General features: G+C 42.0%; 46 protein-coding genes and 1 tRNA gene (2 of these 47 only partly in view). 39 read left to right on the top strand and 8 right to left on the bottom strand.

Annotated elements, in window-relative coordinates; genetic code table 11:
* On the top strand, window positions 1–143 hold the end of the coding sequence (locus tag MKY99_RS24515; RefSeq protein WP_339266823.1) for a collagen-like protein. It extends 2,188 nt beyond the left edge of the window; the window shows 143 of its 2,331 coding nt (coding positions 2,189–2,331); its start codon lies beyond the left edge, outside the window; its stop codon occupies window positions 141–143.
* Between the two features lie 395 nt (window positions 144–538).
* A complete protein-coding gene (locus MKY99_RS24510; RefSeq protein WP_339266822.1) occupies window positions 539–1,627 on the top strand; it encodes an exosporium glycoprotein BclB-related protein in 1,089 nt (362 codons plus the stop codon).
* Window positions 1,628–1,686: 59 nt separating this feature from the next.
* Here the strand turns inward: MKY99_RS24510 and MKY99_RS24505 are convergent, their stop codons facing one another.
* The 5 genes from MKY99_RS24505 to MKY99_RS24485 all read right to left on the bottom strand — a co-directional run bounded on the left by MKY99_RS24505 (window position 1,687) and on the right by MKY99_RS24485 (window position 8,792).
* A complete protein-coding gene (locus MKY99_RS24505) occupies window positions 1,687–5,031 on the bottom strand; it encodes an SNF2 helicase associated domain-containing protein (RefSeq protein WP_339266820.1) in 3,345 nt (1,114 codons plus the stop codon).
* 82 nt (window positions 5,032–5,113) lie between these two features.
* On the bottom strand, window positions 5,114–5,803 hold the full coding sequence (locus tag MKY99_RS24500) for a TetR/AcrR family transcriptional regulator (protein ID WP_081393233.1): 690 nt from the start codon (window positions 5,801–5,803) through the stop codon (window positions 5,114–5,116).
* 58 nt (window positions 5,804–5,861) lie between these two features.
* Window positions 5,862–6,917 carry an ABC transporter permease gene (locus MKY99_RS24495; RefSeq protein ID WP_339266818.1) on the bottom strand — a complete coding sequence of 352 codons (1,056 nt, stop codon included), beginning with the start codon at window positions 6,915–6,917 and terminating at the stop codon, window positions 5,862–5,864.
* Window positions 6,914–7,645 (bottom strand): ABC transporter ATP-binding protein, encoded by a 732-nt coding sequence (locus tag MKY99_RS24490; RefSeq protein ID WP_339266816.1) that lies wholly within the window; start codon window positions 7,643–7,645, stop codon window positions 6,914–6,916. Before MKY99_RS24490 ends, MKY99_RS24495 begins: the two co-directional genes overlap by 4 nt.
* 262 nt (window positions 7,646–7,907) lie before the next feature.
* Entirely contained in the window at window positions 7,908–8,792 is an 885-nt protein-coding gene (locus MKY99_RS24485; protein WP_339266814.1) for an AraC family transcriptional regulator, read from the bottom strand.
* Window positions 8,793–8,917: 125 nt separating this feature from the next.
* Here MKY99_RS24485 and MKY99_RS24480 point away from each other — a divergent pair, with 125 nt between their 5' ends.
* The 3 genes from MKY99_RS24480 (at window position 8,918) to MKY99_RS24470 (ending at window position 15,644) form a co-directional block, all read left to right on the top strand.
* Entirely contained in the window at window positions 8,918–11,008 is a 2,091-nt protein-coding gene (locus MKY99_RS24480) for an alpha-glucuronidase family glycosyl hydrolase (RefSeq protein WP_339266813.1), read from the top strand.
* A 96-nt stretch (window positions 11,009–11,104) separates the two neighbouring features.
* Window positions 11,105–14,545: a glycoside hydrolase family 2 TIM barrel-domain containing protein gene (locus MKY99_RS24475; RefSeq protein ID WP_339266811.1), complete on the top strand. Its 3,441-nt coding sequence runs from the start codon at window positions 11,105–11,107 to the stop codon at window positions 14,543–14,545.
* A 43-nt stretch (window positions 14,546–14,588) separates the two neighbouring features.
* Window positions 14,589–15,644 carry an NAD(P)-dependent alcohol dehydrogenase gene (locus MKY99_RS24470; RefSeq protein WP_076300700.1) on the top strand — a complete coding sequence of 352 codons (1,056 nt, stop codon included), beginning with the start codon at window positions 14,589–14,591 and terminating at the stop codon, window positions 15,642–15,644.
* 96 nt (window positions 15,645–15,740) lie between these two features.
* Here the strand turns inward: MKY99_RS24470 and MKY99_RS24465 are convergent, their stop codons facing one another.
* Window positions 15,741–16,394, bottom strand: coding sequence for a GntR family transcriptional regulator (locus tag MKY99_RS24465; RefSeq protein WP_339266809.1), 654 nt, complete (start codon window positions 16,392–16,394; stop codon window positions 15,741–15,743).
* Between the two features lie 222 nt (window positions 16,395–16,616).
* Here MKY99_RS24465 and uxuA point away from each other — a divergent pair, with 222 nt between their 5' ends.
* The 6 genes from uxuA to pstA all read left to right on the top strand — a co-directional run bounded on the left by uxuA (window position 16,617) and on the right by pstA (window position 23,815).
* Complete coding sequence (gene uxuA / locus MKY99_RS24460) at window positions 16,617–17,693, top strand: mannonate dehydratase (protein ID WP_339266807.1); 1,077 nt, start codon at window positions 16,617–16,619, stop codon at window positions 17,691–17,693.
* On the top strand, window positions 17,694–19,316 hold the full coding sequence (locus MKY99_RS24455) for a mannitol dehydrogenase family protein (RefSeq protein ID WP_339266805.1): 1,623 nt from the start codon (window positions 17,694–17,696) through the stop codon (window positions 19,314–19,316).
* Window positions 19,317–19,560: 244 nt separating this feature from the next.
* On the top strand, window positions 19,561–20,997 hold the full coding sequence (locus MKY99_RS24450; RefSeq protein WP_339266803.1) for a stalk domain-containing protein: 1,437 nt from the start codon (window positions 19,561–19,563) through the stop codon (window positions 20,995–20,997).
* A gap of 55 nt (window positions 20,998–21,052) precedes the next feature.
* Window positions 21,053–21,913 carry a phosphate ABC transporter substrate-binding protein gene (locus MKY99_RS24445; RefSeq protein ID WP_042191274.1) on the top strand — a complete coding sequence of 287 codons (861 nt, stop codon included), beginning with the start codon at window positions 21,053–21,055 and terminating at the stop codon, window positions 21,911–21,913.
* 82 nt (window positions 21,914–21,995) lie between these two features.
* On the top strand, window positions 21,996–22,943 hold the full coding sequence (gene pstC / locus MKY99_RS24440) for a phosphate ABC transporter permease subunit PstC (RefSeq protein WP_042191272.1): 948 nt from the start codon (window positions 21,996–21,998) through the stop codon (window positions 22,941–22,943).
* Complete coding sequence (gene pstA / locus MKY99_RS24435; protein ID WP_076286458.1) at window positions 22,940–23,815, top strand: phosphate ABC transporter permease PstA; 876 nt, start codon at window positions 22,940–22,942, stop codon at window positions 23,813–23,815. Before pstC ends, pstA begins: the two co-directional genes overlap by 4 nt.
* Window positions 23,816–24,403: 588 nt before the next feature.
* Here pstA and MKY99_RS24430 read toward each other — a convergent pair.
* Entirely contained in the window at window positions 24,404–24,769 is a 366-nt protein-coding gene (locus MKY99_RS24430; RefSeq protein WP_339266800.1) for a hypothetical protein, read from the bottom strand.
* Between the two features lie 34 nt (window positions 24,770–24,803).
* Window positions 24,804–24,877, bottom strand: a tRNA-Arg gene (locus MKY99_RS24425).
* A gap of 280 nt (window positions 24,878–25,157) precedes the next feature.
* Between MKY99_RS24425 and MKY99_RS24420 the strand changes: the two genes are divergently transcribed.
* The 28 genes from MKY99_RS24420 to MKY99_RS24285 form a co-directional block, all read left to right on the top strand.
* Window positions 25,158–26,003: a hypothetical protein gene (locus tag MKY99_RS24420; protein ID WP_339243322.1), complete on the top strand. Its 846-nt coding sequence runs from the start codon at window positions 25,158–25,160 to the stop codon at window positions 26,001–26,003.
* A gap of 98 nt (window positions 26,004–26,101) precedes the next feature.
* Window positions 26,102–27,436, top strand: a complete 1,335-nt coding sequence (gene tig / locus MKY99_RS24415) for a trigger factor (protein WP_076286460.1) — start codon at window positions 26,102–26,104, stop codon at window positions 27,434–27,436.
* Window positions 27,437–27,720: 284 nt separating this feature from the next.
* Entirely contained in the window at window positions 27,721–28,311 is a 591-nt protein-coding gene (gene clpP, locus MKY99_RS24410) for an ATP-dependent Clp endopeptidase proteolytic subunit ClpP (RefSeq protein WP_036685049.1), read from the top strand.
* A gap of 12 nt (window positions 28,312–28,323) precedes the next feature.
* Complete coding sequence (gene clpX / locus MKY99_RS24405; protein ID WP_042130648.1) at window positions 28,324–29,580, top strand: ATP-dependent protease ATP-binding subunit ClpX; 1,257 nt, start codon at window positions 28,324–28,326, stop codon at window positions 29,578–29,580.
* A gap of 109 nt (window positions 29,581–29,689) precedes the next feature.
* Window positions 29,690–30,817, top strand: a complete 1,128-nt coding sequence (ispG, locus tag MKY99_RS24400) for a flavodoxin-dependent (E)-4-hydroxy-3-methylbut-2-enyl-diphosphate synthase (RefSeq protein ID WP_339266798.1) — start codon at window positions 29,690–29,692, stop codon at window positions 30,815–30,817.
* Window positions 30,818–30,949: 132 nt separating this feature from the next.
* The gene (locus MKY99_RS24395; protein ID WP_339266796.1) at window positions 30,950–31,621 is read left to right on the top strand and encodes a type IV toxin-antitoxin system AbiEi family antitoxin domain-containing protein; all 672 of its coding nucleotides are present in this window, start codon (window positions 30,950–30,952) and stop codon (window positions 31,619–31,621) included.
* A gap of 730 nt (window positions 31,622–32,351) precedes the next feature.
* Entirely contained in the window at window positions 32,352–34,061 is a 1,710-nt protein-coding gene (gene lonB, locus MKY99_RS24390; protein ID WP_339266794.1) for an ATP-dependent protease LonB, read from the top strand.
* Between the two features lie 292 nt (window positions 34,062–34,353).
* Window positions 34,354–36,717: an endopeptidase La gene (lon, locus tag MKY99_RS24385; RefSeq protein ID WP_042191259.1), complete on the top strand. Its 2,364-nt coding sequence runs from the start codon at window positions 34,354–34,356 to the stop codon at window positions 36,715–36,717.
* 12 nt (window positions 36,718–36,729) lie between these two features.
* Window positions 36,730–37,386 (top strand): ribosome biogenesis GTP-binding protein YihA/YsxC, encoded by a 657-nt coding sequence (gene yihA, locus MKY99_RS24380; protein ID WP_042191256.1) that lies wholly within the window; start codon window positions 36,730–36,732, stop codon window positions 37,384–37,386.
* Between the two features lie 104 nt (window positions 37,387–37,490).
* Window positions 37,491–38,273 carry a CpsB/CapC family capsule biosynthesis tyrosine phosphatase gene (locus MKY99_RS24375; RefSeq protein WP_339266792.1) on the top strand — a complete coding sequence of 261 codons (783 nt, stop codon included), beginning with the start codon at window positions 37,491–37,493 and terminating at the stop codon, window positions 38,271–38,273.
* 137 nt (window positions 38,274–38,410) lie between these two features.
* A complete protein-coding gene (locus MKY99_RS24370; RefSeq protein WP_339266790.1) occupies window positions 38,411–40,432 on the top strand; it encodes an S-layer homology domain-containing protein in 2,022 nt (673 codons plus the stop codon).
* Between the two features lie 125 nt (window positions 40,433–40,557).
* Window positions 40,558–41,337: a Wzz/FepE/Etk N-terminal domain-containing protein gene (locus MKY99_RS24365; RefSeq protein ID WP_339266788.1), complete on the top strand. Its 780-nt coding sequence runs from the start codon at window positions 40,558–40,560 to the stop codon at window positions 41,335–41,337.
* Entirely contained in the window at window positions 41,318–42,004 is a 687-nt protein-coding gene (locus MKY99_RS24360; RefSeq protein ID WP_042191248.1) for a CpsD/CapB family tyrosine-protein kinase, read from the top strand. Before MKY99_RS24365 ends, MKY99_RS24360 begins: the two co-directional genes overlap by 20 nt.
* A gap of 41 nt (window positions 42,005–42,045) precedes the next feature.
* Window positions 42,046–43,878, top strand: coding sequence for a nucleoside-diphosphate sugar epimerase/dehydratase (locus MKY99_RS24355; RefSeq protein WP_339266786.1), 1,833 nt, complete (start codon window positions 42,046–42,048; stop codon window positions 43,876–43,878).
* Window positions 43,879–43,903: 25 nt separating this feature from the next.
* Complete coding sequence (locus tag MKY99_RS24350; RefSeq protein WP_339266784.1) at window positions 43,904–44,584, top strand: hypothetical protein; 681 nt, start codon at window positions 43,904–43,906, stop codon at window positions 44,582–44,584.
* A gap of 2 nt (window positions 44,585–44,586) precedes the next feature.
* Window positions 44,587–45,591: a copper amine oxidase N-terminal domain-containing protein gene (locus tag MKY99_RS24345; protein WP_339266782.1), complete on the top strand. Its 1,005-nt coding sequence runs from the start codon at window positions 44,587–44,589 to the stop codon at window positions 45,589–45,591.
* Window positions 45,592–45,687: 96 nt separating this feature from the next.
* Window positions 45,688–46,302, top strand: a complete 615-nt coding sequence (locus MKY99_RS24340; protein ID WP_339266780.1) for a sugar transferase — start codon at window positions 45,688–45,690, stop codon at window positions 46,300–46,302.
* 61 nt (window positions 46,303–46,363) lie between these two features.
* Window positions 46,364–47,251: an NAD-dependent epimerase/dehydratase family protein gene (locus MKY99_RS24335; protein WP_339266778.1), complete on the top strand. Its 888-nt coding sequence runs from the start codon at window positions 46,364–46,366 to the stop codon at window positions 47,249–47,251.
* 22 nt (window positions 47,252–47,273) lie between these two features.
* Window positions 47,274–48,434 carry an NAD-dependent epimerase/dehydratase family protein gene (locus MKY99_RS24330; protein WP_339266776.1) on the top strand — a complete coding sequence of 387 codons (1,161 nt, stop codon included), beginning with the start codon at window positions 47,274–47,276 and terminating at the stop codon, window positions 48,432–48,434.
* Window positions 48,435–48,440: 6 nt separating this feature from the next.
* Window positions 48,441–49,463, top strand: coding sequence for a hypothetical protein (locus MKY99_RS24325; RefSeq protein WP_339266774.1), 1,023 nt, complete (start codon window positions 48,441–48,443; stop codon window positions 49,461–49,463).
* Between the two features lie 25 nt (window positions 49,464–49,488).
* Entirely contained in the window at window positions 49,489–50,094 is a 606-nt protein-coding gene (locus tag MKY99_RS24320; protein ID WP_339266772.1) for a DapH/DapD/GlmU-related protein, read from the top strand.
* 58 nt (window positions 50,095–50,152) lie between these two features.
* Window positions 50,153–50,986: a glycosyltransferase family A protein gene (locus MKY99_RS24315; protein ID WP_339266770.1), complete on the top strand. Its 834-nt coding sequence runs from the start codon at window positions 50,153–50,155 to the stop codon at window positions 50,984–50,986.
* A complete protein-coding gene (locus MKY99_RS24310) occupies window positions 50,986–52,092 on the top strand; it encodes a glycosyltransferase family 4 protein (RefSeq protein WP_339266768.1) in 1,107 nt (368 codons plus the stop codon). The genes MKY99_RS24315 and MKY99_RS24310 overlap by 1 nt, the downstream gene beginning before the upstream one ends.
* Complete coding sequence (locus MKY99_RS24305; RefSeq protein WP_339266767.1) at window positions 52,089–53,234, top strand: glycoside hydrolase family 99-like domain-containing protein; 1,146 nt, start codon at window positions 52,089–52,091, stop codon at window positions 53,232–53,234. Before MKY99_RS24310 ends, MKY99_RS24305 begins: the two co-directional genes overlap by 4 nt.
* A gap of 51 nt (window positions 53,235–53,285) precedes the next feature.
* Window positions 53,286–54,491: a glycosyltransferase family 4 protein gene (locus MKY99_RS24300; RefSeq protein ID WP_339266765.1), complete on the top strand. Its 1,206-nt coding sequence runs from the start codon at window positions 53,286–53,288 to the stop codon at window positions 54,489–54,491.
* Window positions 54,492–54,526: 35 nt separating this feature from the next.
* Complete coding sequence (locus MKY99_RS24295; RefSeq protein WP_339266763.1) at window positions 54,527–55,792, top strand: O-antigen polymerase; 1,266 nt, start codon at window positions 54,527–54,529, stop codon at window positions 55,790–55,792.
* A 51-nt stretch (window positions 55,793–55,843) separates the two neighbouring features.
* Window positions 55,844–56,851: an acyltransferase gene (locus tag MKY99_RS24290; RefSeq protein ID WP_339266761.1), complete on the top strand. Its 1,008-nt coding sequence runs from the start codon at window positions 55,844–55,846 to the stop codon at window positions 56,849–56,851.
* A 109-nt stretch (window positions 56,852–56,960) separates the two neighbouring features.
* Window positions 56,961–57,671, top strand: the 5' portion of a protein-coding gene (locus MKY99_RS24285; protein WP_339271780.1) for a UDP-glucose/GDP-mannose dehydrogenase family protein. It continues 636 nt past the right edge of the window; only the first 711 of its 1,347 coding nucleotides appear in the window; it begins with the start codon at window positions 56,961–56,963; the stop codon falls past the right edge of the window.

Below are 57,671 nucleotides of genomic sequence, written 5' to 3'. Positions count from 1 at the left end.
CTGTAACGCTGGTTGGAGAATTTGCACTAACAGCAGGTGATGTTATTGGCTTGTTCTATGTTTCTAATGGCTTGACGGTTCCTTTGAATCTGGGCGGTGCCAATACTTCTGGTATAGTTTGGTCTGTTCATGAATTGACGTAAATTTATCTCTGAGTTTGATTGTGAAAAAAGAGGATGCTCAGTAGCCGTAAGATGGCTTCCTGAGCTATCCTCTGTTTTGTGAACGGGACGAGTTGTGGGCAAAACGGAGTACTGCTCCTGAGATTTACAATCTATAAATATTGATAGGTTTCCGGATCCTTTTAAAAGTATTCAATATGTATAGTAGTAGCTTTTGATGGATGTCCACACATTAATACGAGATAAGAATATTACTATTAAGAGCCGAAAAATTCATTCTTAAAAATATAATAGGCTCATTGTTAGCGATTTAGAGTAGATCGGAGGAATGATTATAGTAACGCTACTATTCAGAATTTTTTTGGAGGACAATCTTGTTGTAGGCAATCTATTTTAAAATAAAAGGAGTTGAGAACTTGAGTTATTTATCCACTGGACCTATAGAAAATAATTTGGTAAGCGGTGAAAGACCTACTCAGCTTATTACTATTAAACTTGTTAATCAGAGTGATGTCACTACATCGTTGATTCAAGTCGAAGGATATTATATGAACGGGACAAGAACACTATATGTTAGTGAGCTTTATACTGTGGGACCTAATGAAGTATTAACGAAAGATTATTATGCGAATTTTGATTCATTCGAATTTGTATTCACAACTCCTATTCTATTAGACGATCCAATTCAAGTCTCAGTTTGGGGGAAAAGCAGCACAGGCCAATTAGTGACTGCACATCGGCTTGTCTACTCTGAATTGTATGGTGAAAATATAGGTTATTCAGGAGCTACTGGAGCCACAGGAGACACTGGTGTGACGGGAAGTACAGGTGCGACCGGAGCAGCAGGAAGTACTGGCGTAACTGGGGCAACGGGGACAGCTGGAGCGACGGGAACAGCAGGAGCAACTGGAGCAGCGGGAATAGCAGGTGTAACTGGAGCCACAGGAAGTGCAGGTGTACCCGGGGCGACCGGGCCGGCTGGTTCAGGTGCAATCATTCCTTATGCTTCGGGCCTACCTGTAGCTATGACAACTGTATTGGGAGGCTTACTGAATACTTCGAGTATCATAGGATTCGGAAGTAGTGCAACAAATATAAGTGTTACTGGCGGTACGATAGATCTTACAGGTGCGGCTGGAACCTTGTTGAACTTTGCATTCTCCGTTCCACGTACGGGAACGATTACCTCTTTAGCGGCCTATTTCAGCACAACAGCTGCACTTAGTTTATTGGGTTCTACATTATCAATAACAGCTCGTTTATTTAGTTCTTCTACATCTAATAATATCTTTACAGCAGTACCTGGGGCTGTAGTAACATTAACTCCTTCCCTTCAAGGAATACTTGCTCTTGGTACGATTAGCTCGGGAACAACCACAGGTTTGAGTATCCCTGTGACTCTTGGAGAACGCTTATTATTAGTCTTTAGTGCATCAGTCATAGATGGAGTTGACGTTGCGACAACCATTGCCGGGTACGGTAGTGCTGGAGTTACCATCGTATAATGATGAATACAGAAATAGGGATATCCCAAAAGCCGTATGGTTAGAGGATATCCCTTTATTTAGATCATCAGAATTTCTCGGATGTCTTGTTCTGTAAGGGTAGATAACCCTTCCTGACCTGGCTGGATCACTTCATCGATTAAGTTCCTTTTCTTCTGTTGTAGCTCATACATCTTGTCCTCCACAGTGCCTTGGGTGACGAGTCTGATCACTTGAACTACTTTTTTCTGTCCGATTCGGTGAGCCCGATCTGCAGCTTGCTGTTCGACGGCAGGGTTCCACCATAGATCGTATAGAATGACAGTGTCTGCCCCTGTTAAATTGAGTCCGGTTCCGCCAGCTTTTAAGGAGATCAGGAAAATATCCCGCTCTCCTTCATTAAATTGATTACATAAATCTACGCGCTGAGACACAGGCGTTTGACCGTCTAGGTAAAAATATGGAATACCTTGATAGCCGAGTTCACGTCCAATCAAACCGAGCATTTCTGTGAACTGGGAGAATACTAGCATTCGTTTACCTGAACTGCGGCATTCCTCTATGATTTCAAACAGCTGCTCGAACTTGGCGGAGCTTCCTTCATACCCATCCACAAATAGAGCCGGGTGACAGCATAGCTGGCGCAGACGGGTGAGACCAGCAAGGATTTTAATCCGATTATTATTACCGAAGCTATCCAGGGTCAGATGCTTAAGCGCCTCTTTTTTCAAACGGGCGAGATAAGCGACATATAACTTCTTCTGCTCAGGGAACAGCTCACAGGCTTGGAGTGATTCGATTTTCTCAGGCAATTCTTTTAACACATCACTCTTTAAGCGCCGCAGCAAAAAAGGACGTGCCCGTTTAGCGATAGTTTCCCTCGGCAAATCGTGAAAAGCCTTCTTACCTGGAAACAACCCGGGAAACACAGTGCCGAAGATGGACCATAGATCTTCTAGCGCATTCTCAACAGGAGTCCCAGTAAGTGCAAAACGATGCCGGGCTTGAAGAGCCATAACTGCTTGAGCGGTCTGCGTCGTATGGTTCTTTATGGTTTGCGCTTCATCGAGAATCAGGGTGTGAAAAGATTTCTTAGTATACAACTGAACATCTCTTCGAAGCAGCGGGTAAGAGGTGATAATTACATCCGCCTTCGCTGCATTTTTTAAAATTCGACCGCGTTCCGTTAAGCTTCCATCTGCAATAACAGCCTTAATCTCAGGCGTGAATTTTTTAAGCTCATTATGCCAGTTGTAGGTGAGAGAGGCAGGAGCGACAATAAGAGCGGGCAGACCACTCTGACGAATATCCGGAAGCTCAGAGAGCAGAAAAGCGATACTCTGCAGCGTTTTGCCAAGACCCATATCATCCGCTAAAATTCCCCCGAAACGGTAATGGGCCAGCGTCTTCAGCCACTGAAATCCATACTGCTGATAATCCCGGAGCACAGGAGCCAGACTCTCCGGTATAGGGAAGTCAAGGTTCTCAGGATTGTGCATATTCGCAAGTAACCTTTTAAAGGATCTGCTCAGTTTGACTGAGTCACTTTGAGAATCGGAAGAGGTTAAGTGTAACCCACGAACGACTGGTAAAGAAAATTGCGCACCTTTAATCTCACCTTCTCGAATGCCCATCTCGTTCATAAAGGTGATGATTTCTTGGAGCTCCTCGCTCTCCAGAGGTAGCAGTGCCCCTTCGGGCAATCGGTAGTATTTACGTTTATCCTGAAGTGATTTTAAGACCATCACAATCTCAGATTCTGGAATACCACCCATGTCGAATTTAAAATCAAGCCAGTCGGTTTTCTCATTCCAACTAATACTCACTTTTGGTGGCGTAGTTCCCGTGAATAGTCTTTCTTTGACAGCGGTGGTCGCATAGACCGTCAATAGTGGTTCAAGCAACGGAATCGTGTGGTATAAAAAATCGTACTCACCGTCCTCATCCGTCATAATATACCCGCCTTCGGTTTTGGCGAAGGATTCATGCTCCATCAGCTCCAGAATTCGGGCCTCTCCTTCACCGTCGCGTATAAGAATCAAGTCCGTACCGCGAACATGGGCTTTTTCATCCAAAGGATTGATGATAATGTCACCATACTGAAACTCTAGCCCGGCGAGCAGTCGATCTCTCACGCGGTCCAGATAGAGCCTCGCTATAAGCTTGTGTTGCACAATTCGATCAGCAATAGAGTCGGCGATATGCACGTTTCCCAGTTTTTTCAGACCAGGAATAACCTTGTCCATAAAAGGCTCCATTTGTTCGGGGGCAATATCGATGCCATCTCGACGAGAGGATTCCAGTATTTTCTTCATCTCAGATAGGCGCATGCATTCCTGAGCAGTTAGCTTCAACAGCTTACCTTCAGACAGCACGAGTCCGTAATCTTCCAGAACTGAGATCTGCTCCAGTCCTTGAATATCCAGATGGTAGCCTTCGCCTTCGGCTTGTTCGAACGCAAAGCTAAGGGGCGGTGCTTCATTAGACATATGAATGCCTTCGTACAACACCTCTTCTTGTTGCAGATATACCGACTGAACCTCTGAAAGTGCGGGCTGAAGCGTCTCCCAGAAAAAAGGAGGGATAGCCAGCAGGCGATCACCCCCTAGGTTGCCACCATATGGAGAGTAGTTAGTGACGTTATCGCGATACATTTTTTCATTTAAGACAATTTCAATTAGCTTCTGAAGAACGATGTTATCTTCCTTCCGAAAGCTGTGAATGGCAGGGTCATAGACGAAATGCTTCGAGAATTCGAAGGTTTCTCCACGATGTACACGTTCCAGAAAACCTCTTATTCTATGAACGACATATAGTCGTTTCGAGCCGATTTTCATTTCTATTCCAAGCATGGTAGTGCTATAGCTGTAAGTGAATGGCTTGCAGATGAACTCGACATTTAAAGGGATTCTATTATCTACAAAAGCCCCAGTACCGCTCGGACGCGGCTTATGGTTACTGAACATGCCTAGCAGGCTGCTCACAAGATGCTGGTCTCTGGACCTTCCTCCCATGTCTCGCGTAGAATCCGTAACATTACGTGGGGTTAAGACTCCAGTATCTTCAATAGTAGAATGGCTGGAAGTTCCGGTACAGTCTGGCCGTTCTCCAGCAGTTTCAAGGGCATCAATGCTGATCAGTACGGCTGCGATATGTTTGCAGAAAGGCCCTCCATGCGTGTAAGCAGGACAAGTACATTCTGCCGTGACATCACCGTCGATATCGATGACAACCATGACTTCGTAGCCAATGCCCCCTTGAACGAGCGCTTCATAACGAGAGCGGGGAAGATCTGGGATGGATTCATTACGTTCTTCAACATCTATTATATCGACGCTTCCAGACTGGTAATAAGCCAATCCTTTTTCAAAAATAGACTTGCCGCACAGCAGCTTAATTACCCGTTCTGTCACACTAAAGCCCATAACATAATTCCTTCCTCGTAACTTGTTCTTCGAAAAGTCCGATTATTATATAGTCCTTATGATAACAGAACGGGCGTGCGCATCAAATAGGGGCTGCTACTCCACTAATCCCGTGCATAATAAAACGGATCGTCAGGTTAATCTCTTCCTCATCGTTCCAGTCCTTCTCCGGTTGGAGCAGCAGGCGATTAAGCAAATACCCACCAATGGATGAAATAGTGAAACGTAGAATAGCGGGTGTGGGTAATTCAATGACTTCACCTTTTGCCTTGAAGTGTTCAACAATTTCGATGACGCGCTCCAGCACCTTGCTTAGAATATTTTCTGCGAACTGTTCTCTGAGCAACGGTTGGAAAGGAATCTCCTGTATCAGAATCTTTAGCATTTTAAAATTTCTACGGGCGAACTCCAGACGATTGACGATAAATGACCGTAGGAATTCTTCAAAGCTGTCATAGGGAACATCGAGTACCCCGTTGAAATTCCGCAGTACAAAAGGAGCGAGCATACGACTCATGGTGGGGCCAATGATGGAGAGCAGTAAATCTTTTTTGGTTTTGTAATATCGGAAAATCGTACCCTCTGCTACGCCTGCCTTTTGAGCAATTTCACTAGTCGCAGCAGCAGCGTAACCTTTTTCGGAGAACACCTCAATCGCCGCATGCAAAATGGAAATCTGCTTCGGTGTCAGTTTATCCTCTTCACTTATGGCCAGCAGCTCTTCAATCCACTGCTCTTCTATATTTTGTTCCGTAGAATCATATTCTTTCATTACAATTATCCTCCAAACTTGGTTCATTCCGTTCAACCGATGAAAGTTCTTAGTGAGGCTACATTTTCCGATGTTTGCGCAGTGCCAATACATTCAGCACCATGAATAATAGTGAGAATCCGATCAGTACATAGACATCCAGAGCGATGGAATTCCATCCTTTGCCACGGATCATGATGTTCATAAGCGCTTCTGATCCATAATAAATTGGGGTTGCGTAGCCGATGCGCTGTAGCCATAGCGGTAGAGTGTCGAGTGGGAACAGTCCGCTGAGGAAAACTTGTGGCACGATAATAAGCGGGATGAATTGAATCATCTGTAGCTCGTTGGCTGCAAAAGCAGATAGTAGCGTGCCCAGCGTCAAAGCTGTCATCGACAGGAGTAAGGTGATCAGCATTACGTAACCAAAGCTTCCCGTCATCATAATGCCAAGAATCTGAATGGAAAACCACGAGATCAATAGCGCTTGGAATACGGTAAAAATTCCGAAACCACATACATACCCGAGTACAATCTCCCATCTTTTTAAAGGAGTGGAAAGTAAACGTTCAAGGGTGCCTGTAGTCCGCTCTCGCAGGAATGAAACACCGGCAATCAGGAATACGAAAAAGAAAACAAATACGCCAATCATAATCGGGCCGAAGCGGTCAATCGTCTTCATATTCTCAGAACCGTATAAGTAGCTGATCTGGGGCTGTAATTGCAGCTGTTCCTCTGTACTTGGAAGGAGCTTCTGAGAAAGCTTTTGAAGCGTCATAATTACCGCCTTGTTGGCTGTAGGATTGCTACCCTCTAACAACACTTGAGGGATGGCTCCTGAATTCCCAACGTTTCCGTCCAAAGTGATTAAAGCGTCAATCTTTCCTTCTACTAGAGCACTTTTCCCTAGCTCTTCGCTGGCATACTCTTTAATTGTGGTATTTTCTTCTTTTAACGCAGCTGAGATATTTAGTGGCACACCGGATACTCCGATTTTTGGCTCATAGGCGTCCCCGTTGAATACCAAGCTCATTAAACTTAGAACGATGAGCGGTGCAATGAACATTAAGGCCATCGTTCTTTTATCATGAATAAATTGTCGCAAAATCCGTAAGGTGATCGCTCGAATTCTCATGAACGGACACCTCCATAATATAGAAAGGCTTCTTCAATAGAAGCTGAGCCAGTGGCTTCAAGCAGTCCGGAAGGTGTGTCGGCGGCAAGCAGCTTGCCATCACGGATCATTCCAAGGCGATCACATTTCTCAGCTTCATCCATGACATGCGTAGTGAGTACAATCGTGGTACCTTTCTCGTTCAGCGCTTTTAGTTCTTTCCAGATGGATAATCGGAGTACAGGATCGATACCAACTGTTGGCTCATCAAGAAGAAGTAGCGGAGGCTCATGAAGCAGCGCAATCGCCAGGGATAGGCGGCGTTTCATTCCGCCAGAGTATTGATCTACTCTTTTGCGCAGATGCTCCTGAAGATCTACTAGTTCCATAACAGCTTTGATACGTTTGCCGCGCTCCGCACCTTTTAGTCCATATAGCGCAGCGAAGAACTCCAGATTTTCTTTTGCGCTGAGTTCCGTATATAGGGCATCAGATTGAGCCATGTATCCAATTTGCTGCAGCATGGATAACTTAGGCATAGTGACACCAAGCACCTTTACCTCACCTGAGGTCACCTCATCGATACCTGTAAGCAGCTTTACTAGCGTTGTTTTTCCGGAGCCAGAGGGCCCTAATATGCCGAAGGTTTCCGCACGCTCTACTTGAAGCGAAATATCCTCGAGCACCTGTCTGTCTCCAAAGGCTTTACCAACATGGCTCACTGAAATGACTGGAGCTTCCGAACCCATATTCATCTCCTCGATTCTGAATAGTCTGGGATACAAAGTGGTGTTACTGAGTGCTCTGCACAACAATAATGAGTGAGCGCTCACTCATTATTGTGCTCCGGAATCCAGTAAATGTAAAGTGCTTGATTTCCGCTACTTGAAATTAACTTACAATCAGGTGTAAATCGCAAAGTAGCGGCATTTTTGCACAAGATGCGAATACCTGCTCAAGAACCAACTTGATATGATGTTAATAAGGAATCCAGCTGGGATGTTCGACAACTCAATGATGCAAATGCCATTGCTTCCGAAATTGATTAGGCGTTGTGCCGAAATGGGTTTTGAACAATTTGCAAAAATGAGAGCAATTTGTAATCCCCACTTCCTCGGCGATGTGTGCAACCGTGTATTTGCTTGAAGTCAGAAGATGAACGGCTTCCTGCATTCTTTTGACCGTTAAATAATCGGAAATACTGCTGCCTGTACATTCCTTGAACAAGTGGGATAAATGATGGGGTGAAAGATGCAGATCCTTGCTCATTTGATCAAGCCGCAAAGGTTCCTTGTAATGCAACTGCAGCCATTCCATAATACGTTCTGCCTGATGTGGTTTACGAAGCAATTGTTCCATGGAGGCCGGCTTCTGCTGTGTATCCCAAAGCGGCTTTAAAGTACGTAGGAACGTGATGAGAAACAATGAGACCTCTTCCATGAAATCATTTTTGTGCAAAGTTGGAAGCGTTTTATCCAGATCCTTCAAAAGAGCTATCAGGGATTGTAGGTCCTGCTGTTCATACCATCGAGGTGAGGCGGAATTGCCGCTGTGAATATGATTGAAAAAGCTTTGTAGGATGGGCCACTTTTCAAAATAAGCTTTAAATATGCTGGGCTCATAATGCACGATCGAACGCACGAACGGAACCGCCTCATTAATTTCAATTTGAATATGATGCAGTTGATACGGCTGGAAAATACAAATCATCCCTGGCTTTATTTCATAGCTATTTTGATCAATAATCAGCGTCCCTTTACCTTCATGAACAATAAGAATTTCAACACCCTGATGAGCATGGAATGTACCTTGATAGTCGTCTGTATTTGTACTTGTTCTTTTATATACAAAATAGAGATGGAACGGTTGTAAGTCCTGCTGCTCATGGTACGTCACATTCGTGTTCCTCCTATTAGTAGGGATGCGGATAACCTATCGTTTACAAAAGTATAAGAGAACCATTACACAGCTAGCAACATCTAGATTAAAAAGTCTTACTCACTAATGGAGGACACCGAATTATGGCAGAACAAAAGACAGAATTACATAACGCAGGGTATAAAGCTTGGCTCGAATATCCTTATATTCAATCGAGTGCAGTAAGAGAGTGCTATTCTCCTTGGTGCTATAACATTTTGACAGTCAATCAAGATCATCCAGTGATCAAAAGTGCTGTGCAAGAACTAACACGTGGCATACAAGGAATGCTGGATATAGAAGCCACCATTGCTGAATCTCAGGATAAAGATAAACAAGCTTGTATTGCAATCGGTACGTTTGATAGTAATCATCCGTTGATTACGCATACCTTTAGCGAGGCTACAAGGACAGCAATTGGATCAGAAGGATATGCCATTCGAACAAACACGGAGAAGGACTGTATTGCAATAGGTGCTTCCACACCCGTGGGATTACTGTACGGTGTATTTGCATTCTTACGCTTACTTGGAACGGGTCAATCTATTAAGGCGTTGGATATGTTGGAACAGCCGGTAAATACGCTCCGCATGATGAATCAATGGGATAACATCGATGGAAGCATCGAACGTGGTTACGCGGGGAAGTCCATATTCTACTCAGACAACGAAATCACTAAGGACTTTGCTCGATTGGAAGATTATGCGAGAATGCTCGCTTCGATAGGAATTAATGCGATTGCTATAAACAATGTCAATGTACATCGGTTTGAAACGATGTTTATTACGGAGCGCTATCTTCCTGACATCACGAGGATTGCCGATATCTTCCGTACCTACGGGGTGAAGCTGTTCCTAAGTATTAACTATGCTAGCCCGATCGAAATCGGTGGATTGAATACAGCTGATCCGTTAGATTCTGATGTACGCCAATGGTGGAAGGCAAAGGCGGTAGAAATTTATAAATTGATTCCAGATTTCGGCGGTTTCCTCGTAAAAGCTGATTCAGAGAATCGTCCAGGTCCATTCACTTATGATCGTGATCATGCAGAAGGTTCGAACATGCTGGCTGAAGCTTTATTGCCTTTCGGGGGAATCGTCATCTGGCGCTGCTTCGTTTACAATTGCAAACAGGATTGGCGGGATCGCTCCACCGATCGTGCACGAGCGGCATATGATCACTTTAAACCGCTGGATGGCCAGTTCATGGAGAATGTTATTTTACAGGTGAAGAATGGACCGATGGATTTTCAAGTACGGGAAGGTGTGTCTCCGCTGTTCGGTGCCATGGAGCATACTAATATGATGATTGAGTTTCAGGTTACGCAGGAATATACAGGCCAACAGCGTCATGTCTGCTACCTCATTCCTCAATGGAAGGAAGTTCTTGATATTAATACTTACGCAACGGATTCGGAGTCATCGGTGAAACGGGTCGTCGATGGATCCATGTACGGTTATAAATATAGCGGCTTCGCTGCTGTTTCAAATATTGGTAATGATCATAACTGGACGGGGCATTTGTTAGCGCAGGCCAATCTATATGGTTACGGGCGTCTCGCTTGGAATCCGGAATTAAGTGCAGAGCAAATCGCGAAGGAATGGACAATGCTCACGTTCAGTGCAGAGGATGAGCAGTTAATAGATACGATTCGTGAGATCTTGTTAACCTCATGGCATATCTATGAATCTTATACTTCGCCACTTGGGGTAGGCTGGATGGTCAATCCTGATCATCATTACGGTCCAAATGTGGATGGATATGAATATTCGAAATGGGGAACGTATCATTTTGCAGACTTACAAGGGATTGGCGTAGACCGAACAATAAAGACGGGTACGGGATATGTTGCTCAGTATCAAGGAGCGAATGTAGATTTGTATGAATCGGTAGCTACTTGTCCAGATGAGCTATTACTGTTCTTTCATCATGTACCGTATACGCATACTCTTAAATCTGGTAAAACGGTCATCCAGCATATTTATGATACGCATTTTGATGGCGTGGATCGCGCAGCAGGGCTGAAAGAGAAGTGGCAATCCCTTGGGGGGAAAATGGATGGCAGCAGGTTTGGACAGGTGGCAGACCGTCTGCACGAACAGGTACTACATGCCCGCGAGTGGAGAGATATCATCAATACGTATTTCTTTCGAAAAAGCGGTATCCCAGACCAGCATCAACGTACAATATACTAAATATTAGCAGTAGGAGGAGTGTGTCCAGCAGGGCCACTCCTTCTATTGCTCCATCCCTTTGTTTCATAATTCTATGAGAAGAAAGGAAGATACACCTTGAATCAGAAAAGATTATTTAATGAGGACTGGGAATTCGCCAAGAGTACTTTAGAAGTGACGAATGCTGAGTCCTTGGATTTCCATCCCATCGATCTCCCACATGATTGGTTGATTTATAACACGTTAGACTTATATGAGAATAGTATTGGCTGGTATCGAAAATATTTTATAAATACGAAGAACGATGAGCAGCTATTGCTGTGTTTTGATGGTATTTATATGGACTCCACGATTTATGTGAATCATCAATGGGTTGGGGAATGGAAATACGGTTATTCTTCCTTTGAATACGAAATTACAGATATGCTCATAGACGGGGAAAATGAAATTCTAGTGAAGGTCGTGCATCAGAGTCCGAATAGTAGATGGTATTCAGGAGCGGGTATCTATCGGAATGTATGGCTCAAGACAAGAGATTGCAATCACATCGTGACAGATGGAATTTACATTCATACAGTACAAAAAAATGACGTTTGGCGAGTGGAGATCGACACCGATGTGAGCATTACAGGAGATATGCGGCTTTCCCAAACCATTCTGTACAAGGATCGAGAGATAAAAACCTGTGTTGAGAAAATCTCGGCTGGAGATCAAACACAAGCCACCTCACGTGTAAGTCAGGTGCTGACTGTAGAGAATGCTTTATTATGGAGCCCCGGTGAGCCGCATTTATATCAGCTAAAAACGGAATTGCAGCATAAGGCACCTGATCAGGGTTCTGATGAAGTGTGGACAACAATAGAAGAAGTAACACAGTTTATAGGCTTTCGATCGATTGTACTGGATCTGCAAGAGGGAATGCTTCTGAATGGGGTAAAGACTAAGCTTAACGGAGTTTGTGAGCATCATGATCTTGGAGCATTGGGTTCGGCGTTTCATACAGCAGCATTGCGAAGAAGACTTGAGATCTTAAAGGACATGGGCGTAAATGCAATACGCACCGCTCATAATATGCCTGCTGCAGAGCTTATGGATCTGGCGGACGAAATGGGGCTGCTTGTGGTTTCAGAAGCCTTTGATATGTGGGAGCGATCGAAGACCACATATGATTACGCAAGATTTTTCAAGGACTGGTCGTTAAAAGATGTGAGAAGCTGGGTCATGCGAGATCGTAATCATCCAAGCTTGTTCATGTGGAGTATTGGCAATGAAATTTATGATACGCATGCTGACAAGAAAGGGCAAGAATTGACGAGCATGTTGATGGAAGCCGTGCTTCAATATGAGCCGAAAGGCAACGGGAAAGTGACCATTGGATCGAACTATATGCCATGGGAGAATGCTCAGAAATGTGCGGACATCGTAAAGGTGGCAGGCTACAATTATGCGGAAAAATATTACCATCAGCATCACGCGGAACATCCTGACTGGATTATCTATGGTAGTGAAACCGCCTCTATTGTGCAGAGCAGGGGAATATATCATTTCCCATTCGAGCAATCCATCCTGGCTGATGACGATGAGCAGTGCTCTGCACTAGGTAATAGCTCTACAAGCTGGGGAGCGAAGTCAGCAGAAGCGTGTATTATCGCGGAGCGAGATGCAGCGTTCTCATTAGGGCAATTTATATGGACGGGTTTTGATTATATTGGTGAACCTACACCGTATCATACGAAGAATTCGTATTTTGGACAGATTGATACAGCGACCTTTAAAAAGGATTCATATTACATCTATCAAGCGGCTTGGACAAATTACAAGGAGCATCCGATGGTGCATATTTTTCCCTATTGGGATTTCAATCCCGGTCAAATGATCGATGTTCGAGTCTGCTCGAATGCTCCCAAGATAGAATTGCAGTTCAATGGTGAGACTGTTGGGACCTATGAAATCGATCATGTACATGGAACGCAGCTAGCGGGCTGGTGGAAGCTTCCTTATGAACCAGGCGAGCTCAAGGCAATCGCTTATGATGAGGCTGGCCAAATCATTGCAGTAGACATCAGGAAATCGTTCGGGGATGCGAGTCGAATCTGCTTAAAAGCTGATAAGGGTACACTCCTTGCGAACGGCACAGATTTAATCTTCATCGAAATTACGATGGAGGATGAGCGCGGGAATGCCGTTGAGAATGCAAACAATCGCGTTCAGGTTCAGGTGGGCGGAGCAGGCCGTTTGATCGGTTTAGATAATGGAGACAGCACGGACTATGATCCATACAAAGGAACGAGTAGACGCTTGTTCAGCGGTAAGCTTATGGCGATTGTTGCTGCGAGTTTAGAAGCGGGTACGATAACAGTTGAGGTTACATCGAAAGGTGTAGTAGGTAGTAAGCTACAGCTTCAATCGCTCCCTGTGGCAGATCGTGGAATAGGCATTTCAGCTAACACTAGAAATCTAGCATTGCCCTGTGTGATGGGAAATGTAGAAGAAATTCCTTTACGAAAGATAGAAATTATAAGTCATTCTGGACAACAGTTTAATGAAAATAGAAGAGAAATGAATGTACACGCCATCCTTTACCCTAAAGACACTTCCTATACTGAAGTGGAGTGGAGTATTGTAAATGATGCAGGGATTGAGTCCAATCTAGCGCGGCTCGAACAACTGGGACAAGAAGCCAAGATCACGGCGTTAGGAGATGGGAGTTTCCGCATTCGCTGTATGAGTAAGAACGGTACGGAAAAGACAAAGCTGATTTCACAGTTGGAATTTACAGCGTGCGGTCTGGGGACGGCTTACAAGGATCCGTATGGATTTATATCTGGCGGTCTATATGACGAGGTTAAAGGCGAAGTCGGAAACGGAAATGAACGAGGCGTAGCAACGAGTCGAGATGGTGAGACGCAGGTTGCTTATCGCGAGATTGACTTTGGAACTTACGGCTCGGATTTGATAACGATTCCCCTATTCGCATTGTCTAGCGAAGCCTACGAGCTCCAGATTTGGGAAGGCATGCCGGACGAAGAGAACAGTGAGCTTTTGGCAGACGTCATTTATCAGAAGGAATCGCAATGGAATGTTTATCAGGAGGCAACCTATCTATTATCCAAGAGACTCACGGGTATCAGCTCTATTTGTTTCGTATTACAGAAGAAGGTGCACATTAAAGGCTTCTCATTTGTGAAAAAGAACCGAGCGTTCGAGCAGAATAGGGCTGTGGATTGTGATCGCATTTATGGTGATACGTTCACCATCGCGGAACAGGGTGTTGAAGGAATCGGGAATAACGTATCTCTCGTGTTCGAGCAGATGGATTTTACGACGGAAGGTACTTCAAAGCTTATCATTTGTGGGAGATCTCCGATCGATAAGAATACCATTCATCTTCGCTTCGAAGAGGGTGAAGCATCTAACAATCAACTGATCGAATTTACACAGTCAGATGGATATGTAGAGCGAGTATTTGAGTTGGAGAAAGTGACAGGGGATCAGAAGGTAACGTTTATCTTCTTGCCTGGAAGTCAGTTCGATTTCGGCTGGTTTCGGTTTGAATGATCGATTGTCCTTTCAACTACTACGATAAATGAGGTGCGTGTACATGTTAACAGGCAAGATGAATGCTGCAATAATGGATGAGCAATTATCGATTTCTGTGAAGCAAATAGATATTCCTGTTCCTAAGGATAATGAAGCGCTAATTAAGGTGTATTGTATCGGAATTTGCGGGTCAGATGTTCATTACTATGAGCATGGAAGAATCGGTCGTTATGTAGTAAAGGAACCGATCATATTAGGCCATGAGCTGGCTGGTGAAGTCGTTGAGGTTGGTAAGCAGGTATCAAATATAGCTGTAGGTGACCGAGTAGCGGTTGAGCCAGGAGTGACCTGTGGACAATGCGACTATTGTAAATCAGGACGTTATAATTTGTGTCCAGATGTGGTCTTTCTTGCAACACCCCCAGTAAATGGGGCTTGGGCAGAATACATTGTCATGCCAAGCGATTATCTATTTAAACTTCCGGATTCTATGAGTTATGAGGAAGGCGCAATGCTGGAGCCATTGTCGGTTGGTTTTCATGCGATGATGCGTGGTAAGGTTCAACCGTTTGATCGAGTGCTAATAACGGGTCTTGGTCCGATCGGACTGCTTGCAGGACAAGCAGCAAAGCTATTTGGCGTTTCTGAAATTTATGGTACGGATGTCGTACCTTTTCGGCGTCAACTTGCAATGGAGATGGGCTTCACTGCAGCATTAGATCCAGTAAAAGAGAATGTTGGACAGCGACTCAACGAGTTAACGAACGGATTTGGAGTTACACTCGTCGTAGAATCATCGGGTAACGCAAGGGCGATGGCGGATACAATTAAGTGGGTTCGCCGTGGCGGGAGAATTGTATTTGTCGGTTTACCAGCCGATAGTGCTATTCCGATGGACATGGGACAATTTATCGATGGTGAGATCGATGCTTATGGTGTTTTTCGTTACGCGAATACCTATCCGGCTGCGATCCAAGCGTTGCAGCATTCTTCATTAGATATTGAGAAAATAGTTACGCATCGCTTTGCGCTTACAGATACTCAAGAAGCTCTTGAAGTAGCACGTAAAGAGAAGGATACAAGTATTAAGGTAATGATTTATCCGAATATGCCTTAATGCGTGTTATATAAAAAGAGACCGTCCCAAAAGCCATGAAAATGGCTGCTTGAGGCGGTCTTTTTATTTTTATGTAAACTCTGTAAATACGCGTTATTACGCTTTAATATAATCTGCAAAATTCTCTAGTAAGTATAGGGAGTTCATATCTTCACGCAAATGATGCTGGACTAGCTCATCCACTTTGTCTGGTTCATGGTTTGTCATACAATCCAGGATCATGTGATGCTCGCTCAAAATTTTCTCCAGCTTTTCTGCCTTTAGCGTATGCAAGCGTCGATATCTTTCATAATGCACATGGGAAAACTTAATTTGCTCCCACAAAAATTCATGTCCTGCTAATGTGAATAACGTCTTATGATAGGCGTTATCCAAAGCAAAAAAGTGCTCAATGGAATGTTCTTGATGTATGGCATTTTTTTGTTCTTCTAGGTTCTTCTTAAGTTCTATAATTCCTTTAAGAGTAAGGCTATCGCATAGACCTTTGATAATATCCTTTTCTAAAACGCTTCTTAAATAGATCATTTGCTCGACAGATTCCAAATCAATGTATGAAACCAGATTCCCTTTCTTCGGATACACATCAATATAGGACTCGAGGGATAGCTGCTTTAGTACATCGCGCAAAGGTGTTCTGGATATCTGAAACCGTTCGGATAACACGGTCTCACTTAGAATGGTTCCAGGTTTTAGCGTTAAATTAAGAATTTCGTGCTTTAATAGGTTCAAAATATCATTTTTGGTGGACATGAGGTTGCGTCTCCATTGCCGTTGAATTTGTAATGCTGATATCTGAAACGGGATTCTGAAATAAGATAGTGATTTCATTATATAATTTTTTAATCTTGTATACAAGATTGGGGATTATTGATTTTATGTCATTGACAAAAGGTATTATTTAAATCTAATATTTGAGTATATTATCTTGTATACAAGATCTCGACATATGAAATTATAGGAGGTTTTATCTAGATGAACATGACATGGAGATGGTATGGAGAAGGCAATGACAACATTACGCTTGATCATATCCGGCAAATTCCGGGGGTAATGGGTATTGTCTGGTCACTACATCATAAGGTAGCGGGTGAAGTGTGGGAAATGGATGACATTCAAAAGGTTGCGGATCAAATTACGAGCAAAGGGTTTAGCACTGCCGTAGTAGAGAGTGTGAACGTCCATGATGATATCAAGATTGGACTCCCGACGCGTGATAAATATATCGATATTTACATAGACACCATACGGAAGCTTGCCAAGGTCGGTACTAAAGTGATCTGTTACAATTTCATGCCTATCTTTGACTGGACTCGGACGGAGCTGTACAAGGAATTGCCAGATGGCTCGAATGCTCTTTTTTATGAAAATGCGGCCATTAATGAGAACCCGCGCGACATGGTAAATCGTATTCTCGAGGGGGCAGGCGAATTTACGATGCCTGGCTGGGAGCCAGAGCGTCTTGCGAAGCTCGATGAGCTATTCGCCGCTTATGCAGATGTAACGGAAGAGAAGCTGTTCGAGAACTTGGTCTATTTTCTGAAGCGCATTATTCCTGTCTGTGAAGAAGTTGATATCAAAATGGCTATTCATCCCGATGATCCTGCTTGGCCGATCTTTGGCTTGCCCCGCATTGTCCGCAGCCGTGATACGATCCGTCGTTTACTTGACGCAGTAGATAGTCCGTATAATGGATTAACCTTCTGCACTGGGTCGCTCGGTACGAATCCGAAGAACGATCTGCCGGCTATGATTCGGGAATTCTGTAATCGCATTCATTTTACTCATATTCGAAATGTTAAGGTTTTTGAGAACGGAGATTTTATTGAGGTCTCTCATCGTGGACGGGATGGCAGTGTGGATGTGGCAGAGGTTGTTAAAGCGTATCATGAGAATGGATATACGGGGTATGTGCGTCCAGATCATGGTCGTCATTTGTGGGGGGAAGAGAAGACTTGCCGCCCGGGGTACGGGCTGTACGATAGAGCAATGGGGATCATGTATTTACTTGGTGTGTGGGATAGTCTCGACAATACGATGGGGGTGAAGTGAATGCTGCTTCTGACAAGAGAGAGTATTCAATCATGTGCAGAGGTGTGGAAGGACGCTGACGTGGAGCTTCCTCAGTTTGATTATGAGCAGGTGGCAGAGAATACGCGCGTTAGGCCGGAATGGGTCCATTTTGGAGCGGGAAATATTTTTCGGGGATTTGTTGCGAATGCTCACCAGAAGCTGTTGGAGCTTGGAAAAGCAGATACAGGTATTATTGCCGCTACCTCCTCTGACTACGAGCTGATTGACAAAATTTATAAACCGCATGATCATTTAACACTTCTCGTACTAATGAATGCGAGTGGCGAGTTTACAAAAAAGGTCATTAGCAGCATTACCGAAGCTATTATGGCAAACAAGAATCGAGCGGAGGATTACTGCCGTTTGGTTGAAATTTTTGAAAACCCGAGCCTGCAGATGGCCAGCTTCACCATCACAGAGAAAGGTTATACCTTGACCGGTCCTGATGGAATGTATCTTGATATCGTGAAGAAGGATATGGAGCATGGGCCAGAGCAGCCTTCCCACAGCATGAGTGTGATCGCTTCTCTAGCGTACCGTCGATATCTTAAGGGGCAGTATCCGATGACTTTTGTTAGTATGGATAACTGTTCGCACAATGGGGATATGTTGAAAAATAGCATGATTACAATCGCCAAGGCATGGGCTACGAAAGGGGTTGTGGAGGAAGGTTTTGTTGCGTACCTCGAAGACGAGAGTCGAATAACATTCCCTTTGTCGATGATCGATAAAATCACACCACGTCCATCCGAGGTAGTACGTAATACTTTACAGGAGCAAGGGATTGGCGGCATGGATATACTTATTACCTCGAGGAACGCTCATACCGCGCCTTTTGTTAACGCAGAAGTTAGTGAATATCTGGTCATTGAGGATAAGTTTACGAATGGGCGACCTTTATTAGAAGAAGCCGGCATTATATTCACAGATCGTGAGACCGTGAACAGGGTAGAAACGATGAAAGTTACCACCTGTCTAAACCCCTTGCATACTGCTTTAGCGGTCACTGGCTGTCTACTAGGCTACACACAGATTTCGGATGAGATGCAGGATGAGACTCTACGTACATTAGTCGAGCGGATTGGGTATAAGGAAGGGTTGCCTGTAGTTGTAGATCCTATCATTCTACGTCCACAGCAGTTCTTGGATGAAGTGCTGCAAGAGCGACTCACGAATCCATTTATTCCAGACACCCCGCAGCGAATTGCGACTGATACGTCGCAGAAGGTAGGCATTCGTTATGGGGAAACAATCAAATCCTATGTACAACGCGAAAATCTTCATCCAGCTGAATTGACGGCGATTCCACTAGCAATTGCTGCTTGGTGCCGCTATTTGATCGGAGTGGATGATGAAGGGAATTCATTTGAGCTAAGTCCCGATCCGTTAATGGAGTCGCTTCAAACGCATCTGCAGGGAGTGACTTTGGGAGATTCGACCTCTAATGTGCATAGAATTCTAGAAAATGAGAAGATCTTTGGTGTACCATTATATGAAATCGGTCTGGGTAGCAAGATTGAAAGTTACTTCTATGAGATGCTGAAAGGCCCAGGAGCTGTACGGAGAACGTTGGAAAAGCATTTAAATGAAGAGTTAGGGTAGATCACATTTACAAAAAGCCTCATGGAGTAAAAGCTACTGCACCCCGCAGAGCTATCCCCCATGAGGCTTTTTCGTGTCTAGTCCATTTGGTTTATCTGAATTTAGCAGTCTAGTACGCTAATATACCTACTTTTTCAAAAAAATAATTATAGTTAATATTTCCATAACATTCCTCTGCAACAGAGTTGACAATTGTAGACGAAAATGACATTAGCAGTTACCTATACGAAAAGGGTGAATCTAATTGAAAAACAGTAAATGGATTAGCGCAACGTTGGCTTCAGCACTTCTTGCAACTGTAGGCGTTGGGAGTGTATCTGCAGCTAGCATCGGCAGTAATGTAAAATCTGTGGCTACCAATCAAACCGCTGCAAAAACAGCAGTTAAAGAAGGTACAGCCACTTGGAATGTAAATGGTACGCCGATTGTGTTTAACACCATTAATAGCAGTGGTTACAAGTTGTACTCGCTGAATCAGGTAACTGGTGAAATTGGAGCTAAGTTAGTACTTGGAGCTGGCGGGTTTGAACTTAATGACAGCAAAGGATTACATAATGTGAAGCTCAAAACAGGCTCAAAGAGCTATCAAGTAGATGGTAATTCTGAGACATTCACAGTTGCTCCAGTATTTTATAACGGTAAAACCTATGTAGAGCTTTCAAAGTTAGTTTATGCATTAGGTGGAGAACTGGATGCTGACGCTAGCACGATTCTAAGCTTTGCTCGTCCTGAAGGATTGTTTGATACTTTGCACTGGACAGCAGCTGGAAGTCTGATTGCGAACAAAAGTGATGCTGAATCTGCTCAACTTATCAAGTTCAGCACAGAGCCAGGTAACTACGAAGTATTTTCATCAAATGACAGTGCAGTGGATTTTGCAGTATCGCCGGATGGGCAGTGGGGAGCTTTCAATGATGAGACTGGTTTGTTGAATCTGATTAACCTGTCTAGCGGAGCTACTAAGACACTTGGTACTGACAATAGTGTAAAAACGGATCTGGTGTGGTCGAACGATGGTAAAAGTATTTACTTCGTCCAAGGTGACAAGCAAGAGAAACTCGCAAAAATCGCTGTAGACACTGGTGAAGTTAAATCCGTATTGGCAGACAAAGTAGAAAATAAATCCGAACTGCGCATTTCCGCTGATGAAAAGAGCGCCGTTTATATCGTTAACTTGACGGGTGTTGCTAAAAACGATGCGGACAGCACAGAAGATTCTCTTACTGTAGACTTCAGCTCTGCTGGAGAGCAGCTTTATAAGCTTGACCTGGCTACGAAAGATGCTAAACCAGCTGCACTGACAACTACACCGGATAACAAGCTGTACCCTGAAATTTCTGCTGATGGTAGCGTCGTTTACCTGAGTGCAGATGCTGAAGGTAACGCAGCTAACACATTGAAGGTTCTAAAAGCAGACGGAAAAAGCAGCAACATTGCACTTGATGTTGAAGTAACTTGGTCTACTGGCGTTAAGAACGGCTTGGTTGTAGCAGGTTCAGCGGCAGATGGAAGCACAGTAGTCTATTCCGTTGATAACAATGGAGCTAAGACTGAGCTGTTCCGCTCCACTGAAGATGTATCTGAAGTAGCTGTTTCGAATGATGGAAGCAAGCTTGCTATCGTAAGTGATGGCGGTGTATGGGTGGTTCAAGGCGGCAAAGCATTGCAACTGTCAAAATAATAAATATCCCTAATCATATTTTAACGGCGTAGAGCCGAGAGGAGAAATAATACAAATGAAGATTTTCAAAAAGCTAACAGTAACGGCTCTAACGGCTGTAATTGCGGTAACCGCATCTTTCGCAGGGGTTGCAGCAGCAGCCGATTCACTTAAAGGTAAAATCACAGTTAACGGTTCAACCGCACTTCTTCCATTGACGCTTCAAGCGGCAAAAGAATTCCAAAAGCTGCACCCTAAAGTGAAAATCGCAGCCTCAGGTAAAGGTTCAGTAACTGGACCTCAAGCTGTTAAAAAAGGCATCGCTGATATCGGCGCTTGCGACTGGGATGCTAGCATCGACGTACCAGGCTTCAAAGCTTTTGACGGTCAAGTAGCAAACAAAGTAGCAGTTATTCCTTTTGCTACAATCGTTAACAAAAATGTTGGTGTAGATAACCTTACAACTGAACAGCTTAAAGGTATTTTCGCAGGTAAAATCACGAACTGGAAAGAAGTAGGAGGTGCAGATGCTGACATCGTGGTTATCACTCGCTCTTTCGGTTCCGGTACACGCGTTAACTATCAAGCTAAAGCTTTGGATGGCGGAGATATCGTTAAAAAGGCTAAGAACTACAAAGAAACAGGTTCATCCGGTGACATGAAGACTGCCGTAGGAACAACTCCTAACTCTATCGGTTATATCGACCTTGTATATGTAAGTGGCGACGTAAAAGCTGTTAAACACAACGGTATAGCTGCTACTACAGACAACGTAATCAATGGATCTTATAAGATCTGGGCTTATGGTTACTACATGACTAAAGGCCAACCTACTGGCGCTACAAAAGAATTCATCGAATACGTACAAAGCAAGAAGTTCCAACAAGGTTCCCTGAAAAAGCTTAAATTTATTCCGATCGCAGCAATGAAGGGCTAATAACATCTAAAGATCATATTGAACGGTAACAGCGGCCAGCTCCGATCTTGATACGGGGGTGGCCGCTTACAGGAGGGAAAGTATGGGGGCACCAGTCCAAGGCTTGGCAACTAGGGGAAAAGAGAGCGTAACGCAGGTTAGCGCTAATCCTAAACGTCATGGTAGACATTTGTTTAGCAACAAATTGTTTAAGTTTTATTTTTTATTCAGCATTCTTGCGCTTTGCTTCGTGCTTGGACTTGTAATTCTATTTATCGGCAAAACGGCTATGCTTCTGTTCGGCCATCTCTCGCCTGCGGACTTTTTCTTTTCCTTTAACTGGACGCCGGAAGAGGATTCTTTTGGAGCGGCTGCCTTCATTGTAAATACACTTTCACTAACTGCATTAACGCTGCTGATCGCAGTTCCTATTTCGGTAGGGATGGCAGTACTTTGTGCAGAGATTGCTCCAAAATGGATGAAGACTTTTATCCGTCCAGTGCTAGATTTATTGGTAGGTATTCCTTCAATTGTTTACGGATATATAGGCTTAACGGTATTACTTCCTTTCTTGCGCAGAATTAGTGGGGAGAGCTTAGGCGATGGCTTGTTAGCTGCTGCGCTGGTGCTCGCATTAATGGTGCTGCCAACGATTTGCCGAATCAGTGATGATGCCATTGTCTCTGTGCCGCGCAAATATCGTGATGCTGCATATGCTCTTGGATCTACCCGTTTACAGGTCATCATGCGTGTAGTACTGCCTGCGGCTAGCCGGGGAATTATCTCTGCGGTTATTCTAGGTATGACTCGTGCTGTGGGTGAGACGATGGCTGTAGTTATGGTTATCGGGAATACACCGCAATTGGCGAAGACGTTATTCACGCCAGCATCGGTGCTAACTAGTAACATCGTTATGCAAATCTCCAATGTAGAGTTTGACTCTACATGGAACTATGCGCTACATATGATGGCATTTCTCCTGCTAGTAATATCATTTGTATTAATTCTGATCATCCGCGTGCTGGGTAGAAAAAGGAGGGATGCAGCGTGAACGGATTCGCAAGTACAAAGCATACAGCGCGGGCTCAAAGAAACAATAAAATTGCAACCATAGGGTTTTATACGCTTGGGGCTTTAGTCATGCTGCTGATCTTCTGGCTGCTCTTCACGATTCTTAGTAAAGGTTTACCGGCACTTCGGCCCGATTTCTTGATTAAACAGCCTGAAGAGATTGACGCAGGTGGTGGGATTGGCCCGGTGCTGTTTAACTCTTTTTACATTTTGTTCATCTCGCTGTTTATTTCCGTTCCAATTGGTTTGGGTGCGGGAATCTATATGGCTGAATATGCACCAGACAATAAATTTACAGGCGCACTACGTATTTGCGTAGAATCTCTGTCATCGGTACCATCGATTGTGTTCGGTATGCTCGGACTCGCGATTTTTGCGGAATATTTCGATATCGGTCTGACGATTCTTGGCGGAGGCGTAAGCTTGGCACTGCTGAATCTACCTATGCTCGCGCGAGTGACAGAGGAAGCGGTACGTGCTGTCCCCGGGGAGATCCGCGAGGCTGGTTATGCGCTTGGGATGACTAAATTCCACGTGATCCGCACGGTAGTCCTGCCCGTTGCAATGTCTGCCATTGTTACTGGGATTTGTCTCGTTGCTGGACGCGCCTTCGGGGAGTCTGCGGTTATTATCCTTACCGCTGGTCTCAGTACCTCGGGAGAAATGTGGGATTTCAATCTGTTCTCGCCGGGTGAAACACTGGCCGTACATCTTTGGTATGTACAATCCGAGGCGATTGTAGAAGATGCACGTCAAATTGCTGATAAGTCGGCAGCCGTACTCGTATTTGTAGTTTTGTTTATCAATTTTGTATTTCGATTTCCGCTGTGGCTTAGCAATCGCCGGAAGTAATGAATTGGGGTCTACGGGGGAAGCCTGTAGGCCTTTATTTGTTTATAGGGTTATTGATGGGGTGTCGATAGATTAGTAATGGATTGAAGTTTTTTATTCGTAATTAGGGAATATCTCCCTAAAATTCAGCGTTTTATGCTCTTTAGAAGCATAATTAGGGAAAACCTCCCTGAAATATCCTTGATTACTCATGATTAGCGGTTTTTAGGAAATATTTAGGGAGGAATTCCCTAAAAAGTTTGTTTTTTAGAGATTATAGGTAAATATCAGGGAGGATTTCCCTAAAACTATAGTCTCGGCAGGAAATAACCATTCGATCTGTTCAACCTATGTAGCTCCAAAAACTGAAAGGTCCTCGTCCTAATGTAAGCTGCCACGAATCCGATACCCAGTTGCTCATAATACGCCACCGTCGAGCTCCTAGTTCCCTCAACCAATCTAGTGTATCGAGCGTACCGCAGTTGATACAGCGCCCAAGGATGGTATGAGGAACGCCAACTGTACTCGGCCGAGCCTTAGTTACTCAACAAGCCTAGTGCACTGATCATAGACCAGCCGACACACCACCTTAAGATGCCCCGAGAAGCATCACCAGCTGTCGGGTCCAGCCACATAGTATTCAACAACCTGTCCAATGATTGACACTATAATTTCGTCTGTTGAGCCGAATATTTTTACCTCTGGACTCGTTAACAGCCTCCCCGAAGGAAGGCTGTTAACGAGTCCAGAGCGGGATGCAGCCCTAAAGGGCTGACTGCGAAGCGTATGCTTTCGATGCCTATACTCCGACGAACCTCTGTGCTTCGCATCCCCTGAACGCAAGTAACAGCCTTCCCGAAGGAAGGCTGTTACTTGCCCAGAGCGGGATGCAGTCCTAAAGGGCTGACTGCGAAGCGTATGCTTTCGATGCCTATACTCCGACGAACCTCTGTGCTTCGCATCCCCTGAACGCAAAAACAGCCTCCCCGAAGGAAGGCTGTTACTCTGACGTCCCGGAAGGGATTCGAACCCCTGACCGTGCGCTTAGAAGGCGCATGCTCTATCCAGCTGAGCTACCGGGACATGATTGCTGGCTGAAAAGCAAGCAGGAGTTATCATATCATGTACGCCGATGTTTTTCAAGCTGTTTTTTAAAAAGAGTACGGGGTATGCTATAATCTACAATTATTAAGTTTCGGAAGAAGCTTAAGGTCTTAATAACATTTATGACGTTTTAGAATTCAATTCACATAATTAGCTATAAGGAGGTGCCCTCATTAAAGATTCAGATTCCCCCGCCACAAAAGAGAATATCGTCCTGTTTCCCAAGACACTGGACTATTATCAAATCCAGCTTACGGTGATGCTGGAGAGTGAACGATACGGGGAAGCGATGGAGCTGCTGCGTTTTTTGTTGCAGTGTCAAGGACAGGAAGAACGAAATTACGAGGAATGGCGGTCTCTGCTGGAATGGCTCGAAACAGCTTTCCCCTACGCCTCTCAGAATGGAGATGCGGAAGGAGCCGTTCACCCCGAAGACGAAGATTTAAGGGAAGAAGATATGGCCCGTTTCTTGGCCAAATCAAAAATGACTGAGGATGCGGGGTATCCTCAAAAGCTGCTGCAGCGGATAATGAATGAGCCGCTGTCAGAGGCGACAATCCTAGCACTAGAGCAGCTTTCATATCTGGAAGGCGGCGGAGTCGATGAGGCGCTGACGGCATGGCTGCAGGGGGATAATGTTCACCCACTGCTGCAATTTCGGACCCTGCAGACCCTTCGGCGGCGTGGGATGCAGGGAACAGTGAATCTGATTCGTGGTCACGAAACAGCAATTGTAGAGATTGAAAGTGTGCCGCTGCAGACAGAGGATTTTCCACCACAGGTGAGTCAGGTGCTCGAGCGGGTAGCCGAGCAGGCGGAGGTACATGAGCCTACGCTGTATTATTTTGCACAGGAGCTCTGGGGCCAGTTCGTCATGTCGATTTATGGATCGGAAGAGTATCGGAAAATACTGGATGGGGAAGACGCGCTACTAGATATTTGGGCGGGGGCGTTACACCAGTTTGTATCTGAGAGCTTAAACGGTACACGGCAAGAGGAGGAGACTCGTGGAATGTACGGCATTACAGACGGCATGCGCTTTCAATTTGAGGGGGCATATCGTGCGCTCAAGGGTTTTGTAAAGACTTCTCTACTTGATAAATAAAGTAATGTTGTATATAATATAATGGTTATTCTGTGCGTGGATTGTATCATTTTTTGAAGTAAACTTGTGAACCTATATTTTGGAGGGAAAAGTATAATATGAAAGCAACATGGGAAAAAATAGAGAAGAACCTTGGAGTTCTTGAAGTAGAAGTTGACGCAGAACGCGTTGCAGCAGCACTTGATAAAGCTTTTAACAAAGTCGTTAAGAAAGCTAACGTACCAGGCTTCCGTAAAGGTAAAGTGCCACGCCCGATCTTTGAATCCCGTTTTGGTGTAGAAAGCTTGTACCAAGATGCAATCGACATTCTTCTTCCTGAAGCTTACGGTGAAGCAGTTGAACAAACTGACATCTTCCCTGTAGACCGTCCTGAAGTTGATATTGAGCAATTTGCTAAAGGTCAATCCTTTATCTTCAAAGCGAAGATCACGGTTAAACCTGAAGTGAAGCTCGGCGATTACAAAGGTCTGGAAGTTCCAGTACAAAAAGCTGAAGTGACTGAAGAAGAGCTGAGCGCTGAGCTTGCTCGTCTGCAAGAGCGTCATGCTGAACTCGTAGTAGTTGAAGAAGAAGCAGCAGCTAACGGCGACATCGCTGTGATCGATTTTGACGGATATGTTGATGACGTACCGTTCGAAGGCGGAAAAGCTGAGCGTCATTCTCTTGAACTTGGTAGCAACTCCTTCATTCCTGGATTTGAAGAGCAAGTAGTGGGAATGTCCACTGGAGATTTCAAAGATGTTGAAGTTACTTTCCCTGACGAATACCATGCAGAGAACCTTGCGGGTAAGAAAGCAGTATTCAAAGTGAAGCTGCACGAAATCAAACGCAAACAACTTCCTGCACTCGATGATGAGTTCGCTAAAGATGTAAGTGAATTCGAAACTTTGGAAGAGTACAAAGCAGATCTGAAAGCTCAGCTCGAATCCCGTAAACAGGATGAACTGAAAGGCCTTCGCGAGAACGCAGTTGTTGATAAAGCAGCAGCAAACGCTGAAGTTGAAATCCCAGAAGCAATGATCAACAGCGAAGTTGAGAACATGGTTCGTGACTTCGACACTCGTCTTCGTCAACAAGGTATGAACATGGATATGTTCCTTAGCTTCTCGGGTCAAACTCGTGAAGACTTGCAGAACCAAATGAAAGGCGATGCTGAAAAACGCGTTCGCAACAACCTGGTACTGGAAGTTATCGCTAAACAAGAGAACATTGAAGTTTCTGAAGAAGAAGTTAACGAAGAATTGGCTACTATGGCTGAAGCTTACAAACGTACTCCAGAAGAAATTCGCAGCATCTTGGCAGCTAACGGTTCACTGGGCAGCTTGAGCGAAGAACTTTCTTTGCGCAAAACCATTGATTTCCTTGTTAGCAATAGTGTAGAAGTTGAAGCAGTAGAAGAAGCACCAGCTGCTGAAGACGCTAAAGCTGAGTAAGATTTTTCAAACTACCTAGAACGGCCGAGCAATCGGCCTCCATACAGATATGATAAGGCACGTAAGTTTCGTTACGTGCCTTATTTTTATCCTCGGGCACAGATATATGTGATTACATAGGTATCCGTATGAGCGTATGGTATTAAGGAAATTGGCGTGATGACGTCACTATCACAAGCAGTGGACAGGTCCGCTGTAGTGAAAAAATGACATCGGGCCGTGAACGTGTTAAAATATTTTTGAAACGATAAGACTAATCTGTATAGAGAAAAGAGGTTGGTGGCATGAGTCTGGTACCAATGGTTGTGGAATCAACAAGTCGTGGGGAACGTTCATACGATATCTATTCCAGATTGCTCAAGGATCGCATTATTTTCTTAAGCAGTGCGATTGACGATGATGTCGCCAATCTGGTTATTGCTCAACTGCTGTTCCTTGCAGCAGATGATCCCGAGAAGGACATTCACTTGTACCTCAACTCACCCGGTGGTTCAGTAACAGCCGGCATGGGTATATACGATACGATGCAATATATCAAACCGGATGTTTCAACCATTTGTGTAGGGATGGCGGCAAGCATGGGATCGCTCCTTTTAACAGCTGGGGCTCCGGGCAAAAGATACGCGCTGACTAACAGCGAAGTTATGATTCATCAACCGCTCGGTGGTGTTCAAGGTCAAGCGTCCGACATTTGGATTCATACCGACTGGATCCTCAAGACGAAACAGAAGCTGAATCAAATTTATGTAGATCGCACAGGTCAGCCCCTTGAAAAAATCGAACGGGACACAGACCGCGATAACTTCATGAGCGCGGAAGAAGCCAAGGAATATGGGCTTATTGACCAGGTTCTTTCTTCACCGATGAAATCTTAAAGGGGTGGTTAGATGTTTAAATTTAATGATGAAAAAGGGCAATTGAAATGTTCTTTTTGCGGCAAATCACAAGAGCAGGTTCGTAAGCTTGTAGCAGGACCGGGCGTTTATATATGTGACGAATGTATCGAGCTTTGCACGGAAATCGTGGAAGAAGAGCTCGGTCATGAGGAAGAGCTTGATCTGAAGGATATTCCGAAACCAAAGGAAATCCGCGATATTTTGGATCAATATGTAATCGGTCAAGAGCAAGCGAAGAAATCGCTGTCTGTTGCAGTTTACAATCACTATAAGCGTGTGAACAGCCAAAGCAAAATCGAAGATGTTGAACTGACGAAGAGTAATATTCTTTTGCTTGGTCCAACAGGTTCGGGTAAAACTTTGCTCGCACAGACGATGGCGAAGATTATCAACGTTCCATTTGCGATTGCAGATGCTACTTCCCTAACGGAAGCTGGTTATGTCGGCGAGGATGTTGAGAACATTCTGCTTAAGCTGATTCAAGCGGCAGATTATGATGTGGAGAAAGCCGAACGCGGCATTATCTATATTGATGAGATTGATAAAGTGGCACGTAAATCCGAGAACCCGTCCATTACTCGTGACGTATCCGGTGAAGGTGTACAGCAGGCGCTTCTGAAGATTCTCGAAGGAACGGTTGCTTCCGTACCTCCACAAGGTGGTCGTAAGCATCCTCATCAAGAGTTTATTCAAATTGATACGACGAACATCTTGTTCATCGTAGGCGGTGCCTTTGATGGTCTGGAGCAAATGATTAAACGCCGTATCGGTAAAAAAGTCATTGGCTTCAACGCAGCGGTTGAAGGACAAAAGGATCTCAAGCCTGGCGAATATTTGTCGATGGTATTACCTGAAGACTTGCTCAAATTCGGATTAATCCCTGAATTTGTAGGCCGTCTACCGGTCATCTCGACTTTGGAGCCGCTTGATGAGAATACGCTGGTGCGTATCCTTTCCGAGCCTAAGAATGCACTCACGAAACAATACATCAAGCTGCTGGAAATGGATAACGTAGCGCTGAAGTTCGAACCGTTGGCACTCGAAGCAATTGCCAAGGAAGCGATCAAACGCAATACGGGAGCCCGTGGACTGCGCGCGATTATTGAGAGCATCATGCTTGATGTGATGTATGAAGTTCCTTCACGCGATGATATTAAGGATTGTGTGATCACGGAGCAGGTCGTTCAAGAGAAGGCTTTGCCTGAATTGAACCTTAAGAAAGACAAAAAGAAAGAGGAAAGCGCGTAAGTCGCTTACCTTAACAATACATGTCACTGTCTCCACCTTTCTTCCGCTTATCCCGCTTCACTAGCGGTTGCGAAGGGGTGGAGCTTTGGCGTTATGGGGGAGAAAAATCATGTTCTTGAGACACCAAACCCGTCCTGTCAATGTTGGCGGGCTCATTATTGGGGGAAACAACGAGGTTGCGATTCAAAGCATGTGTACAACCAAAACAGCTGATGTGGAGGCTACTGTAGCCGAAATTTTACGGCTTGAGGAAGCAGGCTGCCAACTGGTACGCGTTACTGTCAACAATGAAGAGGCAGCCGCCGCGATTAAGGAGATCAAGAAGCAGATTCATATCCCACTCGTAGCGGATATTCATTTTAACTATAAGCTCGCGCTGATGGCTATTGAGAACGGCATCGATAAAGTACGGATTAATCCAGGTAACATCGGTCGTCGGGAGAAGGTAGAAGCAGTAGTTAAAGCGTGTAAAGAAAAAGGAATTCCGATTCGGATTGGTGTAAACGCCGGTTCTTTGGAGAATCATCTCTTGGAGAAATACGGATATCCGACTCCAGAAGCTATGGTAGAAAGCGCACTGTACCATATTGGTATTTTGGAAGAACTGGATTTCCACGATATTATCGTATCTTTAAAAGCATCCGATGTGCCCATGGCCATCGAAGCTTACCGTCAGGCTGCGGAAGTTATTCCTTATCCGCTGCACCTCGGGATTACAGAATCCGGCACCTTGTTTGCCGGTACAGTAAAAAGCTCCGCGGGTATCGGTGCACTGCTCTCTATGGGCATCGGCAGCACCCTGCGTATCTCGCTTAGCGCTGATCCAGTGGAAGAAGTTAAGGTGGCACGCGAGCTGCTAAAGACCTTCGGTCTGATCTCTAACGCGGCAACACTCATTTCTTGTCCGACTTGCGGACGACTTGATATAGATCTCTTCTCCATCGCTAATGAGGTGGAAGAATACATTTCGAAGCTTAAGGTGCCTATTAAAGTATCCGTGCTCGGCTGTGCCGTTAATGGTCCTGGTGAGGCGCGTGAAGCGGATATTGGTATTGCTGGTGCCCGTGGGGAAGGTTTGTTGTTCCGTTACGGTCAGATGATTCGTAAGGTGCCTGAAGCGGAACTCGTGAACGAGCTGAAGAAGGAAATCGATGCGATTGTTGTAGCGTATGAGGCAACAGGAGAAATCCCAGGCCGCGCTCACGCTAACCTTGCACCTCCGGTGCAATCGAATTAACCTGGTCTTTTACGAATTAATGATTCAATTCATAATAAGTGGCGAAGAACGCCCTGTTACACCCCGGTATATACGGTGGTGGGAACGGGGCGTTCTTTTTGCGTGGAATTAATGATTAAGGGGGGACATTGAATGCATTATGAACAAGCCCATGAAGCATTTATTGAGAAACATCTAGCAAACAGGACTGGGGAACGACGAGGAAGGCTAGAGAGAGGGCATCGTCATGCCGAAGAAATGTTTTTACAGAATGTATGGTGGCCGCTTCGTGGAGATTTCAATGATCTACATCCGGAGTATGAAGTGCTGGATTGGCGCGGACGATCTTATTTCGCGGATTATGCTTTTTTGCCGGGGCCTATCAAGCTCTTGTTTGAGATCAAAGGGTATGCAGCGCATGTGAGGGACATGGACAGGCTGAAGTATTGTAATGAGCTGAATCGTGAGACGTTTCTGTACGGAATGGGTTACCAAGTAATTTCATTTGCCTATGACGATGTGGAACAGCGTCCTGAACTATGCATTACACTCCTGCGTGTGGTGCTAAGCCGTTACTTAATTGTAGATGCACCGCATGGAAAATTACTATTTGCTGAGAAGGAAATTATGCGATTAGTGGTTCGCCAATCGGGGACAGTCCGTCCTAAAGATGTAGCTGATTATTTTGCTATAGACCCCAAAACGGTACGATTGATGTTGATGAAGTTGTGTGAAAAGGGCTGGTTGAAGCCTGTGAGAAGAGGGATCGGTGTTAAAAATGTTGAGTATAGGCTGGCTCGTGATGTCCTTTATTACTGGGATTAACATAGTAAGTTTAATGGTTGATGGGCTAATGTTTAAGGAATTACCTGCAGATGGGATGCTGGAAGTGCGAATGACTTGATTAGAAGGAGTGGGGTATGGAGTATGGTAAGGAAGTTGGTATGTTATATGTAGTTAGTATGGAATGTGATAAGGAATGTGGTGAGGAGTGCCGTAAGATGTGTACTATGGAGCGAAATTTGAAGCATTAATAAATAATTAGGGAAAACCTCCCTGAAAAAAGCCTAATATCGTTCCAAATCGATCTTTTTAGGGAAAACCTCCCTAATAAATGAGCGATTCACCTTATTTATAACCATTTTGGCTGATAATCAGGGAATAATTCCCTAATTATCAGCCTAGAGTCCATAAACAACATATAATCAGGGAGGAAATCCCTAATTATCCGCTTAGAGACCATCTTAAGCTTCTTCCATAGATGACTTAACGCCATTGAGCACACAGTCGACAGAAATAGGGGCCTACCGAACGTGAATGTAGCACCAAGTTCTATGACTGTTCATACTCATCTTCCAGCTAGAGGGGGGAGAATCTAAGGTGCATCTAGCACTCCTTAGAACTTTCAACCCCCCAAATATAAATTCAGCTGCTTGTCTTACACCAACAATTCAACAAATCCTCAATTGTGCGTTTACTAATTACCGAAACGGCTATACTACCTAATAGTAGCCAAAGGTGGAAAGGTAGACTGAACGAAACAGGAGGATGACCTATGGAATTAAGTATAGTTGTGATGATCGTGCAGCTCTTTTTCGCGCTGGTTATCGGCGTATACTTTTGGAATCTGCTGCGGGGTCAGAAGACAAACAAGACGGCGGTAGACCGAGAGTCGCGTAAGGAACTGGATAAACTACGGAAGATGCGTATGATTTCACTAACCAAACCATTGTCGGAGAAAACTAGGCCGGCTTCTATTGGAGATATTGTTGGGCAAAAAGATGGGCTCCGCGCCCTGAAGGCCGCACTATGTAGTGCTAATCCGCAGCATGTGATTATTTATGGTCCGCCAGGAGTCGGCAAGACTGCAGCGGCGCGCGTGGTCATGGAAGAGGCGAAAAAAAATGTCCTTTCCCCTTTTAAAAGTGACGCCAAATTCACTGAAATTGATGCGACGACCGCTCGTTTTGATGAGCGTGGTATTGCCGACCCGTTAATCGGATCGGTGCATGATCCTATTTATCAAGGTGCTGGAGCCATGGGCGTAGCAGGTGTGCCGCAGCCAAAGCCGGGAGCGGTGACGAAGGCGCATGGCGGGATTCTTTTTCTGGATGAGATAGGTGAGCTTCACCCCATTCAGATGAACAAGCTGCTAAAGGTGCTGGAGGACCGGAAGGTTCTGCTAGAGAGCGCGTATTATAATTCGGAGGACAATAATACTCCGGCTTATATTCATGATATTTTTCAAAATGGCTTACCCGCTGATTTCCGGTTAGTAGGCGCGACTACGCGATCCCCGGATGAGATTTCTCCCGCGCTGCGTTCACGCTGCATGGAGATTTATTTCCGTCCGCTATTGCCGGATGAGATTGCGGTCATCGCGCGTGACGCGATACAGAAGATCGGACTGAAGCCAAGCCCTGAAGCAGTCACTGTTGTGCAGCAATATGCAACAAATGGCCGGGAGGCAGTCAATATGATTCAGCTCGCAGCTGGATTAGCGCTAACGGAGCAGAGAGATACGCTAAGTGCTGCTGATGTAGAATGGGTGGCAGGCAGTAGCCAGCTTCCACTTCGAACAGAGCGCAAGATTCCTTCCGCGCCGCAGATTGGATTGGTTAACGGACTTGCAGTGTATGGACCAGGAATGGGCACCTTGCTCGAGATCGAAGTATCCGCAGCACCTGCGCAGAACGGTCAAGGTAGATTGAACGTAACCGGAGTAGTAGATGAGGAAGAGATTGGTGGAGGTTCTCGCACGATTCGGAGAAAGAGCATGGCTAAAGGCTCCGTTGAGAACGTATTGACCGTACTGCGTACCATGAATCTGGAACCAGACAGTTATGATCTGCATGTGAACTTTCCAGGTGGAACACCCATTGACGGACCCTCAGCAGGGGTTGCGATGGCAGTTGCTATCGTCTCCGCTATTCGTGGTCTTCCAGTGGATAATACCGTAGCGATCACTGGTGAGATAGGTATTCATGGGCGTGTGAAGCCTGTTGGTGGTGTAATTGCGAAGGTGGAGGCTGCTTTTCAGGCAGGCGCTACTACGGTGCTTATTCCAAAAGAAAACTGGCAGTCCCTATTCGCTGATCTCGCTCCATTACGCGTCATTCCTATGGAAACGGTGGAAGAAGTATTCCGTCATCTGTTTGGTGCCGATACAGCAGATGTAAGGCTTCCTGCAGTAGCTGGCGAGCTTTTCTCAGCAGCACCTTCACTTCTGAAGGCTGATGCCGCTGGGGAGTCTGCAAAGGGTTGAGCTTAAATTATTACCTAAAATGTAAGCTAGGGTGTTATGGTTTCGATAAGTAAATCGAGACTTGCCGCTGTAAAATAAAGGGGAGCCGCAGGCGTGTCTGCTGCTTCCTTTTTTAAAGTATAGATTCACACTTTCCATAATCCTTACATTTCTTTGAGAAACGTTGCCGTTTTTTAAGGATAATAAGGTTGTTTATTCTTAAATTGCAAGTACTTTGTTGGTGTTTTGGGGCTGCTTTTGTTAGAATGAATTCATATGAGATTAATTGAGAGCCATGGGAGGTGCGAAAGCGATGATGACAAATAAAACAAAAGGTCGTCGTTTTCCTTTATTACCGCTAAGAGGTCTTCTTGTGTACCCAAGCATGGTTCTTCACTTGGATGTGGGCCGTGAGAAGTCAGTTCGGGCACTAGAAAAAGCTATGGTTGAAGATAATTTAATTCTTCTGTGTTCACAGTCGGAAGTGAATATTGAAGAGCCTGGTCAGGACGATATATTTCGGGTCGGTACTGTCGCGAATGTGCGGCAAATGCTGAAGCTGCCAAACGGTACGATTCGTGTACTGGTTGAGGGTGTAGAACGGGCCGAAATTATTAATTATATCGATAATGATGAGTATTATGAGGTTATGGCGCGCGAGCTACCAGAAGAGGAAGATGGCGATCAAGAGTGTGACGCGCTGATGCGTACAGTACTTAATCAGTTCGAACACTATATAACGTTATCCAAAAAAGTGACACCAGAGACACTGGCTGCTGTATCCGATATTGAGGAGCCGGGTCGTCTTGCGGATGTCATTACGAGCCATCTATCGCTGAAGATTAAAGATAAGCAAGAAATTCTTGAGACGATTGATGTAAGTAAACGGCTAGAGAAGCTTCTTGATATTCTTAATAATGAGCGTGAAGTGCTGGAGCTTGAACGCAAGATCAATCAACGTGTGAAGAAGCAGATGGAGAAGACGCAGAAGGAATATTATTTGCGCGAGCAAATGAAAGCGATCCAGAAAGAACTCGGCGAGAAGGAAGGTCGGGTGGGAGAAGCGGAAGAGCTGCGGAATCTCATGGAAGAGAAGAATTTGCCGGAACGCGTGAAAGAGAAGATGGAGAAGGAAATCGATCGTCTGGAAAAAATGCCAGTGAGCTCAGCGGAAGGTGGCGTAATTCGCAATTATGTGGATTGGCTGCTGGGTCTTCCTTGGAATGAACAGACAGAAGATGACCTTGACATCAAGAAGGCAGAACAGGTACTTGATGAGGACCACTACGGTTTGGAAAAACCAAAGGAACGGGTATTGGAATATTTAGCTGTTCAGCAGTTGGTGAAGAAGCTAAAAGGTCCGATCCTATGTCTTGTAGGGCCTCCAGGTGTGGGCAAAACCTCACTGGCTCGTTCCATCGCACGTTCACTTAATCGTAAGTTCGTTCGCATTTCGCTTGGTGGTGTGCGTGATGAAGCGGAGATCCGTGGTCATCGCCGGACTTATGTGGGTGCGATGCCAGGCCGAATCATTCAAGGTATGAAGACGGCAGGAACGATTAATCCGGTTATCCTGCTAGATGAGATTGATAAAATGGCTGCAGATTTCCGTGGTGACCCATCCTCAGCATTGCTTGAGGTATTGGACCCAGAACAGAATAATACGTTCAGTGACCATTTCGTAGAGTTGCCGTTTGATTTATCGAACGTTATGTTTGTTACAACAGCGAATGTAGTGCATAACATTCCGCGTCCGCTACTTGATCGGATGGAAATGCTGTTCATTCCGGGTTACACGGAACTGGAGAAATTGCAGATCGGTAGCCGTTATCTTTTGCCGAAGCAGAAGAAGAATCATGGTCTTGCAGAAGACCAGCTGATCATCGAAGACGACAGTTTATTGCGTATCGTGCGTGAATATACTCGTGAATCGGGTGTGCGTAATTTGGAGCAGCAGATTGCAGCGTTATGCCGCAAAGCCGCGAAACAGATTGTGTCCAAGGAAAAAGAAAGTGTAGTCATTCTGCCGGATGACATCAAGGATTACTTAGGTGCATCGAAATACCGTTACGGTATGGCGGAGCTTGAAGATCAGATTGGCACAGTAACTGGACTGGCCTGGACTGAGGTTGGTGGCGATACGCTGTTGATCGAAGTGACTGTCGTGCAGGGAACGGGCAAGCTGACACTTACTGGACAACTGGGCGATGTAATGAAGGAGTCGGCGCAGGCCGCTTTCAGTTATACACGTTCGAAGGCGGAGGAGCTGGGACTCCAGCCCGATTTTTATGAGAAGATCGATATTCATATCCACATTCCTGAAGGTGCGATTCCGAAGGATGGCCCATCTGCAGGGATTACGATTGCTACCGCATTGATCTCCGCACTTACGAAGCGCTATGTTTCGAAAGATGTGGCCATGACCGGTGAGATCACCCTGCGTGGACGTGTATTGCCGATCGGTGGACTGAAAGAGAAGTCTTTAGCTGCACACCGTGCTGGATATAAAAAGATCCTTCTTCCTAAAGACAATGAACGTGATCTGAAAGAAATTCCAGAGAGCGTACGTAATGATGTGGAGTTCATACCAGTATCTAACATGGATCAGGTCTTGCATCATGCGTTAGTTGAGCATCATAATGAAATTAGCAGTGAGCCACCGAGTAGTGTGCATTAGAAAGGAAGTCCTATGAAAGTTAATATTGCCGAATTTATAATCAGTGCCGTTGGCCCTGATCAATACCCTGATGATGCTTTGCCAGAGGTTGCTCTGGCAGGGCGCTCCAATGTAGGGAAGTCATCCCTCATTAACCGAATGATTAACCGCAAGAATCTGGCTCGGACAAGCTCCACTCCAGGTAAGACCCAGCATATGAACTATTACCGTATCAATGAAGACAGCATGTATTTTGTTGACTTTCCAGGTTACGGATATGCTAAAGTGTCGAAGACGCAACGTGCAACATGGGGCAAGATGGTGGAAAAATATCTATCTGAGCGCGATACGTTGAAGCTTGTTCTGCTCATCGTGGATCTGCGTCATCCGCCGACCAGCAATGATAAGATGATGTTCGACTGGTTGAAGCATTATGATCTTCCTATGTGTGTAGTAGCGACTAAGGCGGATAAGATTCCGAAGACTCGCTGGCAAAAGCATATCAAGATCATGAAGCAGGAGCTTGGCGTGCTGCCAGGGGATAACTTCATTCCATTCTCTTCGGAGATTGGCCTTGGTAAAGAAGAACTTTGGGGATTAATCGATGGGTATGTTCTCTCCTCTCCAGATTCTGAAGATGCTGAAATAGATGGAAATGAACCTCAGCAAGAGGAACCTACTGAAGCATAAGACAAGAACTCATTTACAATCAAGCAACCATTCCATTTGGGAATGGTTGTATTTTTTTGTGGGTAAAACTAAATTTTCTATGTGAAGGGACCGATAGATAACATATGAAAGATATCCATTGCCACATCTTACCCTTTATGGATGACGGAGCTACTGATTGGGAATCCGCTCTCGCCATGGCGCAAGACGCCTATAGGGACGGGACTACATCCGTCATTGCCACACCACATCACGCCAACGGTCAATATATGAATAACTCCGCTAGTATAAGAGAAGCAGTGGATCTGATGAATGAGAAACTTCGTCAGCATGGCAATCCACTGCTTGTTCTTCCAGGTCAGGAAATCAGAGTGTACGGAGATTTACTGGATGATCTGGAGCGGGGGCAACTGCTAAGTCTTGCAGACTCGCGGTATATTTTGCTAGAAATGCCTTCTTCACGAGTCCCACGCAACATGGAAGAAATCTGTCACGAGTTGATCATTCAAGGGTTCGTTCCGGTCATCGCCCATCCGGAGCGTAATGCTGAAGTAGCTGCCGATCCTTCTAAGTTAGAAAGATTGATAGAACTGGGATCACTTGGTCAGGTAACCGCACAAAGTCTTGCAGGCGTCTTCGGGAATAAACTTCAGAAGCTATCCCTGGAGTTATGTCGTAGAAATGCAGTACATGTGTTGGCCTCTGATGCACATGACAGTGTTCATCGTCCTTTTGGATTAAATGCTGCTTATGTGGTTTTAGAGAAACAATTAGGTCCTGAGATGCGCGACTATATGCGCGAGAACTCTCAGCAAATTGTGGCAAATGGAGAGGTTATTCGTGGTAATCACGTACAAAAAAGGGGGAATCGACACAAATTGTTTGGGATTTTTTCCCGAAAGGGCTGACTAATCTACCTAATAGTGGTAGAATGGGTTTTATTGGGTGAATCGTTGATATACGTAATAGTGTAGACATAAGGTGAAATAGTCTAGGACTATAGTAACAAAAGGGATTTAAATACATATAAAGAGGTGGATATTTAGTGACTTTGAAAAAGAAACTAGTAGTATCAACATTGGCAGTTAGCATGGCAGCGGTTGCAGTAGCAGGACTTCCGCTTAGCAGCAAAGGATTGGCAGCGCAGTTTGGAATCGTTGGAACAGCATCCGCTGCGACTAGCGTGGATTTTGCAAGCTTGAAGGAGCGTGCAACGAAGCTTTATAGCACGCTTACTGATGCAGATAAGCAGACGCTTCGTGATTTCCGTACTGAGCTTCAAGGTCTTTCACGTGAGCAACTGGAAAAAGATTTCGCGCCTGTTTTGGCTCAACTTGAGCTTAGCGATGCAGAAAAAACTACATTGTTTGATTTCTATTTAGAAGTAGTATCATCTATCTATACTCCGGATTTATCCGCAGTGACAGATATTCTGAAGTCCCCAAATTATGAGGCTTATCAAGCACTACTTAAGGAGATCGGTAAACAAGCTGGTATAACTGATCTTTCCGTTGAAGAAGTTTACAGCTTCATCTTTGGTTCAAACGGTGTTGAACAGAAACTAATCAACCTGCTAAAAGGAAAATCAGAAACGGATCTGGCTGACCTTATTATTCATCCGAACAGTGAATTGGCGAATCAAGTGAAGACTATTGTTCTCGACAGCACCATTGGTACTGCCAACTATTCCTTGAGAGCGTCTCTTGCAGAACTTAAAATTACAAAAGATATGATTGCAGCAACCAAGAATAACGTTGAATCTAGACTTACTAATGAAAAAGCAGCAGCTTTGGTTCTGGCGAAAGCTTACTATAATGCCTATCTTAAATCATCTACAACTACACCGACTAATCCTAGCACTCCAGGTTCCGGTTCCATAACGACGCCACCTGTACTAACTGTGGATCAGAAATTGGCAGCTGCAGCTACTTATGATGTATCTAAACTGGTACAAGTAGTAGATGGTAAAGCAACTGTGAAATTGGTAGATACCGATACAATCAATGCATTGGCTAATCTTGCTGCTGCAGCTAAAGCTGCCGGTAAAGAAGGTACTGCCCTTACGCTGACATTGAATCTTGGCACGATCACTGCGCCTACTGTTGAAGTTCCGTTGTCCAAAGCTATTGTTGAAGCAGCTAAGACTAATGGCATTGCGAATATCGCAGTAACCTTTAATGGCGTAACCGTAACAATTCCAGTGAGTCAGTTCAGCACAGCAATCGCATTGACTGTAACAACTGCTAAACCAGAAGTGGTAACTTCCGTTACAAAATTGAAATTGGCTTCGGATGTATACGAGTTCGGACTCAGTGTGGATGGTGTAGCGACTAGCACATTCAAACAACCAATCACCATTAAACTTCCGCTTAAGAATACTGATGGACTTGATAAAGAATTGCTGTCCGTAGCGAAGCTTGTATACGGTAGCCTGCAATTCCAAGGTGGTGTGCTTGACGGAGAGTTCATCGTAGAACCACGTGATACTTTCTCATCCTATGCAGTGCTTGAGAATAAAGTAAACTTTACGGATATTGCTAGTGTACAAGCATGGGCTGGCAAACAAATTCAAGTCGTAGCTGCAAAAGGTGCGATTGAAGGCGTAGGCGAAGGTAAATTTGCACCGAAGAGCAATGTAACTCGTGCAGAGTTCGCTAAAATGCTGATTCGTGCGCTTAATCTGGAGAATAATTCAGCTGTACAAAGCTTTAGCGATGTAAGTTCAACTGCTTGGTATGCACCATATGTAGCAGTTGCAGCAGAAAAAGGAATCATTACTGGACGCAGTGCGGCTAAGTTCGATCCTAATGCAACCATCACACGTGCAGAGATGGCAACAATGATCGCCCGCGCAGTGAAATCTATCAATCCAGCTGCAACAACGAATGTAACGGCAATCAGCCAATTCTCCGATGCTGCTAAGATCAGCGCATCTTTGAGAGATGGCGTAGCATTCGCAGCAGATCATAACTTGGTTATCGGAAATGCTGGTATGTTCAACCCGAACGATACAGCAACTCGTGCTGAAGCAGCAGTAATTATCTACCGTACCATTAACTTCAAGTAAGTAAATAAAAAAGTATAGTATACAGCCTCCTCTCATGTAGGTGAGAGGAGGCAATTTTTTGCCAATAGGGAAGTGCTGTAATATAGTAACGAAATATTTCAGAAATAGCTTGGAGGTAATTACACTTGTCATCACAAGAATTGGATCTTCGCGATTATTTTCAGATCGTCAGGAAGAGACTATGGCTGATTGTTAGCATAGTTGTTTTGGTGTGCGGTGTTGCTGGTGTGTACAGTCTGTATATTAAGAATCCGGTGTATGAAGCATCTACTAAGATTATTGTTAACCAGACACCGACTCAATCGGCAGCAGCGCAGCTTGATTTGAACCAGATTAATACTAATATTCAATTGATTAATACGTATAAGGAAATTATTAAGACTCCGGCCATCCTTGATATTGTTACGAGAGATTATCCGCAGTTCAATATTACTGCAGAAGAACTGTTGAAGAAGGTTAATGTGAGCTCCGTCAATAATACGCAGGTGATGACACTTGTCGTTCGAGATAATTCATATCAGCGAGCTGCTGAAATCGTGAATGCCATTTCACTTGTATTCAAGGATGAGATTCCTAACCTATTTAACGTGGAGAACGTATCGATTCTGAATGAGGCCAAAGTGAATCCACTTATTGAGCCAGGACCTGTAGAACCGAATGTCTTAATGAATATGGCTATAGCTTTCATCGTTTCCTTGATGATTGGTTTAGGGATTGCTTTCTTGCTGGAATACATGGACGATACGCTGAAGACTGAAGCAGATATTGAGAAATATCTTGGTCTACCAACGATAGCGATGATTACAAGATTGGGTTCAGAAGAAAGCAAACAAGGCGCAACACAGGCACAGACGCAAACATCCAGAAAGGCGGGCGAACTCGAACATGTCACAGCTGCCAAATAAACAACGACATCTAATTACCGTTACGAACCCTCGCTCCCCTGTATCTGAAGCGTTTCGTGCGCTACGCACAAATATTGATTTTTCCTCTGTAGATGAGACTATTCAAGTAATCATGGTAACTTCGTCCGGACCGGAGGAAGGTAAATCAACAGTTTCTGCTAATTTAGCTGCGGCTTACGCACAGGCAGATAAGAAGGTATTGTTGATTGACGGTGATTTGCGGAAACCGACAGCACATAAGACTTTTTCGCTTAGTAACCGATTTGGGCTATCTTCACTACTGTCGCAGCAGGCGGTTCTTGAGGATACTGTCCAAGATTCTGGTGTTTCCAATCTTTCCATTATGACCTCAGGACCGATTCCTCCAAACCCAGCAGAAATGATGGCTTCTAATCGGATGAGTACTCTTTTGCAGGACTTGCGCCAGCGTTATGATGTCATTCTTATTGATACTCCACCGTTATTGGCGGTTACAGATGCGCAGATCATGGCTTCCAAGAGTGATGGTGTCATTATGGTTGTCAGCTATGGCAAGGTAAAGCGGGATATTGCTGTAAAAGCTAAAGCTAACCTCGATCGTGTAGGTGCAAAAATGCTTGGCGTGGTTCTCAATAATGTAAAACGTAAAGCCAGCGAAGGTTACTATTACTACTACTATGGAAATTGATTTGTTCTTTAACAATAATGTTGTTTTTGGAGGCACTGAAAATGACAGCGAAATCTAGAGTAGTTCTTTTATTCTTTATTGACCTTGCAATCATCTGGTTCAGCATTATAACATCCTATTTGTTTAGGTATCCTAATCATCCTATCCAGGATTACGTTGTACAGATGCTGCAATTTGGTGTGATTGCAACGGTTGCGTTTGGTGGAAGTCTGATCTATTTCGGTTTATACCGAAGAATGTGGCAATATGCCAGCATTGGCGAGATCATATCCGTTTCAAAAGCAATTGTAGTAGGGTCAATACTCTCATTTGCAGCAGCATATTTTATATTGCCAGAACGAGTGCCTTTAGCAATAGAAGTTCGGACTATGGAGACTGTTCTTGTGTTAGTAGGTGGGGTTCGATTCTTGTGGAGAGTGCTCCATAATGATCGAATCAATTACAAAGACACTCAGACCCATACACTTATTGTAGGTGCAGGCGATTGTGGAATATTAATTGCCAGGGAAATGATGGGACCTTCTTTTGCTCATACCAAGCTAGTAGGTTTCATTGATGATAGTATCAATAAATATCATATGTCGATACTGGGTGTGCCAGTCTTAGGCAATCGTTACGCGATTCCCGCTATTGTGAAAGAACGGGAAATTCATGAGATTATTATCGCTATGCCTTCCGTTTCACGTACTGAAATTTCTGAAATTATTAATCTTGCGAAGAAGACAGGGGCCAAGCTAAAGATTATACCGGCGCTTAACGATCTGATCGCGGGAAAAATATCAGTGAAGAAACTGCGAGATGTTAGCGTTGAAGATTTACTAGGCCGTGAACCGATTATAGCAGATTTGAACAGTATTCTAGGTTATGTACACCACAAGACTGTGTTAGTTACGGGGGCTGGTGGATCTATTGGTTCAGAGCTCTGTCGGCAGATTGCCCCATTTGGTCCCGACAAGTTAATGTTACTTGGACACGGAGAGAACAGCATTTATATGATTGAAATGGAGCTTCGTAAGAAGTTTCCGGATCTGAATATTGTTACCGTAATCGCGGATGTACAGGACCGCAGTCGGATAATGGACGTATTCAGCAGCCATAAGCCACATGTTGTCTTTCATGCGGCAGCACATAAACACGTTCCATTGATGGAGCGGAACCCTTCTGAAGCCATTAAGAATAATGTCTTCGGAACAAGGAATGTTGCGGATTGTGCAGATAAATATGGTGCGGAGAGATTTGTAATGATCTCATCGGATAAAGCGGTTAACCCAACGAGTGTGATGGGTGCAACTAAGCGGATTGCTGAAATGTATGTGCAAAGTCTGCATACCACAAGTAGAACGAAGTTCTCAGCCGTTCGTTTTGGAAACGTGCTTGGCAGTCGTGGAAGTGTGATCCCGGCCTTTAAAGAGCAGATTGCTGCTGGTGGTCCAGTCACTGTTACTCATCCAGAAATGGTCCGTTATTTTATGACGATTCCAGAAGCCGTTCAGCTTGTAATCCAGTCGGGTTCTTTTGCCAAAGGTGGCGAAGTGTTCATTCTGGATATGGGAGAACCCGTAAAGATTCTAACGTTAGCGGAAGATTTGATTACTCTCTCTGGTTATGAACCTTATAGGGATATTGATATTCAGTTCTCCGGTATTCGTGAGGGCGAGAAGTTATATGAAGAACTATTAACAGATGAAGAGAATTTAGGTTCTACAGATCACGGAAGAATCTTTATCGGTAGACCTAATGTGATAAGTCTGAATCAGCTAGAACTGGAATTTAAACGCTTGGAACGTGTTCTCGCCGAAGAACCTGAAGTTATTCGCGAAATAATCAATCAGATTGTACCGATGCAGCCCGTTGCCCAAGTTGCTATCAGCTAAATCATTCATAAAGGGGGATACATAAGTGTTCAACAAACGATGGAAAAAGATCCTTTTATGGACGCTGTCAATCATTGTAGTTCTGGGTGTAGGTGGTCTGTTCGCTGCTAATTATGCTGTGGATAAGCTGATGAATTCAATGGCAGATGGTTTTGATCTGGAGTCTGAGGATCAAGTTAGTGGTGGGCAAGATCAAGGAACTGCACCTGAAGAAACAGTAGCAGATGATAAGGTCGAACCTGTAGCTTCTGCAACACCTGCTCCATCAACAGATGATAAGGGAAGCAAAGATACTGGAGAAACTGGAAAAGATACAACAGCTTCTACTACTAGTAAACCTACGAAAGCTCCATCAACAGATCAAAAAGATACTTCTTCAGATGGTTATACAGCACAGGTCTCAACAGATAAAGCTAAAGAAATTCAAGAGAATGTAACGATGAAGGATAAAGCAGATGTAGCTGCTATTGTGCTAGGTCAACTAAGTGTATCTGATATCAACCGTCTAAAAGATCTAGCCAAGGGTGGCCTAACGCTTGATGAGAAGCGGGAAGCACGTAGTATCATCCTCGGTAAGGTTTCCGAAGAACAATATAATGAGCTTTCACAGGTTGCTAAGAAATATGGCGTGAGTCAAGGGAAGACACGTGATCAAATCCTTAAAGAAGAAGAGCAATTAAAAGCGAAAGAAAAGGGAAGTGAATAAGTATGTCTAAAGCAACAATACCAGTCATAGCTCTATCTTTAATAGCTTCAATAGGGTTGGCGCCCTTAACGGCATCGGCTCCTATATCTGTTTCGGCCGCCGCCGCAGCAGCTAGTACAACGAGTAAGGCAGCAACAACTACGGTCAAAGTACAAAGTATGAATGTAAAGATGATTTTTGACGGTGTTAGTATTCAACCACCAGTAGGGCAGTACGTGTTTATGTATAACAATACAACCTATGTTCCATTACGGTTTATGTCGTATGCCTTGCAGAAGAGTGTAAGCTGGGATGCTAAGAACGTTAAGGTTACTGTAGCAGAGCCTAACAGCTCAGAACTAGTAGTGATTAAAGAGTATCTAATGAATGCAACAAACGGGAATAGTGCTTCAGCAGTATCTAAGAATCTTGTACTCAATCAAGTTAAGGCAAGTTATGTATTTAACGGTGCAACCAAGGCGTTACCTACGGGGCAATCCAGCTTTATCTTGAATGGCTCCTTATATGTACCCCTACGTTTTTTATCGGAATCTGTAGGTCATAACATTAGTTGGGATCAGAAGACGAAGACCATTACTGCTGCTTCTAAGGCGTATCAAGAGCAAGTTGGCACTAAGGATCCATCTCCAGTAGCGACACCAGTACCAACCGATTCAACAGGTGGTGCAGCAGGAGGTGCTGCCGGAACTGGAAAGGTATCGTATGAGACCATTACTAGTGAAGCGGAAGCCAAACTTACTGCGCTTAGAGATCAAAGCCAATCAACATTAATGAGCATTGCATTAGAGTATCTCGGAGCAAAAGATGAAGCGAGTAAAAAGAGCATTAAGGCTAAAGGTGTACAACAACTATCCTCGTTTAGTGCTAGCTTCAATAGTATAGTTGCCGACACTGAACAAAAACTGAACAGTAATGGATATAGTACAGCAATCATTAGTCAATATAGAAGTGAATTTGAATCGCAGCTTCAGTTGGGTAAAGATTTGGCTGAGGGAATGGCTAACTAAACAAGATAAGACGATAATCTCTATGTCTTTGACATAGAGATTAAGTACATAGATTACATAGAATGAAAATAGTAACTTAAAGGATCAGGTGAATTTATGAGACCTTATGTTTACGTGAAACAAACCATTGATTTTCTGTTGGCTTTAATCGGGATGATAGTGTTATCGCCTGTCTTCTTGATCATTGCGATCGTAATTAAGACAAGCTCTAAAGGCCCTATCCTATTTAAACAAAAGCGATTAGGCAAGAATAAATCAGAATTTTACATCCTTAAATTTAGAACGATGCGAACCGATACCCCTCAAGACATGCCAACTCATTTACTACAAGATCCAGATTTCTTTATCACAAAAGTAGGTAAGTTCCTAAGAAAGACAAGCTTGGACGAACTACCGCAAATTATTAACATCCTCAAAGGTGAAATGAGCATCGTTGGACCTCGGCCTGCGTTATGGAATCAGTACGATTTGATTGCTGAAAGAGACAGGTACGGAGCAAATGATATAAAGCCTGGCTTAACGGGATGGGCTCAGGTCAATGGCAGGGACGAGTTGGAAATCTTTATTAAAGCTCGACTAGATGGTGATTACGTTCGGAAAATGGGGATCTTTATGGATTTGAGATGTTTTTTTGCAACAATACTAAGTGTGTTGAAGAGTGATGGGGTCGTTGAGGGAGGAACCGGGAATTTAGAGAGTAGAGATATGTAACGAGGTCTGTGGCCTCCATGCCAATGCTCCTATGAATATTGAAGGATGAGGGGTTAAAAAAATGTTGTTAGTTACAGGCATTACAGGTCATACAGGGAAATATTTTTTGAAAGAACTAATTAACAATAACTACGAAGATACTGTCCGTTGTGTTATTCGAGAAAACTCTGATACAAGCTTGCTAGATACCAGCGGTTTAAAAATAGAGAAAGTCACTGGGGATATAACAGATAAAAAATTCCTGAATTCTTGTATGAGAGATGTAGATACAGTATTGCATATTGCTGGTATTCAAAGATCTTTGGCTCTTATAGAGGTTGCTGTAAAAAATGGTATACAAAGATCTATTTTGGTCCATACAACAGGAATCTATTCAAAGTTCAAGTCGGCATCGGAAGAATATAAAAATATTGAAACAGGAATTGAGAATATCGCTAACAAAAGCGGGGGAATTAGTATAACCATATTAAGACCTACTATGATTTATGGGGATTTATGTGATCTTAATATTAGCAAATTTATAAATATGATCGATAAACTGAGGGTTTTTCCTGTGATTGATAAGGGGGGCAGCTTAATTCAACCGGTTAATGCAAGAGATCTTGGTAAGGCATACTATCAAGTGTTGTGTTTGCCAATTGAACTTGTGAAAAAAGAATACATATTATCAGGTGAAAAGCCAATTGAAATGATTGATGCATTAAAACTAATTAGTAATAATTTAAATAAAAAAACGGTTTTTATTAGTGTTCCTCTCGTTATTGGTGTGTTTTTAGCGAAGTCTCTAAAAGTAGTTACATTAGGCAAAGTTGATTATATAGAAAGAGTCCAAAGAATGGGAGAGAATAGAAGTTTCTCTCATGAGGATGCGAGTAAAGATTTTGGTTATAATCCAATGCCCTTTAGTGAAGGGATTAGAATAGAAGTAGAACAATATAAACGTAGATAATACTGAAGGGAAGTAATTATTTATGGAAAAGGTACTTATTACAGGTGGTTCAGGTTTCATAGGGAGTAAAATCATCGACAGGCTTTATAAGGAGTATGATATTGTGGTTTTGGACAACTTCTCACCACAAATTCATGGCGATCACTTTGAAGAATCCTTTTTATATCAAAATATTAAAGATAAATGTAAGGTGATTAAAGGCGATGTGCGTAACTATGAAGATATACTGTTAGCTTTGGAAGACGTTGATTATATAATACATCTTGCTGCGGAAACTGGTACGGGGCAATCCATGTATGAAATTAATAGATATACTGACGTTAATATCAAGGGAACTTCCAATCTCCTTGAAGCTATTCTGAAAAACAAGCTGCCTATTAAGAAAATTATTCTATCTTCATCTCGTTCCGTGTATGGTGAAGGCATGTACACATGCAAAGAACATGGAAGTGTTGTACCAAGATCAAGAGATGTTGATGATATGTTGAACTTGGACTTTGAAGTGAAGTGCCCTGTTTGTGGAAGGAAAGTCGAACTATGCAAAACCTCTGAAGATTGTTCCTTATCTCCAATTTCCTATTATGCATATACTAAACTCGCACAAGAAAAAATGTTAGAAGTTATGTGCCCAACAATGAATATTCCTTTCACAATCTTTAGATATCAAAACGTATATGGAGCAGGACAATCTCTTACTAACCCATACACAGGTATCCTTTCTATTTTCTCGAAGTTATTATTACAGAATCAGAACATTAACATCTTTGAGGATGGTAACGAAAGCAGAGACTTTATCCATGTTAGTGATGTGGCTGCAATTACATGTGATGCACTTGAGAATGAGTTGACTAATAATCAATATATTAATGTAGGCAGTGGTGAGAATATATCTGTAATTCAAGTTGCACAAACGTTGAAGCAATTATATGAATCTAATTCGGATATAAAGATTTCCGGTGACTTCCGAATTGGTGATATCAGACACAATATTGCTGATATTAGCAGAGCACAACAACTATCTGATTTCAAACCATCGTATACCTTTGAACAGGGGATGGAGGAATTTACTGTATGGGTTAAAGGACAAGATAAAGAAAATATGCTTGAGAAATCCAATGATCGTTTTGAATATTCACTTGAGGAAATGAAGTCAACAGGGATGTTGGTTCAAGTTGAGGGTTAGACTCAGATGGAAACTAAGAATATTCTATATATTGGCACTCCGTTTTTTGGATATTATAAACAGATCATAGCGGAGTTCGAGGAAAAAGGATACTCTGTAGATCATTATAATGACAGACCTAGTGAAAGTGCGTTAACGAAAGGGTTAATCAAAATTAAAAGAAGCTTGATGAACTCTCTAATTCAGAAATATTTTGAAAAGATCATGGCTGATACTCAAAACAAAAGCTACGATATAGTGTTCATCGTTAACTGTAAGGTGTTTACACCTTTGATGATTCGGAAATTAAAAGACAGTCAAAAAAATGCGAGATTTGTTTTGTACATGTGGGATTCTTTAACACTTTACCCTAATAGTAAAGATCTGATCCCTCTCTTTGATCGAGCTTTTTCTTTTGATTCTGATGATTGCGACAATATGGATGGATTAAGTTTCTTGCCGCTTTTCTATTGTAAGACATATGAGAATGTAGGCAGGGAAGTTGTTGGTGAAAGGCAATATGATATCGTAAGTGTATGTACGGCCCATCCAAATCGCTACACTATATTGAAGGAGTTATTCCCGCGATTAGAGTCTAAGGGTATCCGTATCTTCTCTTATATGTTTTTGAACAAGTTGCAATATCTCTACAATAAAGCTTTTTTACCTGCATTTAAAGATGCTAAAAGTAGTGAATTTAGATTTATACCACTGTCAGAAAAGGAAAATATAGAAATTCTAAAAAAATCAAATACAGTGTTTGATATACAACATAATCAACAAAGTGGTTTAACAATGAGAACGATCGAAACGCTTGGTGCAAAAAGAAAAATGATTACAACTAACACAAATGTTAAAAAGTATGACTTTTATAATGAAAAAAATATTCTTGTATTAGAAGAGTATGAATTGAACGCTATAGAAATATTTCTGAAGCATGAGTACGAACCTATTGATGAACAGATTTATAAAAAATACAGTTTACACAGTTGGATAGAAACCATTATTTCAGATGAAAATGGTAATAGATATTTAAAACTGGGATTATAGAAGAGTGTAAAGATGGAGGTAGTCTATGAAAAATATGTATTCGCTATCAGAGACTATATCAACCGCATTTGCATTGATATGTACAAAGCTGTTTTATAGAGGGGCTAGATTAATCAGAAGGCCATTTTATTGTCGTGGAAAGTCAAGGCTGCAATTTGCTCAGGGACTTACTACAGGATATAATTGCAGATTTGATTTACTGGGTGAAGTGAACGATAAAACATCGAAGAAACTTATTTTAGGGAAAAACTGTAAAATTGGCGATCATGTTCATATCGTCGCAAGTGAAAAGGTTATAATTGGAGATAACTGCTTAATGGCTTCCAAGATATTTATAAGTGATACCAATCATGGAGATTATTCTAATGTGGGAATTGATTCTGGGCCTGATATTCCACCAGATAATAGACCGCTGTACACCAACCCTGTCAGCATAGGGAATAACGTTTGGATTGGTGAAAATGTTTGTATACTTCTAGGGGTTAATATTGGAGATGGCTGTATAATTGGAGCCAATTCCGTGGTTAACAGAGATATACCTAGTAATTGTATAGTCGCTGGTGCACCTGCAAGGGTGATAAAAAAGTGGGATGATTCCTTGAATGCATGGAAAGCTGTTAAAAAGGTATGAAAGTTACTGTTTTAACCATGTAATAAATAAAACATGAAATCATAAAAAGGTGAACTATATGAAAATATCAGTGGTAATTCCGATGTATAACAGTAATGAGACGATTATTAACACATTAGATTCCATAAAGAATCAAACTGCATTTAAGTATATTCTAGAGATATTAGTCATAAACGATGGATCTACTGATAACTCGTTAAATTTGGTTGAGAGATATGCCGAAGAAAATAGTGGAATGCCAATCATCCTTATAGATAAGCCCAATGGTGGGGTTTCAACAGCTCGTAATATAGGTATGAAAGAAGCTAAGGGAGAGTGGATCGCTCTTCTAGATTCAGATGACGATTGGTTACCAGAGAAAATAGAAATACAGATGAATACTATACAGAAACACCCTGAGATTGACTTTTTGGGTGGAGACATAGATGACAAAGGGCTAAAGATATTATGGAGACGAATTAAAGGGCTTTATAAGGCCAATGTAAATGATATTTGCATCAAAATGTTTCCTCAGACCTCTGTCGCAATTTTTAAAAGAAGTATTTTTGAACAGATTGGCGGATATGATGAAACTCAGCAGTATGCTGAAGACGGAAATTATTTCTTGAAAATATGTGCGAATTACAATTACTATCATTTACCTGTGCGAATGGTTTACTACGGTGGCGGTAAGCCTGCGTTTGGCTTTAGTGGACTCTCCTCAAATTTGAAGAAAATGCACGAAGGAAATATAAAAAATATAAAGGAATTAAAAACAGACAATTATATAGGTTTAAATTTTTATGTTATTTTACGTCTGTTTTACCATTTGAAATATATTAGAAGAATTTTAATTACAAAATTACATGGAAGAAAATATACACAGGGTGATTTGACTCAGGTGCAAAAGTAATGGGGAAAAAGAAGGTTTTGATGTTTTTAAATAGCATGAAGCCAGCAGGAGGAATAGAAAGAGTAGTTGCAAATTTAGCGAATAATTTAAGCGAAGATTATGAAATTACTATATTAGTGAAAGATAAGGCCGATTCATTTTATGAACTTAAAGATTCTATAAATATTATTAGTTTAAATGTGCCTTTGAAGTTAAATATGAACTTGAGAGTCCAAAGATTGTATAGCCTTATAATTAATTTGCTAATAACAAACAATAGATTAAAAAACTACATTAAATCGTCTGCTTTTGAATATATTTATGTAACTTCACCATTTAACGCATTGGAGATTTTTCTTTGTGGTAAAAAGCATGCTCGAAAACTAGTTATTAGTGAGCACGGATCAAAATTCGGATATAACAAGATTTATATAATGTTAAAAAAGTATTTATATCCTAAAGCATATAAAATTTCAGTTCCTACTAAAATGGATACGGATTCTTATATAAGTGAAGGATGTGACGCAGTATATATACCACATCTTTCAACTTTTTCAGTTTTCCAGAAAACTGATTTGAATTCTAAAACAGTTCTTAATATTGGTAGATTAACCGCCGATAAACAGCAAATTATATTACTTAGAATTTGGAATGACCTTAGAAATGAAGATAGATTAAATGGATGGAAGTTGAAAATTATTGGTAGAGGAGAAGAGGAAAACATTTTGAAGGAATTTGTAGATGTGAATAATCTTCAAAATTGTGTTGAAATATCACCTCCTATAAGAGATGTGGGAAGTTTATATAAAGATGCATCTCTCTTTGCATTCACATCAAAATTTGAAGGTTTTGGTATGGTCTTGTTAGAAGCCATGTCATTTGGTCTTCCATGTATCTCATTTGATTGTCCAAGCGGGCCGAGAGATTTAATTGAACATAAATTTAATGGGGTTTTAATAAAACCTTATGATCATGAAGAGTATAAGAATGAATTATCTTTGTTGTTGAATGAACGGAATGAGTATATAAGTTCATTAGGAAATGAAGCCTATTTATTTGCTTCGAACTGGAATAATGAAAAAATAATGGATAAATGGAAAGAAATTTTTAAGGGAGATCTAATATGAAAATTATTGCTTTTTATTTACCTCAATTTCACTCAATTCCTGAAAATGATGAGTGGTGGGGCGAGGGATTTACAGAATGGAGAAATGTGAAAAAGGCGCAACCACTATTTAAAGATCATTATCAACCGCGAATCCCTCTTAACGGTAATTATTATAATTTGTTAGATGATGAAGTTAAAAAATGGCAAATAAATCTAGCGAAAAAGTATGGAGTATATGGGTTTTGTTTTTATCATTATTGGTTTGATGGGAAATTACTTTTGGAAAAGCCTATAGAACAATTCAAGGATAATCCCGAACTGAATCATCCATATTGTATGTGTTGGGCTAATGAAAATTGGACAAATGCCTGGGTTGCAGATAAAGAACCTAAAACATTAATGCCTCAGAGATACGGAGATAAACCGGAATGGAAAAAGCACTTCGATTATCTTCTACCATTTTTCCTTGATGACAACTATATAAAAGAAGAGGGAAAGCCCCTATTTGTTATTTACAGACCGGAGATCATTGACTGTTTGAATGAAATGCTTGATTATTGGCAGGAGTTAGCCGTGAAAAGTGGATTAAATGGAATTGATTTCGCTTACCAGCAGCTTCCGTTCTATCTTAAAAAAGATAAAGATGATAGTAGGTTTAGATATAACATAGAATATCAGCCCGGATATGCACTACATGATATGAAGACAAATAATAGCGATAAATCAAGTTCAATCTTGTACAAATTCAGAACATCGATTCGAGAAATGATTAATACAATAGATAAAACTTTCAACACAAATTTTATAGTCAAATTCGCTGGGAATAAATTGCGATTAATTGATTTTAATGAAGCGTGGAGTAATATTATTAAACGTGGTCCTACAAATAATAAATCAATACCAGGTTCTTTTGTAGGATGGGATAATACACCAAGGAGAGAGAATGGAACTGTTTACACAGGAAGTACGCCTAATGCATTTCAAGAACATATGATTAATCAGATAAGAAATGCTAGGGAAAATTATAAGACCGACAAAATATTTCTCTTTGCATGGAATGAATGGGCTGAAGGTGGTTACATGGAACCTGATGAGAGATACGAATATGGATATTTAGAGGCTTTAAATAATGCTCTTATTGAAACTGGAGAAAAAGAATAGTTTAAAAGTATTATCCTTTATCAAACGATATGAAAGGAATTGGGGATATTAATGGAAGTGGTCACACTTGAAAGAAAGCCTACTGTATTATTCGTATTTCATAATTCCGATTTTTACAGTGGAGCAACTCGTTCATTATTAGACATCATTGAAAAATATTTAGAGGAAAAGACAGTCAATGTAGTAGCATTATTTTCACATAAAGAAGGCACTGCCATAGATTATTTAAGCAATAAGAAAGTGAAAATCATCTATAGTTATTATACAGAATTAGTTGCATCTGTAAATCAGACATTGTTTAAGAAAATAATTGCTTTTCCATACAGACTGGGCAGAATGTTTATATCAATGTTCAGTATTTACCGCTTGAAAGGTTTATTGAGAGAGCTGAAGGTGGATTTGGTATACACTAACACAAGTGTTATTTTTGTAGGAGGGTTTATAAATAAGTTTTTTAAAATTCCTCATATATGGCATTTTCGAGAATTCAGACGTGAAGATCAACAAATTGATTTCTTTTTTGGAGAAAATTATTTTTATAAATTTGCTAACAAATACACAGATAAGATAATTGTATTATCCCATAGCATGTTATTAAAACATAAAGAAAATATACAAATTGAGAAATTAAATGTGATTTATAATGATATATCGCCCAGTTATATTAATCCTAAAGAATCGTTTGATTTAACGAAGCAGGAAATTCATCTATTGATCACTGGGACTTTAAGTGAAGGTAAAGGGCAATTAGAAGCTTTACAGGCTTTAAAAATTTTATTAGATCGCGGTTATAATCTTATTCTGAATATTGCAGGTAGTACAGAGTGTGAGTATTACAAGGTTTTAAGAGATTATGTTTTGGAGCATAATTTAGATAAAAATGTAGTTTTCCATGGGCTTAGAAAAGATATGAATGAATTAAGGAGACAGATGGACATTGGTCTAATTACTTCAAAAAGCGAAGCATTTGGTAGAGTTACTATAGAAGGAATGTTGAGTTCATTGGCAATGATCGGTAGGGATAGTGCAGGTACAAGTGAATTAATAAAAGATAAAGAAACTGGATTATTGTATGAGCCAGGGAGAAATGAATCTTTAGTTGAAAATTTAGAATATCTTTGTAATTCCAGATCGGAAATTGAGAGGATTGCAATGAATGGTTTTAACTATGCTGTTGACAATTTCACATTGGGGAAATGTAGCAACTCAATATTAGAAATGGTTCTTGAAGTAACGATGGAGCATAAATATATTTAAATTTGCTTGGGTCTTGCTTAAAAGGAGAGGTTTACTTGGCAGCTTTTATTGCTTTTACTTGCATCGTAATTTCTATTATATCTAGTAGGATGCAACGAAGTGTAATTAATCCCTTGACTATTATATTCGTCTTTTTCTCTCTTATGATAGGGCTAGCTTCTATGGGATTATATAATTTGTATGATGTTCGTGATGATACATATATTGTAATGATTGTGGGTCTATTAGGTTTTCTAATAGGTTATGTGGTTATAAGTGTAGTATTTCCGAAAAAAAGAAATGCTTATTTAGTCACTGAAAATAGATATGAATTTAAATATGATACTTTGTACTTTTTGTATTTTGTAACAATAGTATATATGCTTTATCGTGGTTTCAGCGTGATAATATTGCTGACTCAAGGTTACACACTAGGTGAAGTAAGAGGTGCTTTCACTAGCGAAGTATTAGGATCCTCAGTTTGGGCTGTTATATATGAGAATTATGTAAATAAAGCTATCATATTCATGTTTATTCCAATTGCTGCAATTGATTTTTTTGCTGGTAAGAAAGATAAACGATTATTAATACTTACATTTATTGTAGCCGTCCTCTCTGCAATTGGAGATGGTGGGAGAGTAATATTTTATTATGTGTTTATTCATTTTCTAATTGCTGCGATAGTATATAAAAAACGTTTAAACATAAGTAAGAAAATGAAAAGAATAATTCTAGTTTTATTAGTGCTTGGAGTAACTGCTATGTATATTATTACGAAAATGAGAGGGCCTTCGGCCTCTATAATTCAACAGTTATATTTGTATCTAGCTGGTGCGATACCTCATTTAGATTATAGGTTATATATAATAGACTCCACCAACTCTCACACAAATGGCTGGGCGTTTCTAAGTGGATATTTAAAACCTTTTTTTCATGTGATCAGTAGTATAGGGATCATTAATTATCCGCAATCATTTTTGAATTCACTAGATTTAATGAATGTTGATAATTTTGTGAATATTGGAGATAGAATTACTTTTAATGCTTTTGTTACTCCATTTTTTTATTATTACTTAGACGGTGGAATTATAGGGGTTTTCTTTTATTCTGCTGCATACGGAGTTATTTGTTCTTTATCTTATAATTATGTTAAATATAAACCTAATATTAAAAATATTGCGATTTATTTATTAATTATGCAAGGTGTATTGACTTCAATGGTACGCTGGCAATTTGTGATTTCTGCCTATGCACTTTCATTTTTATATCTGAATTTCGTGATCAAAAAAAAGAAAGATAATGATAATTTAGATGAAATCTGATTTAGGAATACTTAACACGTAAAAATATTTGTTCTAGGAAGGAGGATTTACTTGGAGATAACGACAAAAAGAGATCAATCAATAGATATTTTAAGGGCGTTTTGTACTTTGTTTATTATGTTAGCACATGTTGACATTCCGGAACTATTGTTAAATATTAGAACATTTGATGTTACTGTTCTTATACTTATATCTGGAATTTCAATGGGATATGAATCGAAAAAATACAATTTGACTTATGGGGGTTACATATGGAAAAGAGTTCAAAAGTTGTTGATACCAACATATATGGTAATCACAACTATATTTATAACAATTTTTCTTTTTTCATTAGTGCTGAAAAAAGAATTTTTATGGAACTTTAACCAAGTATTTCTTTCATATGCGCTAATCCCTAATGGTAGTGCTATAGGGTATGGTTGGATAGTGCGAATATTTTTAATGATAGCTTTGCTGCAACCAATTCTAAAATTATTTAACAAAAAAATAAAAAACAACTTACTATTTTTATTTATTGTATTTTTAGCTTTTATTTTAAATGAGTTGTTGTTTATGTATGATAAGAGTTCTCCAAATATCATTATATCTTATCTATTAATATATTTAATTCCTTATGGATTAGTAGCATCTATAGGTTTGAGAATAGCGCATGATTCTAAATTTGTCGATATGGCACTAATTGTAAGTTGTATTACCTTTTTAATTTGCCAAGTACTAATATCTATTAATGGGAATGGATTTGAACCGAATTTCTTTAAGTATCCTCCTAAATTATACTATATAACATACGGTCTTTTGGTGGGTATATTATCATATAAACTATTGCAAAAAATACAATGGAATAGTCAAAGTAAGTTTATAGTGTCTGTGAACTGGCTTAGTAAAAACTCTTTTAAAGTATATTTGTTTCATATATTCTCTTTATTCGGGTTGTTGGTTTTAAGAGGCCTATTTAGTGAAGTCTATATATTAAATAATTTTATTGTACAGTTTATTTTGGTCTCAAGTTCTGCAGTAATAGTAACGGTAATATTTAATAAAATCAGACTCTATAAATAAAATATTTTGAACTAATGATATTATTATCACCATTGTAGAAATGATTTGAGTTGTCTAACTCAGGAAAAGTTATTAGGAAGTGAGGTATATAGTAATGATTTCAAAAACTATGATAGTGGAATCAAAAAAAACTCTTAATATAGCTATAGCTGGTACTGGTTATGTAGGACTATGTACTGGCGTATGTATGGCTCATACTGGTCATTACGTAACTTGTGTAGATATAGACGAAAAAAAGATCGATTTAATGCAATCAGGAAAAAGCCCAATATATGAAGAAGGTCTCGAAGAGTTAATGAATCTAAATAAAGAACGCCTAACGTATACTACTAACTATACGAATGCGTATCAAAATGCAGACATTATCTTTATTGGGGTGGGTACTCCTGAGAAGAAGGATGGTTCTGCTAATTTGTCTTATGTGTACAATGTAGCAAGACAGATTGCACATAATGTAATTAAGGATTGTGTGGTTGTTATTAAATCTACAGTTCCCATTGGTACTAATGATAAAATTGAAAATTTCATTAAATCAGAATTAATAAACCCAGTGAATATACATGTTGCAAGTAACCCAGAGTTTCTGGCACAGGGTACTGCAATTCGAGATACTCTTCATGCTTCAAGAATAGTTATCGGTGTAGAAAGTGAACACTCAGAAAACATTCTTAAACAAGCATATGAAGGCTTTAAAGATGTCCCTATTGTGGTTACTAACCGCAGATCTGCAGAGATGATAAAGTATGCTTCTAATGATTTTTTGGCCTTGAAAATCTCTTACATAAACGAAATAGCAAATCTATGTGAGTTAATTGGGGCA

The sequence above is a fragment of the Paenibacillus sp. FSL R5-0470 genome, assembly GCF_037975205.1.
Taxonomy (GTDB): Bacteria; Bacillota; Bacilli; order Paenibacillales; family Paenibacillaceae; genus Paenibacillus_AQ.
This window is presented reverse-complemented; position numbering and strand designations above follow the sequence as displayed.

Bases quoted from the DNA above. Each gene is read 5' to 3' on its own strand.
- uxuA (WP_339266807.1), top strand. From the start codon at position 16,617: ATGAACATGACATGGAGATGGTATGGAGAAGGCAATGACAACATTACG.
- MKY99_RS24360 (WP_042191248.1), top strand. From the start codon at position 41,318: ATGTCACAGCTGCCAAATAAACAACGACATCTAATTACCGTTACGAAC.
- MKY99_RS24355 (WP_339266786.1), top strand. From the start codon at position 42,046: ATGACAGCGAAATCTAGAGTAGTTCTTTTATTCTTTATTGACCTTGCA.
- MKY99_RS24315 (WP_339266770.1), top strand. From the start codon at position 50,153: ATGAAAATATCAGTGGTAATTCCGATGTATAACAGTAATGAGACGATT.
- MKY99_RS24505 (WP_339266820.1), bottom strand. From the start codon at position 5,031: ATGGGCTTTAGTGTGACAGAACGGGTAATTAAGCTGCTGTGCGGCAAG.
- MKY99_RS24310 (WP_339266768.1), top strand. From the start codon at position 50,986: ATGGGGAAAAAGAAGGTTTTGATGTTTTTAAATAGCATGAAGCCAGCA.
- MKY99_RS24330 (WP_339266776.1), top strand. From the start codon at position 47,274: ATGGAAAAGGTACTTATTACAGGTGGTTCAGGTTTCATAGGGAGTAAA.
- MKY99_RS24480 (WP_339266813.1), top strand. From the start codon at position 8,918: ATGGCAGAACAAAAGACAGAATTACATAACGCAGGGTATAAAGCTTGG.
- MKY99_RS24495 (WP_339266818.1), bottom strand. From the start codon at position 6,917: ATGAGAATTCGAGCGATCACCTTACGGATTTTGCGACAATTTATTCAT.
- MKY99_RS24455 (WP_339266805.1), top strand. From the start codon at position 17,694: ATGCTGCTTCTGACAAGAGAGAGTATTCAATCATGTGCAGAGGTGTGG.
- MKY99_RS24375 (WP_339266792.1), top strand. From the start codon at position 37,491: ATGAAAGATATCCATTGCCACATCTTACCCTTTATGGATGACGGAGCT.
- MKY99_RS24470 (WP_076300700.1), top strand. From the start codon at position 14,589: ATGTTAACAGGCAAGATGAATGCTGCAATAATGGATGAGCAATTATCG.
- MKY99_RS24335 (WP_339266778.1), top strand. From the start codon at position 46,364: ATGTTGTTAGTTACAGGCATTACAGGTCATACAGGGAAATATTTTTTG.
- yihA (WP_042191256.1), top strand. From the start codon at position 36,730: ATGAAAGTTAATATTGCCGAATTTATAATCAGTGCCGTTGGCCCTGAT.
- MKY99_RS24305 (WP_339266767.1), top strand. From the start codon at position 52,089: ATGAAAATTATTGCTTTTTATTTACCTCAATTTCACTCAATTCCTGAA.
- MKY99_RS24300 (WP_339266765.1), top strand. From the start codon at position 53,286: ATGGAAGTGGTCACACTTGAAAGAAAGCCTACTGTATTATTCGTATTT.
- clpP (WP_036685049.1), top strand. From the start codon at position 27,721: ATGAGTCTGGTACCAATGGTTGTGGAATCAACAAGTCGTGGGGAACGT.
- MKY99_RS24420 (WP_339243322.1), top strand. From the start codon at position 25,158: ATGCTGGAGAGTGAACGATACGGGGAAGCGATGGAGCTGCTGCGTTTT.
- pstC (WP_042191272.1), top strand. From the start codon at position 21,996: ATGGGGGCACCAGTCCAAGGCTTGGCAACTAGGGGAAAAGAGAGCGTA.
- MKY99_RS24490 (WP_339266816.1), bottom strand. From the start codon at position 7,645: ATGGGTTCGGAAGCTCCAGTCATTTCAGTGAGCCATGTTGGTAAAGCC.
- lonB (WP_339266794.1), top strand. From the start codon at position 32,352: ATGGAATTAAGTATAGTTGTGATGATCGTGCAGCTCTTTTTCGCGCTG.
- MKY99_RS24320 (WP_339266772.1), top strand. From the start codon at position 49,489: ATGAAAAATATGTATTCGCTATCAGAGACTATATCAACCGCATTTGCA.
- MKY99_RS24395 (WP_339266796.1), top strand. From the start codon at position 30,950: ATGCATTATGAACAAGCCCATGAAGCATTTATTGAGAAACATCTAGCA.
- MKY99_RS24445 (WP_042191274.1), top strand. From the start codon at position 21,053: ATGAAGATTTTCAAAAAGCTAACAGTAACGGCTCTAACGGCTGTAATT.
- tig (WP_076286460.1), top strand. From the start codon at position 26,102: ATGAAAGCAACATGGGAAAAAATAGAGAAGAACCTTGGAGTTCTTGAA.
- lon (WP_042191259.1), top strand. From the start codon at position 34,354: ATGATGACAAATAAAACAAAAGGTCGTCGTTTTCCTTTATTACCGCTA.
- ispG (WP_339266798.1), top strand. From the start codon at position 29,690: ATGTTCTTGAGACACCAAACCCGTCCTGTCAATGTTGGCGGGCTCATT.
- MKY99_RS24465 (WP_339266809.1), bottom strand. From the start codon at position 16,394: ATGTCCACCAAAAATGATATTTTGAACCTATTAAAGCACGAAATTCTT.
- MKY99_RS24500 (WP_081393233.1), bottom strand. From the start codon at position 5,803: ATGAAAGAATATGATTCTACGGAACAAAATATAGAAGAGCAGTGGATT.
- clpX (WP_042130648.1), top strand. From the start codon at position 28,324: ATGTTTAAATTTAATGATGAAAAAGGGCAATTGAAATGTTCTTTTTGC.
- MKY99_RS24345 (WP_339266782.1), top strand. From the start codon at position 44,587: ATGTCTAAAGCAACAATACCAGTCATAGCTCTATCTTTAATAGCTTCA.
- MKY99_RS24325 (WP_339266774.1), top strand. From the start codon at position 48,441: ATGGAAACTAAGAATATTCTATATATTGGCACTCCGTTTTTTGGATAT.
- MKY99_RS24340 (WP_339266780.1), top strand. From the start codon at position 45,688: ATGAGACCTTATGTTTACGTGAAACAAACCATTGATTTTCTGTTGGCT.